The organism is Azospirillum sp. UENF 111221 (genome assembly GCF_058780625.1).
Genome location: NZ_JBSNCH010000005.1, coordinates 1,519,681 through 1,574,218 on the forward strand (window position 1 = coordinate 1,519,681; position 54,538 = coordinate 1,574,218).

54 protein-coding genes and 1 tRNA gene (2 of these 55 running past the window's edge) are annotated in these 54,538 nt (G+C 68.6%); 24 read left to right on the forward strand and 31 right to left on the reverse strand.

Translation table 11 applies throughout. The features are described from left to right. On the forward strand, positions 1 to 394 hold the 3' portion of the coding sequence (locus ACWPN3_RS21785; protein WP_109445438.1) for a hypothetical protein. Its footprint begins 2 nt before the window's first position; 394 of the gene's 396 nt are visible here — the last part of the coding sequence; its start codon straddles the left edge of the window (only 1 of its three bases is visible, at position 1); its stop codon occupies positions 392 to 394. A 92-nt stretch (positions 395 to 486) separates the two neighbouring features. Here the strand turns inward: ACWPN3_RS21785 and ACWPN3_RS21790 are convergent, their stop codons facing one another. Both ACWPN3_RS21790 and ACWPN3_RS21795 read right to left on the reverse strand, forming a co-directional pair. Beyond that, on the reverse strand, positions 487 to 1,002 hold the full coding sequence (locus ACWPN3_RS21790) for a cache domain-containing protein (RefSeq protein WP_109445437.1): 516 nt from the start codon (positions 1,000 to 1,002) through the stop codon (positions 487 to 489). Positions 1,003 to 1,203: 201 nt separating this feature from the next. Beyond that, positions 1,204 to 3,510, reverse strand: a complete 2,307-nt coding sequence (locus ACWPN3_RS21795) for a primosomal protein N' (RefSeq protein WP_247872913.1) — start codon at positions 3,508 to 3,510, stop codon at positions 1,204 to 1,206. A gap of 105 nt (positions 3,511 to 3,615) precedes the next feature. Between ACWPN3_RS21795 and fsa the strand changes: the two genes are divergently transcribed. From fsa to ACWPN3_RS21820, 5 genes are all read left to right on the forward strand, one after another. After that, positions 3,616 to 4,272: a fructose-6-phosphate aldolase gene (fsa, locus tag ACWPN3_RS21800; protein ID WP_063635338.1), complete on the forward strand. Its 657-nt coding sequence runs from the start codon at positions 3,616 to 3,618 to the stop codon at positions 4,270 to 4,272. 17 nt (positions 4,273 to 4,289) lie between these two features. Then, positions 4,290 to 5,012 (forward strand): DUF484 family protein, encoded by a 723-nt coding sequence (locus ACWPN3_RS21805; protein WP_109445436.1) that lies wholly within the window; start codon positions 4,290 to 4,292, stop codon positions 5,010 to 5,012. Continuing rightward, positions 5,009 to 5,815 carry a site-specific integrase gene (locus ACWPN3_RS21810; protein WP_492261738.1) on the forward strand — a complete coding sequence of 269 codons (807 nt, stop codon included), beginning with the start codon at positions 5,009 to 5,011 and terminating at the stop codon, positions 5,813 to 5,815. Before ACWPN3_RS21805 ends, ACWPN3_RS21810 begins: the two co-directional genes overlap by 4 nt. After that, positions 5,751 to 5,975: a tyrosine-type recombinase/integrase gene (locus tag ACWPN3_RS21815; protein ID WP_492261739.1), complete on the forward strand. Its 225-nt coding sequence runs from the start codon at positions 5,751 to 5,753 to the stop codon at positions 5,973 to 5,975. Before ACWPN3_RS21810 ends, ACWPN3_RS21815 begins: the two co-directional genes overlap by 65 nt. Positions 5,976 to 6,284: 309 nt before the next feature. Beyond that, positions 6,285 to 8,465: a methyl-accepting chemotaxis protein gene (locus ACWPN3_RS21820; protein WP_109445434.1), complete on the forward strand. Its 2,181-nt coding sequence runs from the start codon at positions 6,285 to 6,287 to the stop codon at positions 8,463 to 8,465. 101 nt (positions 8,466 to 8,566) lie between these two features. Here the strand turns inward: ACWPN3_RS21820 and lpdA are convergent, their stop codons facing one another. After that, positions 8,567 to 9,964, reverse strand: a complete 1,398-nt coding sequence (gene lpdA, locus ACWPN3_RS21825) for a dihydrolipoyl dehydrogenase (RefSeq protein WP_109445433.1) — start codon at positions 9,962 to 9,964, stop codon at positions 8,567 to 8,569. Positions 9,965 to 10,124: 160 nt separating this feature from the next. Next, positions 10,125 to 10,712: a Uma2 family endonuclease gene (locus tag ACWPN3_RS21830; RefSeq protein ID WP_492261740.1), complete on the reverse strand. Its 588-nt coding sequence runs from the start codon at positions 10,710 to 10,712 to the stop codon at positions 10,125 to 10,127. Between the two features lie 174 nt (positions 10,713 to 10,886). Here ACWPN3_RS21830 and ACWPN3_RS21835 point away from each other — a divergent pair, with 174 nt between their 5' ends. Next, positions 10,887 to 11,045 (forward strand): entericidin A/B family lipoprotein, encoded by a 159-nt coding sequence (locus ACWPN3_RS21835; RefSeq protein ID WP_042692070.1) that lies wholly within the window; start codon positions 10,887 to 10,889, stop codon positions 11,043 to 11,045. Between the two features lie 156 nt (positions 11,046 to 11,201). On the opposite strand, the gene ACWPN3_RS21840 is transcribed toward ACWPN3_RS21835, so the two are convergent. The 4 genes from ACWPN3_RS21840 to ACWPN3_RS21855 all read right to left on the reverse strand — a co-directional run bounded on the left by ACWPN3_RS21840 (position 11,202) and on the right by ACWPN3_RS21855 (position 14,033). Continuing rightward, positions 11,202 to 11,570 (reverse strand): DUF6481 family protein, encoded by a 369-nt coding sequence (locus ACWPN3_RS21840; RefSeq protein WP_492241149.1) that lies wholly within the window; start codon positions 11,568 to 11,570, stop codon positions 11,202 to 11,204. Between the two features lie 208 nt (positions 11,571 to 11,778). Beyond that, entirely contained in the window at positions 11,779 to 11,988 is a 210-nt protein-coding gene (locus ACWPN3_RS21845) for a cold-shock protein (protein WP_109052004.1), read from the reverse strand. Positions 11,989 to 12,203: 215 nt separating this feature from the next. Next, on the reverse strand, positions 12,204 to 13,649 hold the full coding sequence (gene rfaE1, locus ACWPN3_RS21850; RefSeq protein ID WP_109445430.1) for a D-glycero-beta-D-manno-heptose-7-phosphate kinase: 1,446 nt from the start codon (positions 13,647 to 13,649) through the stop codon (positions 12,204 to 12,206). A 69-nt stretch (positions 13,650 to 13,718) separates the two neighbouring features. Beyond that, on the reverse strand, positions 13,719 to 14,033 hold the full coding sequence (locus tag ACWPN3_RS21855) for a hypothetical protein (protein ID WP_109445429.1): 315 nt from the start codon (positions 14,031 to 14,033) through the stop codon (positions 13,719 to 13,721). Between the two features lie 130 nt (positions 14,034 to 14,163). Between ACWPN3_RS21855 and ACWPN3_RS21860 the strand changes: the two genes are divergently transcribed. From ACWPN3_RS21860 to ACWPN3_RS21870, 3 genes are all read left to right on the forward strand, one after another. After that, a complete protein-coding gene (locus tag ACWPN3_RS21860; protein ID WP_492241150.1) occupies positions 14,164 to 15,645 on the forward strand; it encodes a sensor histidine kinase in 1,482 nt (493 codons plus the stop codon). 119 nt (positions 15,646 to 15,764) lie between these two features. After that, a complete protein-coding gene (locus tag ACWPN3_RS21865) occupies positions 15,765 to 15,953 on the forward strand; it encodes a hypothetical protein (protein ID WP_174471096.1) in 189 nt (62 codons plus the stop codon). 93 nt (positions 15,954 to 16,046) lie between these two features. Then, positions 16,047 to 16,841, forward strand: coding sequence for a methyltransferase domain-containing protein (locus tag ACWPN3_RS21870; protein WP_492241151.1), 795 nt, complete (start codon positions 16,047 to 16,049; stop codon positions 16,839 to 16,841). A gap of 19 nt (positions 16,842 to 16,860) precedes the next feature. Here the strand turns inward: ACWPN3_RS21870 and ACWPN3_RS21875 are convergent, their stop codons facing one another. The 3 genes from ACWPN3_RS21875 to tsaD all read right to left on the reverse strand — a co-directional run bounded on the left by ACWPN3_RS21875 (position 16,861) and on the right by tsaD (position 19,563). Beyond that, positions 16,861 to 17,277: a DUF2141 domain-containing protein gene (locus ACWPN3_RS21875; RefSeq protein WP_199237551.1), complete on the reverse strand. Its 417-nt coding sequence runs from the start codon at positions 17,275 to 17,277 to the stop codon at positions 16,861 to 16,863. 137 nt (positions 17,278 to 17,414) lie between these two features. After that, on the reverse strand, positions 17,415 to 18,434 hold the full coding sequence (locus tag ACWPN3_RS21880) for an NAD(P)H-dependent glycerol-3-phosphate dehydrogenase (protein WP_492241152.1): 1,020 nt from the start codon (positions 18,432 to 18,434) through the stop codon (positions 17,415 to 17,417). Between the two features lie 43 nt (positions 18,435 to 18,477). Further along, on the reverse strand, positions 18,478 to 19,563 hold the full coding sequence (gene tsaD, locus ACWPN3_RS21885; protein ID WP_492241153.1) for a tRNA (adenosine(37)-N6)-threonylcarbamoyltransferase complex transferase subunit TsaD: 1,086 nt from the start codon (positions 19,561 to 19,563) through the stop codon (positions 18,478 to 18,480). Between the two features lie 156 nt (positions 19,564 to 19,719). Between tsaD and hemC the strand changes: the two genes are divergently transcribed. The 4 genes from hemC (at position 19,720) to ACWPN3_RS21905 (ending at position 24,691) form a co-directional block, all read left to right on the forward strand. Then, positions 19,720 to 20,658 carry a hydroxymethylbilane synthase gene (hemC, locus tag ACWPN3_RS21890; RefSeq protein ID WP_492241154.1) on the forward strand — a complete coding sequence of 313 codons (939 nt, stop codon included), beginning with the start codon at positions 19,720 to 19,722 and terminating at the stop codon, positions 20,656 to 20,658. A gap of 26 nt (positions 20,659 to 20,684) precedes the next feature. Then, positions 20,685 to 21,455 (forward strand): uroporphyrinogen-III synthase, encoded by a 771-nt coding sequence (locus ACWPN3_RS21895; RefSeq protein WP_492241155.1) that lies wholly within the window; start codon positions 20,685 to 20,687, stop codon positions 21,453 to 21,455. 135 nt (positions 21,456 to 21,590) lie between these two features. Continuing rightward, complete coding sequence (locus ACWPN3_RS21900) at positions 21,591 to 23,345, forward strand: mitofilin family membrane protein (protein WP_492241156.1); 1,755 nt, start codon at positions 21,591 to 21,593, stop codon at positions 23,343 to 23,345. Next, on the forward strand, positions 23,342 to 24,691 hold the full coding sequence (locus ACWPN3_RS21905; RefSeq protein ID WP_492241157.1) for a heme biosynthesis protein HemY: 1,350 nt from the start codon (positions 23,342 to 23,344) through the stop codon (positions 24,689 to 24,691). Before ACWPN3_RS21900 ends, ACWPN3_RS21905 begins: the two co-directional genes overlap by 4 nt. A 129-nt stretch (positions 24,692 to 24,820) precedes the next feature. Here ACWPN3_RS21905 and ACWPN3_RS21910 read toward each other — a convergent pair whose 3' ends face one another. Further along, the gene (locus ACWPN3_RS21910; RefSeq protein WP_492241158.1) at positions 24,821 to 26,671 is read right to left on the reverse strand and encodes a right-handed parallel beta-helix repeat-containing protein; all 1,851 of its coding nucleotides are present in this window, start codon (positions 26,669 to 26,671) and stop codon (positions 24,821 to 24,823) included. A gap of 367 nt (positions 26,672 to 27,038) precedes the next feature. Here ACWPN3_RS21910 and ACWPN3_RS21915 point away from each other — a divergent pair, with 367 nt between their 5' ends. Both ACWPN3_RS21915 and ACWPN3_RS21920 read left to right on the forward strand, forming a co-directional pair. Beyond that, complete coding sequence (locus tag ACWPN3_RS21915; RefSeq protein WP_492241159.1) at positions 27,039 to 28,448, forward strand: O-antigen polymerase; 1,410 nt, start codon at positions 27,039 to 27,041, stop codon at positions 28,446 to 28,448. After that, positions 28,445 to 29,410, forward strand: coding sequence for a glycosyltransferase family 2 protein (locus tag ACWPN3_RS21920; RefSeq protein WP_492241160.1), 966 nt, complete (start codon positions 28,445 to 28,447; stop codon positions 29,408 to 29,410). The genes ACWPN3_RS21915 and ACWPN3_RS21920 overlap by 4 nt, the downstream gene beginning before the upstream one ends. Here ACWPN3_RS21920 and ACWPN3_RS21925 read toward each other — a convergent pair. After that, positions 29,349 to 29,915: an MAPEG family protein gene (locus ACWPN3_RS21925; protein WP_492241161.1), complete on the reverse strand. Its 567-nt coding sequence runs from the start codon at positions 29,913 to 29,915 to the stop codon at positions 29,349 to 29,351. The genes ACWPN3_RS21920 and ACWPN3_RS21925 overlap by 62 nt on opposite strands. Before the next feature lie 269 nt (positions 29,916 to 30,184). Between ACWPN3_RS21925 and ACWPN3_RS21930 the strand changes: the two genes are divergently transcribed. Further along, positions 30,185 to 30,313: a hypothetical protein gene (locus ACWPN3_RS21930; RefSeq protein WP_492261741.1), complete on the forward strand. Its 129-nt coding sequence runs from the start codon at positions 30,185 to 30,187 to the stop codon at positions 30,311 to 30,313. 69 nt (positions 30,314 to 30,382) lie between these two features. Here ACWPN3_RS21930 and pspC read toward each other — a convergent pair whose 3' ends face one another. From pspC to ACWPN3_RS21950, 4 genes are all read right to left on the reverse strand, one after another. Further along, entirely contained in the window at positions 30,383 to 30,784 is a 402-nt protein-coding gene (gene pspC / locus ACWPN3_RS21935; RefSeq protein ID WP_109445415.1) for an envelope stress response membrane protein PspC, read from the reverse strand. 62 nt (positions 30,785 to 30,846) lie between these two features. Then, positions 30,847 to 31,074: an envelope stress response membrane protein PspB gene (gene pspB, locus ACWPN3_RS21940; protein WP_109051986.1), complete on the reverse strand. Its 228-nt coding sequence runs from the start codon at positions 31,072 to 31,074 to the stop codon at positions 30,847 to 30,849. Positions 31,075 to 31,155: 81 nt separating this feature from the next. Then, positions 31,156 to 31,827 (reverse strand): phage shock protein PspA, encoded by a 672-nt coding sequence (pspA, locus tag ACWPN3_RS21945; RefSeq protein ID WP_109445414.1) that lies wholly within the window; start codon positions 31,825 to 31,827, stop codon positions 31,156 to 31,158. A 17-nt stretch (positions 31,828 to 31,844) separates the two neighbouring features. Next, the gene (locus ACWPN3_RS21950; protein ID WP_199237550.1) at positions 31,845 to 32,009 is read right to left on the reverse strand and encodes a hypothetical protein; all 165 of its coding nucleotides are present in this window, start codon (positions 32,007 to 32,009) and stop codon (positions 31,845 to 31,847) included. Positions 32,010 to 32,188: 179 nt separating this feature from the next. Between ACWPN3_RS21950 and pspF the strand changes: the two genes are divergently transcribed. Together pspF and aceB are read left to right on the forward strand one after the other, a co-directional pair. Then, positions 32,189 to 33,241, forward strand: coding sequence for a phage shock protein operon transcriptional activator (gene pspF / locus ACWPN3_RS21955; protein ID WP_492261742.1), 1,053 nt, complete (start codon positions 32,189 to 32,191; stop codon positions 33,239 to 33,241). A gap of 90 nt (positions 33,242 to 33,331) precedes the next feature. Beyond that, positions 33,332 to 34,936, forward strand: coding sequence for a malate synthase A (aceB, locus tag ACWPN3_RS21960; RefSeq protein WP_492241163.1), 1,605 nt, complete (start codon positions 33,332 to 33,334; stop codon positions 34,934 to 34,936). 35 nt (positions 34,937 to 34,971) lie between these two features. Here aceB and ACWPN3_RS21965 read toward each other — a convergent pair whose 3' ends face one another. Further along, positions 34,972 to 35,724, reverse strand: coding sequence for a class I SAM-dependent methyltransferase (locus tag ACWPN3_RS21965; protein ID WP_492241164.1), 753 nt, complete (start codon positions 35,722 to 35,724; stop codon positions 34,972 to 34,974). Between the two features lie 193 nt (positions 35,725 to 35,917). Between ACWPN3_RS21965 and ACWPN3_RS21970 the strand changes: the two genes are divergently transcribed. Further along, on the forward strand, positions 35,918 to 36,874 hold the full coding sequence (locus ACWPN3_RS21970; RefSeq protein WP_109445410.1) for an acetyl-CoA carboxylase carboxyltransferase subunit alpha: 957 nt from the start codon (positions 35,918 to 35,920) through the stop codon (positions 36,872 to 36,874). Positions 36,875 to 36,924: 50 nt separating this feature from the next. Here the strand turns inward: ACWPN3_RS21970 and mgtE are convergent, their stop codons facing one another. Further along, positions 36,925 to 38,364, reverse strand: coding sequence for a magnesium transporter (mgtE, locus tag ACWPN3_RS21975; RefSeq protein ID WP_492241165.1), 1,440 nt, complete (start codon positions 38,362 to 38,364; stop codon positions 36,925 to 36,927). Between the two features lie 354 nt (positions 38,365 to 38,718). Between mgtE and ACWPN3_RS21980 the strand changes: the two genes are divergently transcribed. After that, positions 38,719 to 39,021 (forward strand): STAS domain-containing protein, encoded by a 303-nt coding sequence (locus tag ACWPN3_RS21980; RefSeq protein ID WP_109445408.1) that lies wholly within the window; start codon positions 38,719 to 38,721, stop codon positions 39,019 to 39,021. Between the two features lie 92 nt (positions 39,022 to 39,113). Here ACWPN3_RS21980 and ACWPN3_RS21985 read toward each other — a convergent pair whose 3' ends face one another. Further along, the gene (locus ACWPN3_RS21985; RefSeq protein ID WP_492241166.1) at positions 39,114 to 39,419 is read right to left on the reverse strand and encodes a hypothetical protein; all 306 of its coding nucleotides are present in this window, start codon (positions 39,417 to 39,419) and stop codon (positions 39,114 to 39,116) included. Between the two features lie 403 nt (positions 39,420 to 39,822). Here ACWPN3_RS21985 and ACWPN3_RS21990 point away from each other — a divergent pair, with 403 nt between their 5' ends. Then, positions 39,823 to 40,536, forward strand: coding sequence for a phosphatase PAP2 family protein (locus ACWPN3_RS21990; RefSeq protein WP_492241167.1), 714 nt, complete (start codon positions 39,823 to 39,825; stop codon positions 40,534 to 40,536). Between the two features lie 107 nt (positions 40,537 to 40,643). Here the strand turns inward: ACWPN3_RS21990 and ACWPN3_RS21995 are convergent. Continuing rightward, a tRNA-Leu gene (locus ACWPN3_RS21995) sits at positions 40,644 to 40,728 on the reverse strand. A gap of 162 nt (positions 40,729 to 40,890) precedes the next feature. Here ACWPN3_RS21995 and lipB point away from each other — a divergent pair. Continuing rightward, positions 40,891 to 41,625 carry a lipoyl(octanoyl) transferase LipB gene (gene lipB, locus ACWPN3_RS22000; protein WP_109445406.1) on the forward strand — a complete coding sequence of 245 codons (735 nt, stop codon included), beginning with the start codon at positions 40,891 to 40,893 and terminating at the stop codon, positions 41,623 to 41,625. Here lipB and ACWPN3_RS22005 read toward each other — a convergent pair. From ACWPN3_RS22005 to ACWPN3_RS22025, 5 genes are all read right to left on the reverse strand, one after another. Further along, positions 41,622 to 42,134, reverse strand: a complete 513-nt coding sequence (locus tag ACWPN3_RS22005) for a hypothetical protein (RefSeq protein WP_492241168.1) — start codon at positions 42,132 to 42,134, stop codon at positions 41,622 to 41,624. The two genes, lipB and ACWPN3_RS22005, sit on opposite strands and share 4 nt — an antisense overlap. After that, entirely contained in the window at positions 42,121 to 42,990 is an 870-nt protein-coding gene (locus tag ACWPN3_RS22010) for a hypothetical protein (protein WP_492261743.1), read from the reverse strand. Before ACWPN3_RS22010 ends, ACWPN3_RS22005 begins: the two co-directional genes overlap by 14 nt. Positions 42,991 to 43,110: 120 nt before the next feature. Further along, the gene (locus tag ACWPN3_RS22015; protein ID WP_492241171.1) at positions 43,111 to 43,401 is read right to left on the reverse strand and encodes an acylphosphatase; all 291 of its coding nucleotides are present in this window, start codon (positions 43,399 to 43,401) and stop codon (positions 43,111 to 43,113) included. Further along, positions 43,398 to 45,143: a long-chain-fatty-acid--CoA ligase gene (locus ACWPN3_RS22020; RefSeq protein ID WP_109445402.1), complete on the reverse strand. Its 1,746-nt coding sequence runs from the start codon at positions 45,141 to 45,143 to the stop codon at positions 43,398 to 43,400. The genes ACWPN3_RS22015 and ACWPN3_RS22020 overlap by 4 nt, the downstream gene beginning before the upstream one ends. Positions 45,144 to 45,317: 174 nt before the next feature. After that, the gene (locus tag ACWPN3_RS22025; RefSeq protein WP_492241172.1) at positions 45,318 to 46,418 is read right to left on the reverse strand and encodes a serine hydrolase domain-containing protein; all 1,101 of its coding nucleotides are present in this window, start codon (positions 46,416 to 46,418) and stop codon (positions 45,318 to 45,320) included. A gap of 187 nt (positions 46,419 to 46,605) precedes the next feature. On the opposite strand from ACWPN3_RS22025, the gene ACWPN3_RS22030 reads away from it, so the two are divergent. Continuing rightward, a complete protein-coding gene (locus ACWPN3_RS22030) occupies positions 46,606 to 47,472 on the forward strand; it encodes a hypothetical protein (RefSeq protein ID WP_492241173.1) in 867 nt (288 codons plus the stop codon). 30 nt (positions 47,473 to 47,502) lie between these two features. Here the strand turns inward: ACWPN3_RS22030 and ACWPN3_RS22035 are convergent, their stop codons facing one another. From ACWPN3_RS22035 to ACWPN3_RS22055, 5 genes are all read right to left on the reverse strand, one after another. Then, positions 47,503 to 48,390: an FkbM family methyltransferase gene (locus ACWPN3_RS22035; RefSeq protein WP_492241174.1), complete on the reverse strand. Its 888-nt coding sequence runs from the start codon at positions 48,388 to 48,390 to the stop codon at positions 47,503 to 47,505. Between the two features lie 120 nt (positions 48,391 to 48,510). Further along, positions 48,511 to 50,064: a SpoVR family protein gene (locus ACWPN3_RS22040; RefSeq protein WP_109445398.1), complete on the reverse strand. Its 1,554-nt coding sequence runs from the start codon at positions 50,062 to 50,064 to the stop codon at positions 48,511 to 48,513. A gap of 79 nt (positions 50,065 to 50,143) precedes the next feature. Then, entirely contained in the window at positions 50,144 to 51,436 is a 1,293-nt protein-coding gene (locus ACWPN3_RS22045; RefSeq protein WP_109445397.1) for a YeaH/YhbH family protein, read from the reverse strand. Positions 51,437 to 51,585: 149 nt separating this feature from the next. Next, on the reverse strand, positions 51,586 to 53,532 hold the full coding sequence (locus tag ACWPN3_RS22050) for a PrkA family serine protein kinase (RefSeq protein WP_098739016.1): 1,947 nt from the start codon (positions 53,530 to 53,532) through the stop codon (positions 51,586 to 51,588). A gap of 956 nt (positions 53,533 to 54,488) precedes the next feature. Further along, positions 54,489 to 54,538, reverse strand: partial view of a response regulator gene (locus ACWPN3_RS22055; protein ID WP_247872910.1) — the final stretch only. The gene runs 406 nt beyond the window's last position; only the last 50 of its 456 coding nucleotides appear in the window; the start codon falls outside the window, past its right edge; its stop codon occupies positions 54,489 to 54,491.

A 54,538-nucleotide genomic window follows, 5' to 3' on the forward strand; every position in this document is an offset into this window, starting at 1 on the left:
GACCATCCAGCCGACGACCGACATTGTTGCGACTGCCGACGCGGACACCGCCGCCGGCGCCGGCTCCCGCGGGGAAGAGCGCGGGGCGAAAATCATCCAGTTCTGCCGCGCCCGCTTCACCCCTGACGATATGGACGCCTTCGCCGCCGTGGCCGAACCGAAGATCCGCGACGGCCATTGGGCCGGTGTGCTGCGCGAGTCGGGACGCGATCATGACCGGCTTCTGGTGCTGCTGCCGGAGGTCGACCGCCCCGTCTTCCGCTTCGAGCGCGACGCCAAGGGCCGCTACAATCTGTCCTTCCATGACCGGTCGGGCTGGTACGGCATCGGCGCCGCCGACAGCGCCGCGGACTGCCTGTCGATCTGGCGCCCGCGCCGCCCGCGGATTTTCTGATCCGCTTCAGGCCGGGAGCGGCGGCCATCCCGAAATTTCACCATGTAAAAAAGTGACGTGCGGCAACCCGCCGCACCGGTTTCACAAAGACTTCAGCGATAGACGCCGACCGCCAGCATGTAGGGCTTGCCGTTCAGCACCAGACGGCGGGCGTGCATCGTCTTGCGCGCGACCTGCCCCGTCAGCGGATCGATCCATCGATAGGTGACGTCGGTCCGCCCGTCGCGCGCCACCCCGTCCAGTGCCTCGCGGATGAAGGGCTTGCCCTCGATGTCGTGCAACTCGTTCAGGTTCGACCCGTTCAGCGTCGCGGTCCAGCCATGGGCGACCATCACGCCCTTGTCGTCCAGCAGCATCGGGTAGAGGTCACGGTCGGTGAAAGCGCTATCATGGCCGGCAAACGCTTCGGCCGCCGCGTCCGGACCGATCCGCTCCAGCAGCTGCTGGGCACGGTCGATCATCGTCAGCGCCTCGGCGTCGGTGCCGCGGGTGCGGGCCGGAGCGCCGGCGGCGAACGCGATGACCACCAGCAGCAGAAGAACCGGCAGCACGGTCAGCAGGGTTTGCCGCTGAACGCGCAGACGAAGCTTGGAGAGCATGCCGACCATCAGCCCGAACCTGTCCCTGTGACGTTCGGCTCCGCGGGTTTCATCCCGGCAGGGATGTTTCGATTCGGAACCATCCCTGCCGTGGTAATACCATGCCCCGCGCTGTGCAATGGACCAAACGTCACAGGTGCCATGCCGGGCCGTCCGCGGGACCGCATCGTGTCAATTCGCCGCAGCATGGTCCGGTCGCCTTAACCGCGGCTAAAGGAAGCTGTAGGGATCGACATCGATCTGCACGCGGATGGCCGGCGGGATCTCCACCCTGTCCAGCCACTCGGCGATCAGCGGCTGCACCTGGGTGCTGCGCGGCGCCTTCATCAGCAGGCGGCGGCGGTGCCGCCCGCGCAGCAGGGCCAGCGGCGCCGGGGCCGGCCCCAATATATGGACGGTGTCGCTGCGCGGCGCTGCGCGGCCCAGCGCCATCGCCACCCGCTCCACCAGAGTCGGGTCCTCGCCCGACACGATCAGCGCCGCCAGCCGGCCGAAGGGCGGCATGCCGGCCTCCAGCCGCATCTCCGCCTCCAGCTGATAGAAGCCGTCGCGGTCGCCGGCGGCCAGCGCCTGCATCACCGGATGCTCGGGCATGAAGGTCTGCAGCATCACCCGGCCCGGCCGCTCGCCGCGCCCGGCACGTCCCGCCACCTGATGCAGCAGCTGGTAGGTGCGCTCCGCCGCCCGCAGGTCGCCGCCGTTCAGCCCCAGGTCGGCATCGACCACCCCGACCAGCGTCAGCATCGGGAAATGGTGGCCCTTCGCCATCACCTGGGTGCCGATGATGATGTCCAGCTCATGCCGGCCGATGCTCTCGACCATCTCCTGGATGGCGCGCGGGCCGTGCAGGGTGTCGGACGCCATGATGGCGGCACGGGCGTCGGGGAACAGCTCCGCCACCTCCTCGGCGATGCGCTCCACGCCGGGACCGCAGGCGGCCATCGTCCCTTCCTCGCCGCAGTCCGGGCAGGCATGGGGCAAGGGCTGCTGCAAACCGCAATGGTGGCATTGCAGCTTGCGGGCGAGCCGGTGCTCGACCAGCCAGGCCGTGCAGTTCGGGCATTGCATGCGGTGGCCGCAGGCGCGGCACAGGGTCAGCGGGGCATAGCCGCGGCGGTTCAGGAACAGCATCGCCTGTTCGCCGCCGGCCAGCGTGTCGGTCAGCGCCTTGCGCAGGCTGGGCGCCAGCCAGTGCCGGGCGGGCGGGCGGTCGCGCCGCAGATCGACCAGTTCCACGTCGGGCAGCACGGCGCCGCCATGGCGGGACGGCAGTTCGATCCGGGCATAGCGGTGGCTGTCGGCGTTGACCTTGGTCTCCAGCGACGGCGTGGCCGACACCAGCACGATCGGCAACCCGCCGAGATGCGCCCGCGCCACCGCCATGTCGCGGGCATGGTAGATCGCCCCCTCCTCCTGCTTGTAGGCGGAGTCGTGCTCCTCGTCGACGACGATGACGCCGAGATCGGGATAGGGCAGGAACAGCGCCGAGCGGGCGCCCACCACCACCGGCACCTCGCCCTTCGACACCGCGCGCCAGGTGTCGCGGCGCTGCGCCCCGGTCAGTTCCGAATGCCACTCCGCCGGCGGTGCGCCGAAGCGGCGGGCGAAGCGGTCGAGCCATTGCGCCGACAGCGCGATCTCCGGCAGCAGCACCAGCGCCTGCTTGCCCTGTTCCAGCGCCGCGGAGATCGCCTCGTAATAGACCTCCGTCTTGCCCGATCCGGTGACGCCGTCGAGCAGGACGGTGGAATAGCATCCCGAGGTCACCCGCTCGCGCAGATCGTCGGCCGCCCCCTGCTGGTTCGCCGACAGGGTCGGTCCGGGCCGGCGCCAGTCCGGCCGGCCGAGCCGCGTCGGTTGCAGCATGACCGGGTCGAGCAGCCCGGCCTCGGCCAGCCCGCGCACCACCGTCACGCCGCAGCCGGCCTCCTCCGCCAGTTCCGCCGGGGTGCGGGGCGGGCCATCCGCCAGCAGGGCCAGGATGCGCTTGCGCGGGTCGGTCATCTTGAAGCCGGGCGGCGGTTCCGCATCCGGCTTGCGCAGATAGGCCAGCATCGGCTTGGGCGGCTCCAGCGCCGACGGCACGCTGACCGCCATGCGCAGGACGAAGCCCGGCGGCGTCATGGTGTAGGCGGCGACCCATTCGACGAAGCGGCGGCCGACCTCGGTCATCGGCGGCACGTCGAACCGGCGCACCACCGCCTTCAGCCGGCCGGAATCCACCGTCCCGGCACCGGGCCCCCAGACGACGCCGATCAGCCGGCGCGGCCCCAGCGGCACCTCGACGAAATCGCCGGGAACCAGCTCCAGTCCGTCGGGCACGCGGTAGTCGTAGGCCTCGCGCAAGGGCAGCGGCAGCAGCACGGCGACGCGGCGGTCCGGCCCGCGCTGCTGCGGCTTCGCCGGGAAATCTGCGGAATTTGCTGCGGAATCGCCTTCGGGCTGCCCCGTTTCGGGCGCGTCCCCAAGAAGATCCCCCTGAAAGCCCGGGGCGGAACTGGCGGAAATCGAACGCATCGGCTAGAGTGGCCTCATGTCCCGGGCACCGGGCGGGACGGCGCGTCGGTCAGCTTTCCGGCGCGGCCGGTTCCGGTCAACATCAGCAAGCATGGACCCTTCGTCATGAAGTTCTTCGTCGACACCGCCGACATCGCCGAGATCCGCGATCTGGCCGATACCGGTCTGCTGGACGGTGTTACCACCAACCCCTCCCTGATCGCCAAGTCCGGCCGTCAATTCCTCGACCTCGTGGCCGAGATTTGCGACGTCGTCAACGGTCCGGTCAGCGCCGAGGTGGCGTCCACCGACTTCGAGACCATGCTCGCCGAAGCCCACAAGATCGCCAAGATCTCCCACCGCGTCGCGGTGAAGGTGCCGCTGACCCCGGCCGGCCTGAAGGTCTGCAAGATCATCTCGTCCGAAGGGACGATGGTCAACGTCACGCTGTGCTTCTCCCCCGCCCAGGCGATCCTGGCGGCCAAGGCCGGCGCCAGCTTCGTGTCGCCCTTCGTCGGCCGCCTGGACGACATCGGCCAGGACGGCATGGGCATCATCAAGGACATCTGTGAGATCTATAACAATTACGACGCCTTCAAGACCGAGGTGCTGGTCGCCTCGATCCGCAACCCGATGCACATCGTCAAGGCCGCCCGCCTGGGCGCCCATGTCGTGACCGCGCCGGCGTCGGTGCTGAAGCAGCTGTTCAACCACCCGCTGACCGACAAGGGTCTCTCCCAGTTCGTCGAGGACTGGAAGAAGACCGGCCAGTCGATCCTGTAAGGCGGGCCGGAGCGATCATGGCCGACAGGGGCCGCGAACCGGGCCACCCGCCGCATCAGGCGTCGACGCTCTCTTCGGAGGATGTCCGCGCCTACCTGCGGAAGCACCCGGACTTCCTGGCCCAGAACGCCGATCTGGTCCACCACCTGACCCCGCCGTCGCTCGACCGCGGGCGTGGGGTGGTGGACCTCCAGGCCTTCATGGTCGACCGGCTGCGCGCCGAGGTCCGCACCCTCAAGGACCAACAGCGCGAGCTGATCGGCACCAGCCGGGCCAACCTGAACAGCCAGAACCGCATCCATGCCGCGGTGCTGTTCCTGCTCGACGCCCAGAGCTTCGAACAGCTGATCCAGACCATCACCACCGACCTCGCGGTCCTGCTCGACCTCGACGTCGCCTGTCTGGTCATCGAATCCAACGGCACCGACATCCCCCATGTCCACCGCTCCGGCGTGCGGGTGGTGGAGCCGGGCGCCATCGCCGACCGGTTGGGCCGCGCCGACGTGGTGCTGAACACCGACATCCAGGGCGATCCCGAGATCTACGGCCCCGGCGCCGGCCTCGTCCGGTCGGAGGCGCTGATCCGCATCCAGGTCTCCAGCGAGACGCCGGACGGGCTGCTCGCCTTCGGCAGCCGCGAGCCCGACACCTTCCACAACGGCCAGGGCACCGAACTGGTGGGCTTCCTCGCCCGCGTGATCGAGCGGGTGATCCGCGGCTGGCTGGAGCTGCCGGCGTGACCGAACCTGTGCCCGGCGTTCCAAGCTTGGGGTTCTCCGCCAAGCCCGACGTCCAGGATGTGCTCGCCCATTGGCGGCGCTGGATGGAGAGCGAGAAGGCGGTCTCCCGCCACACCCTGTCGGCCTACACCGCCGATGTGGGCGAGTTCCTGCGCTTCCTTACCGAATTCCGCGGCGGCTCGCCGCCCTCACTGAACGACCTGGGCGACCTGAAGGCGGCGGATTTCCGCGCCTGGATGTCCAGGCTGGCGATGGACGGGCTGGTCGGGGCCAGCCGGGCACGCAAGCTGGCGGCGGTGCGCAACCTGTTCCGCTGGCTCGACCGCAGTGGGCGTCTGCACAACCCCGCCGTCGCCACGCTGGCGACCCCGAAGGTCAAGCGCCCGGCCCCGCGTCCGCTGACCGAGATCGACGCCGACCGCCTGCTGGAGGAGGCCGAGCGCGACCGCGAGGAGCCCTGGATCGGCAAGCGCGACCGCGCCCTGTTCACCCTGCTCTACGGCTGCGGCCTGCGCATTTCCGAAGCGCTGGGACTGGCGCGCAAGGACGCCCCGTTGGGCGACACGCTGCGCGTCACCGGCAAGGGGCGCAAGGACCGCATGATCCCGGTCCTGCCGGCGGTGACGGAGGCGGTGCGCGCCTACATCGAGTTCCTGCCCCTTTACGCTCGCGCCCGACGGCCCGCTGTTCGTCGGCACCCGCGGCGGCCGGCTGAACGCCAGCGTCGCCCAGCACCAGATGCAGAAGCTGCGCGCCCTGATGGGCATGCCGGACAGCGCCACCCCGCACGCCCTGCGGCATAGTTTCGCGACACACCTTTTGGCGGACGGCGGCGACCTGCGCGCCATCCAGGATCTGCTCGGCCACGCGTCGCTCTCCACGACCCAGCGCTATACGGATGTCGAGAACGAGCAGCTGATGAACGTGTATCGCAATGCCCATCCGCGGGCGCGCAAGGGCTGACGCTCTCCGCCTCTAAGCGTCTGCGCATATTGGGGTATTCATTTCTGAACCTATGGCCGCGTCACATGCGGTGGGCCAGATGGCTGAATCCCGAAGCTCACGACAAGATCCATCAATTGATATAAAATTACCGCTCAAAGCTTTTAAACCTCCTAAGGCAATTTCTTTAAATTATCCTATAGAACAACTCGGACTTAATACTTAAGTCCCGAAGACGAGGTTTTACCCCCTAACTCTCGTTAATCTGCCGTTAATTTTGAAGATCGACAGTCCCCTCTATCCATGCGGAGAAGCCGGGGGAAAGACTTTATGCAGACGAAATCCATCCAATCCAAGATTGCGATGCTGTCGGGCTTCTGCCTGGCAGGCACCGTCGCCGTGCTGGTCGGCTTCGCCGTACTGTCGACCCGCTCAAGCAATGAGTTCGTCACCGGGAACGTCGAACGGATCCTCGAAAGCAAGACGACGGAGTCCCTGCAGAATCTCGCAGCGACCCAGGCCGGCTTGCTGCGGTCGGAGTTCGACACCGCGCTGAATGCCGCGCGGACGATGGCGACCGGCTTCTCCAGCCTCGCCGACGACGGGGCGCCCGGCCATGTCCCGCCGGACCGGCGGCGCGAAGCCTTCAACGGCGTGCTGCTGTCGGTGCTGAAGCGCAACCCGCTGTTCAACGGCACCTATTCGGCCTGGGAGCCCGACGCGCTCGATGGCCGGGACGAGGAGTTCCGGGGCCGCCGCGAGACCGGCACCGACGCCACCGGCCGCTTCATCCCCTACTGGAACCGCGACCAGAACGGCCGCATCGCCATGCAGCCGCTGGTCGAGTACGACAGCCGCGACCGTCATCCCAACGGCGTGATGAAGGGCGGCTGGTACATCGGCCCGCAGGAGACCGGGCGGGAAAGCGTGCTCGACCCCTTGCCCTACATCGTGCAGGGCAAGCAGGTGTTCCTGGCGACCCTATCGGTTCCGGTGGTCATCGGCGGCAAGTTCCGCGGCGTGGCCGGCGCCGACTTCAACCTCGACTTCGTCCAGCAGCTGTCGACCAAGGTCAGCGCCGCGGTTTTCAACGGCCGCAGCCAAGTGGTCATCATCAGCAACATGGGTCTGATCGTCGCCCACAGTGCCCGGCCCGACCTGATCGGCCAGTCGATCTCCACCTTCGACGTCTCCTGGCAGGCCGATCTGGCGAGCGTCCAGGCGGGCAAGCCGCATGTCGACATCGAAGCCTCCACCAACATGCTGCGCAGCTTCGCTCCCATCACGCTCGGCAACACCGAGAAGCCGTGGGCCGTTCTGGTCCAGGTGCCGAAGGACATCGTGCTGGCCGACGGCATGGCGCTGTCCATGGAGTTGGGGGAGCGGGCCAATTCTAACATCCTCTGGCAGGTCTCCGTCGGCGCCCTGGTCGCGCTCGGTGCCGTCGCGGTGATGTGGGTGGTCGCCGGCGGCGTCGCCCGGCCGATCCGCGCCAGCGTCGCCTTCGCCGAGGGCATCGCCGCCGGCCGCTTCGACCAGACGCTGGACATCCGGCAATCCGACGAGGTCGGCGCGCTGGCCGAGGCCCTGCGCAAGATGATGGCCGAGCTGAAGCGGATGATCGACCAGCGGGCGGAGGATCAGGCCAAGGCCGACGCCGAGCGCCGCAAGGCCATGCTGCAGCTGGCCGACACTCTGGAAGCCCAGGTGATGAACGTGGTGGACGGCGTCGACCGCGCCGCCCAGTCGATGACCGGCACCGCCCAGACGATGACCGCCACCGCGACCCAGACCAGCCAGCAGGCCGGCGTGGTCGCCACCGCCTCCCAGGATGCCAGCAGCAACGTTCAGACCGTTGCCAGCGCGACCGAGGAGCTGTCGGCCTCGATCCAGGAGATCGGCGAGCGCGTCAACCGTTCCGCCCAGATCGCCCGCGAGGCGGTCGAGGCCGCCCAGCAGGCCAACGGCCAGGTCCTGAGCCTGACGGAGGCGGCGGAGAAGATCGGCACCGTGGTGCAGCTGATCCAGGACATCGCCAGCCAGACCAATCTGCTGGCGCTGAACGCCACCATCGAGGCCGCCCGCGCCGGAGAGGCCGGCAAGGGCTTCGCCGTGGTCGCCCAGGAGGTGAAGAGCCTCGCAAGCCAGACCGCCAAGGCGACGGAGGAGATCGCCGGCCACGTCACCGGCATGCAGCGGGTCACCGGCGAGACCGCCGGCGCCATCAAGGGCATCGGCGGCATCATCGCCCAGATCGACGAGATCTCCACCGCCATCGCCGCCGCGGTGGAGGAACAGGGCTCCGCCACCGCCGAGATCGCCCGCAATGTCCAACAGGCGGCCAGCGGCACCCAGGAGGTGACCAAGACCATCGCCGATGTCCGCAGCGCCGCCGTCGAGGCCGGCCACTCCGCCGAGAACGTCCTGTCGGTTTCCGGCCAGCTCGCCAACGATGCCGGCCGCCTGCGCAGCGCGGTGAACGGCTTCCTGTCGACGATCCGCGCGGCGTGACGGGCTGATTGATCGCGAAAATACGAAAGGCTCCTCCACCGGCCGGTGAAGGAGCCTTTCATCGTTACGAACCTTGCAGCCCGCAGATCGGCTGTCAGGGATCAGATGTGCAGCGGACGCCCGTCCACCGCCAGCGCCGCTTCCTTGACCGCTTCCGACAAGGTCGGGTGGGCGTGGCAGGTACGGGCGACGTCTTCGGCCGACGCGCTGAACTCCATGGCCAGCACCAGCTCGCCGATCATCTCCGACACGTTCGGGCCGATCATGTGGACGCCCAGCACCTTGTCGGTGGCGGCATCCGACAGGATCTTCACGAAGCCGTCGGTGTTGCCGCCGGCACGCGCGCGGCCGTTGGCGGTGAACGGGAACTTGCCGGCCTTGTAGGCGACGCCCGCGGCCTTCAGCTGCTCCTCGGTCTTGCCGACGGCGGCGACTTCCGGCCAGGTGTAGACGACGCCGGGAACCAGGTCGTGGTTGACGTGGCTCTTCTGGCCGGCCAGCTGCTCGGCGAGCGCGACGCCCTCCTCCTCGGCCTTGTGGGCCAGCATCGGGCCTTCGACCACATCACCGATGGCGTAGATGCCCGGCACGTTGGTCTGGAAGTGGTGGTCGATCTTGACGCGGCCGCGGTCCAGCTCGACGCCCACCGCCTCCAGGCCGAGGCCCTCGGTGTAGGGGCGGCGGCCGATGGCGACCAGGACGGTGTCGGCCTCGATGGTCTGCGCGGCACCGCCGGCGGCGGGCTCGACCGTCAGGCTCACGCCGGTCTCGGTCACGGACGCGCCGGTCACCTTGGTGCTCAGCTTGAAGTCCATGCCCTGCTTGGCGAAGATGCGCTGGGCCTGCTTGGACAGCTCGTTGTCCATGGTCGGCAGCACGCGGTCGAGATACTCGACCACCGTCACCTTGGCGCCCAGCCGGCCCCAGACCGAGCCCAGCTCCAGACCGATCACGCCGCCGCCGATGACGACCAGATGCTTCGGCACCTCCGGCAGCGACAGGGCGCCGGTGGAGGACACCACGCGCTTCTCGTCGATGGCGATGCCCGGCAGCGGGGTCACGTCGGAGCCGGTGGCGATGACGATCGCCTTCGACGCGGTGATGGCGCCGACGCCCTCGACCTCGACGGTGTTGGCGGCGGTGATCTTGCCGGCACCCTTCAGCCAGGCGATCTTGTTCTTCTTGAACAGGAACTCGATGCCGGTGACGTTGTCCTTGACGACCTTGTCCTTGTGGGCCTGCATGCCCGGCAGGTCGAGTTCGACGCCGCCGACCTTGATGCCGAACTTGGCGAGGCCGTGGGCCGCTTCCTCGAACTTCTCCGACGCCGCCAGCAGAGCCTTGGACGGGATGCAGCCGACGTTCAGGCAGGTGCCGCCCAGCGTCCCCCGCTTCTCGACGCAGGCGACCTTGAAGCCGAGCTGCGCCGCGCGGATCGCGCAGACATACCCGCCGGGGCCGCCGCCGATCACAACGACGTCAAAAGTGCTTTCAGCCATGAGAGGCTTTCCTTTCGCCATTCTTGCTCGTTGCCAAAAGCCGTCCCATCCAGCGGGGAGGGCGCGCGGGATCATCCGCGGGGCGATTTATGCCCGCGCTCACGCCCCGTGGCAACGGGACACTTCGTCTCTGGAGGCAGGGTTGCCCGATGGTGGGAGGTCAGAAGCCGAGGTCGCGGTAAAGCTCCGCCAGCGGCATGTCGAGACCGGCGGTCTCCAGCACCAGCCGCCCCTCCTCCTCCAGCACCTCGGGTGCCGCGGGCCAGAGATCGTCCGAATCGCGGCGGTGCAGTTCCGCCCGGACGGCCCGCGAATCGAGGAACAGGATCTCGCGCACCGACGGCATGGCGGCATAGGCGTGCAGCTTGGCCCGCTGCGCCTTCTCCTCCGTCGGCGACAGGATCTCCACCAGCAGCACCGGTGCGGTGGTGTAGGGGATTTCCGGGTTGAAGGGTTCGCAGGTCACTGCGAGGTCGGCGACCCGGTAATTGTGCGTCGGGTCGAAATGCGGACGGACGCCGGCTTCCGGCAAAACGACACAGGATTGGCCGGTGCGACGGTTGCGGTCTTCCAATGAATTGCCGATCCGGCGTGTCAGCGCGCCTTGCAGGGTGCTATGCGCCCGGCTGGGATGGCCCTGAGCGACGATCCCGCCATCGACGAGTTCATACCGGGCGTCGTCCCGGAACTCCATCGCCAGGAATTCCTCGACGGTCGTCAGCGGGGTGAAGCGGCGGGCGAGCGGCATGGCGGTCTCCGATCCGAATGGCGTTCGGGAACAGTGCCAATGTAGTCCATTGCGGCATGGAAGCGAAGGGCACCCCTTTTGCGCAAGTCCCCTCCCCTTCCGATTCCGGAAACCTTTACGGCCCCGCTTGCGTTCAAACGGCATCACAGCGCCACCGCAACGGAGACCACCGCCATGACCACCATCAAGAAGTTCGCCCTGCTCGCCGTCCTGGGCACCCTGCTGGGCACCACGCTGGCCGCCTGCAACACCGTCGAGGGCGCCGGCCAGGACGTGCAGGCCGGCGGTCGCGCCATCGAGCGCGGCGCCGACAACGTCCAGAAGAAGATGTAATCCCGAAGCCTTCGCGGCTCCGGGAACCTCCCCCGGAGCCGACCCCAAAAAGCAATGGCCTCCCATGCGTTCGATCCGAACCGCATGGGAGGCCATTGCTGTGTCAGAGGGTCGGTGCCGCGGGTCGGACCGGTTGCCGGGCTCCCGCGATCCGCGTCAGCGGTTCCTGGCCTTGCGCGCGGCATAGCGGGCATCGCGGGCGGCTTTCGCCTCCGCCGCCGCAGCCATCTGGCGCTCGGCCTGCTCGGCAAGCCCCTGAACCGCCAGCGCTTCGCGGGCAGCCTGCTCGGCCTGTTCCGCCTTCAACGCTTCCTGCTCGGCGGCCTTGCGGGCATCGCGCGCGGCATTGCGCTCGGCCTCGCGGGCCTCACGGGCGATGCGGACGGCCCGCCGGGCCTCTTCACGCTCCGCGAAGATCGGATCGTTCACACCGGGCTGCGCCTTGAACTTTTCCAGCAGTGCCTTCTTCGCGCCGGCGGCTGCGCTCAGACGCTCCGAAAGCCCTGCATTCTTGAAACCGTTCATATCCATCCATTTCTGAAATTGGTCACGCCCGCAGGCAGACCATCAAGCAAGTCTCATATCGGGCCGAACCGCCGAAAGATGCGATTGGCAGGACCGCCAAAGGCAGAGATGCGGCGCCAGGGACGAGCAGTCCCGGCTGCGGCGCTCCCGATTTCCAGTACAAAAAAAGGGCGGCCGGAGCCGCCCTTTCTCTTCGACCCTGCTGCGCTCAGAGCGCGCGCAGGTTCTCGGCCGCAACCTTGCCGCGGCGCGGATCGCGGATCGCGTCGAAGGACAGCTTCTGGCCTTCACCGAGGTTGCTGATGCCGGCGCGCTCGACAGCGGAGATGTGGACGAACACGTCGGCCGTGCCGTCTTCCGGCTGAATGAAGCCAAAGCCCTTGGTCGAATTGAAAAACTTGACGGTACCGATAGCCATGGGTCAGTTCCCTTCCTGGCGTTGCCCCCGCGCGAAGTTGCGCAGGCGCATCAATTTCACTTCGGGGAAGAGACCCAAATCCGCAGGACGGATCGGAATAACAAAGCCCAGAGCAACGTCGACCTCCCTTAACTGGGGCATGGGCCGAGCGGTTGCAAGTGACAATCGCGATGGGCCGACATGCGATCCCGGCGGACGCGGCCCGCCGTATCGTCTCACCCCTTCATACGCTTGATGGTGTTTGTCGTGCTCTGTCCCTGGACCAGATCGGCCAGCACCACTTTTCCGCCATAGCTCTGGACGAAATCCGCCCCCACCACCGTCGCGATGGTGTAGTCGGCCCCCTTGACCAGCACGTCGGGACGCAGGGCGTGAATCAGCGTCTCCGGCGTGTCCTCGCCGAAGATCACCACCAGATCGACGCAGCCCAGCGACGCCAGGACCGTGGCGCGCGCCGTCTCGTTCTGGACCGGCCGGCTTTCGCCCTTCAGCCGCTTCACCGACGCATCGCTGTTCAGCCCGACCACCAGCACGTCGCAGGCGGCGCGGGCCTGCTTCAGCAGCGCGATATGGCCGGGATGCAGCAGGTCGAAGCAGCCGTTGGTGAAGCCCACCCGCTTGCCGCGCAGCCGCCAGCGCTCCGCCCGTTCCGCCGCGGCGTCGCGGGTCAGCACCTTCTCCTCGCCATGGCGCCACTGCTGCTCGTGCAGGCCGGACAGCAGTTCGGCCGAGCGGACCACCGCCGTGCCGACCTTGCCCACCACGATGCCGGCCGCCAGATTGGCAAGCCGCGCCGAATCGACCAGATCGATCCCCACCGACAGCGCGGCGGTCAGCGTCGCCACCACGGTGTCGCCGGCGCCCGACACGTCGAACACCTCGCGCGCCTCGGCCGGCAGGTGCACCGCATCCTCGGCGGTCACCACCGACATGCCCTGCTCGCTGCGGGTGGCGACGACGGCGCCGATGCCGCAGGTGGCGATCAGGTGGCGGGCGGCGGCGATCACCTCCTCGTCGGTGCGCGCCGGCAGGCCGGTGGCCTCCATCAGCTCCTTGCGGTTCGGCGTGACGATGTCGGCCCCGCGATAGCGCCGGTAGTCGCGCCCCTTCGGATCGACCACCACGGTGCGCCCGGCCTGCCGCGCGGCGGCGATCACCGCCACCACCAGCTCGTCGGTCAGCACGCCCTTGCCATAGTCGGACAGGATGACGCCGCCCACCTCGGGCAGCAGGCCGCGCACACGCTCCAGCACGCGGTCGGTCACGGTGATCGGCACCACCGTCTCGATGTCGGTGCGCAGAAGCTGCTGCTGGCCGGCGATGAAGCGGGTCTTCACCGTGGTCTGGCGCCCGTCCTCCATCACGATGGCGCCGTCGCTGACGCCCTCGCGCCGCAGCAGGGCCAGCAGATCGGTGCCGACGCCGTCGCGCCCGACCACCGAGACGAAGCGGCAGTCCGCCTCCAGCGCCACCAGATTGGCCGCGACATTGCCGGCGCCGCCCAGCTTGGGCACTTCGCGGTCCACGCGCAGGACGGGAATCGGCGCCTCCGGCGACACCCGGTCCACCGAACCATAGACGAAACGGTCAAGCATCACGTCGCCAAGGCACAGCACGTTGGCGCGCGACAGGGTGTCGATGTGACGGGCAAGGTCGCTCATGGCGCCTGTCTTACCAATGCCAAAGCGGTAACGCCAGAGGACAAGTTTGCGCCGGCCGGAATGAAGGCATCAGGAAAAAGCGGGAACGTCCCGACGCAGATCGCCGGATCCGCGGGCAAAGGTCAGGCTGATCGCTCCGTTCACCTCCTCCGCACCGGCAGTCCCCGCCGCCGGCTCGACGGTCAGGCCGGCATCGGCCAGCGCTGCCTCGAAGATCCCGGTCCGGTCGCCCGGCAGCGCGAAGCGGATGGTCGCCATGATGTCGGAGAACAGCGTGTGGTCGACGATCCAGCCCCCGGCCGCCCCCAGCGCATCGGCGACCGCGGTCAGCGCCGCATTGCGTTCCATGGTGGTGACCGCCTCGTATTTCAGGAAATTCCGCATCGCACATCCTCCGGTCATGCCGCCTTCCGACATCCGGGCCGCTGACGGCCGCTTAGTGTAGAAGATGACTGTCCGGCGCGTAAGGTCACGCGCCCTCTCCGCCAGCACATCCGGCACATTGCGAGCCACCATGCCCCGTCCCATCGTCGCGACCAGCCTGTCGGCCAAGCTCCTGCTGCTCACCATCCTGTTCGTGCTGCTGGCGGAGGTGCTGATCTACGCCCCCTCCATCGCGCGCTTCCGGATGAGCTACCTGGAGGAGCGGCTGGCTGCCGCCCACATCGCCGCCTTGTCGGTGGAGGCGGCCCCCGACCTGATGGTGACGAAGGAATTGCAGGCCAAGCTGCTGGCCTACACCGGCACCCACGTCATCGACCTGATCCAGCCGGGTGCCCGCGTCTACATGCTGTCGCGCCCGATGCCGCCGCAGGCCGATGCGGTGTACGACCTGCGCGGCACCGGCATGGGCATGCAGTTCGTCGATGCCGGCAACGCCCTGTGGCTCGCCCTTGAAGGCGCCCTGGGAGGCGCTGTCGGGCCGCAGCGCAACCGGGTGATCCGGGTGATCGACCGGTCGCCCAACGACCCGGCCCAGCGCGTCGAGGTAACGATGGATGAGCGGCCGCTGATCGACGCCATGCTCGATTTCTCCCGCCGCATCCTGGCGGTGTCGGTCGCCATCTCGCTGATCGCGGCGATCCTGGTCTATGTCACGCTGCATGCCCTGCTGGTGCGGCCAATGCGTCGCCTGACCGCCGAGGTGGTCGCCTTCCGCCGCGACCCCGACGGCGCCCCGCCGCTGGTGCCCGGCACCCGCGCCGACGAGATCGGCGTGGCGGAGCGCGAGCTGGCCGCCATGCAGGGCACGGTGCGCGCCGCCCTGCGCCAGCGCGAGCGGCTCGCCACGCTGGGCACCGCGGTGGCGAAGATCAACCACGACCTGCGCGGCATCCTGTCCACCGCCTCCCTCCTGTCGGAGCGGCTGACCGAGAGCGCCGATCCGGAGGTGCGGCGGGTGACGCCACGGCTGGTCGCCTCGCTGGACCGGGCGGTGGAGCTGTGCAGCCAGACCCTGTCCTTCACCCGCGACGGCGTCCTGCCGCTCTCTCCCGCGCCTACGGACCTGCGCCGGCTGGTGGAGGAGGTCGGCGCCGAGGTTCTCGCCACCGCCCGGCCCGACGGCGGCCGGGTGGAAGCGGACTGGGTCAACGACATCCCCGCCGGCACGCTGGCGCAGGTCGATGCCGCCCAGCTTGGCCGTGCGCTCGTCAATCTCGGCCGCAACGCGGTGCAGGCCGGCGCCGACCGGGTGCGTCTCTCCATCCAGGCCGGGCAAGCCGACCGTCTGACCCTGACCGTCGCCGACAACGGCCCCGGACTGGCGCCGCGGGCGCGGGAGAACCTGTTCCAGCCCTTCGCCGGATCGGCGCGGGCCGGCGGAATCGGGCTCGGCCTTGCCATCGCGCGGGAGGTGTTGCGCGCCCATGGCGGTGAGTTGCGGCTGGTGGAAAGCGACGCCGCCGGAACGGCCTTCGCCCTTGACATACCGCAATGCAATGCGGACAGCGGTGCTGTAGCCGTTGCAGCGCACAAGTCGTTTGTGTCGCATTGATTCTGCCGGGTTCGTCCCGCAGAATTCCTTCAAAGCCGAAGCGTTCGCGAGCAGCCCGGCGGGGCGGGAGGCGGGCGCTTCCCCACCGCCAACGCCTTGTTCTGAAAGGACTCCGCGACGTGAAAGCCTTCTCCTTCTGGATCAACCCCATCCTCGCCGGCATCATGGCCTTCGTCGGGCTGCTCGCCTCCTCGCGCGCGGCGGACGAGGCCTTCGCGGCCGGTGGCCTGATCGTTTTCCTCGGCTGCGTGCTCTTCATCTTCGCGTCGATCGGCCGCTATTTCGACCGTCTGGGCTCCGCCCACTGACCCTCGCGCCAAGCGACCGGTAACATGAAGGCCGGGTGAACCACCCGGGTGGGAGCAGGCGCCCAACGAAGCGGGTGCCACATGACATGCTCTATGACATGGGCAACAAGGGCGGACCCCAACGCCTTCGCGACCATCGATGTCCTGCGCCGCCGTCCCGTCATGGACCTGACGGCGGCGCTTCCCTTCTCTCCGACACCGCACACCGTCGTCGATCTCTGCTGCGGAGCCGGACAGCTGTCCCGGCTGCTGGCGGCGCGCTGGCCCCAGGCCGACGTGCTGGCGGTCGACCATTCCCCGGCGATGCTGCGCTGGGCCGCCGACACGCCGTCGCGCGTGCGCTACCAGCAGGCCGATCTCGGCGAATGGCGCCCGCACTGGCCGGTAGACCTCGTCATCTCCGTCGGCGGGCTCCACCATCTGGGCGGGCACGAACGGCTGTTCCCCGACCTGCTGCAGTCGCTCAGCCCCGGCGGCGTCCTGGCCGTCGCCCTGCCCCGCCCGCAGTCCCAGACCGCCCACCGCCTGCTGCTGGAAACCGCTGCCGACGGCCCATGGTCGGACCGGCTGCACGATGCCTGGCCCGCGGCGGAGCAGACGGAAAGCCCCGGCCACGGCGCCCAGGACTATTATGACTGGCTGTCTCCCCAAGGCGCCGTGATCGACCTTTGGGAGACCGAGTATTTCCACGCGCTCGACGGCGACGTGCCGCTTCTGCAATGGCTGCACCAGTCGGCGCTGGTTCCGGTGATGGACCGTCTGGCCGGCCCCGACCTCGACGGCTTCCTTGCCGCCTACCGCCGCCGGCTGGAGACCGCCTATCCCGAACATTCCAGCGGCGGCGCCTTGATACCGACCAAGTGGCTGTTCCTGTTGGCGCAGGTGTGAGGACTCCGCTGCCGGCCCATCACTCGACCAGCCGGATCTCCGTCGTCGCGACGCCGGAGGCCCCGACCGCCACGGCATAATCGTCGAAGCCCGGCGGGCCGAAGCTGCCGCGGGCGGAACGGCTGAATCCGTGCGGTTCGGCCGGGATGCCGAACAGGCCGGTGGCCATCTCCCCATTGTTGTCGAGATCCTGGAAGGCGATCAGCCCATAGCGCCCGGCCGGCAGGTCCGGAAACACCACCTGCACCTCGGTCCCCAGCGCCGCGACGAAATAGCCGGCGCGCGGCGCCTTCGCCTTCTGCGCCTCGGCGCTGTCGAACAGCGCGACCATCACCTTGCCCTGATTGGGCTTGACGTTGCGGACGGTTGCGCGGAGTTCCCCGGCCGCAGCGGTTCCCGCGCCCGATCCCAAGGCGGCCAGCGCCAGCAGCGCCACCGGGGCAATCGTCCTTGTGAACCAACTTGTGAACCGTCGCCGTGCCGTCATTCCCCGTTCTCCCCTGGCGGCACCCGACCGGCCGGGTGCTTCGCGGTACAGTACGCGACCATGACGACCGTAGATCAGCCCGTCCCTTAGACGCCCTCTCCGCGGAACGGCCGCGACAGCAGCCCGTCGATGGTCTCGTCCAGCCCGGCGCCGCGGTTCAGGATGGCGTCGACGGCGGCGCAGATCGGCATGTCGACGCCCAGCTTCGCCGCCAGCCCGACCACCGCGGCGGCGGTATAGACGCCCTCCGCCACCGACCGGCGCACCGCCAGGATCTCGGCCAGCGCCTTGCCTTCGCCCAGGGCCGCCCCCAGCGACATGTTGCGCGACTGCAGGCTGGAGCAGGTCAGCGTCAGGTCGCCCAGCCCCGACAGCCCCATCAGCGTCTCCGCCCGGCCGCCGAGCGCCAGCGCCAGCCGGGTGATCTCCGCCAGCCCGCGGGTGATCAGCGCCGCCCGCGCATTGTCGCCGAGCCGCCGCCCCTCGACCACGCCGCAGGCGATGGCCAGCACATTCTTCACCGCCCCGCCGATCTGCGAGCCGACGACATCGTCCGAGCGGTAGGGACGGAAGGTGCGGCTGCCCAGCGCCGCGACCAGCGCCGTGCCGAGGTCATGGTCGGCACAGGCCAGCGTCACCGCCGTCGGCAGCCCGCGCGCCACCTCCGCCGCGAAGGTCGGACCGGACAGGATCGCCACCGGATTGCCGGCCGGCAGCGACGCCGCCACCGCCTCGCTCATCAGCGCGTGGCTGTCCAGCTCGATCCCCTTGGCGCAGACGACGACCGGCGCCCCCGGCTTCAGAATTGGTGCCAGCCGCGCGGTGACGACGCGCGCATGCTGGGCCGGCGACACCAGCAGCACCGCGTCGCAGCCGCCGAGATTGGCCAGCTCGCCGGTGACCCGCAGCGCATCGGGCAGCGGCACGCCGGGAAGATAGTCGCGGTTCTCGCGGCGGATGCTCATCGCCTCCACCACCGCCGGCTCGCGCGCCCACAGCACCGTCTCCCGCCCGGCCCGCAACGCCGCCAGCGCCAATGCCGTACCCCAGGCGCCACCGCCGACGACGCCGATGCGGTTGAGGGTGGAGATGGGCAAGGCACTCATGGCAGGTCACCTACGCGGGAAGAAAAGGATAAGTGCGCGTCCATCACGCCTTCACCCCCGCACCCACGCCTGCACGCCCGATCACCGGCGCCGCGTTCGGGTCCAGCGGCCAGCGCGGACGGGGGGCGAAGTTCAGCGGGTCGCTCTCGCCCATGCGGAAGCGCTCGATCCCGGCCCAGGCGATCATCGCCGCATTGTCGGTGCACAGGCGCAGCGGTGGGGCGACGAACGGCATGCCCTGTTTTTCTGCAAGGATCGACAGCCGGCTGCGGATCGCCTTGTTGGCCGCCACGCCGCCGGCGACCACCAGGGCGCCGCCCTGCGGATGGTCCTCCTTGAAGCGGCGGATGGCACGGGCGCAACGGTCGGCCAGCACCTCCGCCACCGTCGCCTGGAAGGCGGCGGCGAGATCGTCGCGATCCGCATCCGACAGCACGCCGCACGATGTGCCGCCCAACTCTTCCACATGACGCCGCACCGCAGTCTTCAGCCCGGAGAAGGAGAAGTCGCAGCCCGGACGCCCCAGCATCGGCCGCGGCAGCTCGAAGCGCGCCGGGTCGGTGGCGCGCGCCGCCGCCTTCTCCACCAGCGGCCCGCCGGGATAGCCCAGCCCCAGCAGCTTGGCGGTCTTGTCGAACGCCTCGCCGACCGCATCGTCGATGGTGGTGCCGAGCCGGCGGTAGCGCCCAACGCCCTCGACCGCCAGAAGCTGGCAATGTCCGCCCGACACCAGCAGCAGCAGGTAGGGAAAGGCGACATTGTCGGTCAGCCGCGCGGTCAGCGCGTGGCCTTCCAGATGGTTCACCGCAACGAAGGGCAGCCCGCGCGCCGCGGCGATGGCCTTGGCGGTCATCACGCCGACGATGACGCCGCCGATCAGCCCCGGCCCGCCGGTGGCCGCCACCGCATCGAGGTCGCCGAAGCCGATCCCGGCCTCGTCCATGGCGCGGCGGATCAGCCCGTCCAGATGTTCCAGATGGGCGCGGGCGGCGATTTCCGGGACGACACCGCCATAGGGCGTGTGGTCGTCCAGCTGCGACAGCACGACGTCGGCGCGGATTTCGCGCGCGTCGGTGACGATTGCGGCGGCCGTCTCGTCGCAGCTCGTTTCGATTCCAAGAACGATCATGGCGCCAAATTAGCCGCCTTGGCGGTCCGGGTACAGGATGGAGTTGCGGGCGGCCCGGCACCCACCCACGCGCATGAAATTTGATCCGCCTCAATCTTATGTATGAGGAGCCGACGAATCCTTGCAAAGCTGCGCGGATCCCCTAGAACACGCCCTATGACGACCCACCCGCTCCGTATCGGGACGCGCGGCAGCCCGCTGGCGCTGGCGCAGGCCCATGAAACCCGCGACCGCCTGATCGCTGCCCATCCGCATCTCGCCGCGCCCGGCGCCATCGAGATCGTCGTCTTCAAGACCACCGGCGACCGCATCCTCGACCGCACCCTGGCGGAAGCGGGCGGCAAGGGCCTGTTCACCAAGGAGCTGGAGGAGGCGCTGTTCGACGGCCGCGCCGACCTTGCCGTCCATTCGATGAAGGACGTGCCGACCCAGCTTCCCGACGGGCTGGAGATCGCCACCCTGCTGCCGCGCGAGGATCCGCGCGACGCCTTCTTCTCGCGCACCGGCTGTGGGCTGGCCGATCTGCCGCCGGGCGCGGTGGTCGGCACCGCCGGCCTGCGCCGCCAGGCCCAGGTCCTGGAACTTCGTCCCGACCTGACGATCTTCCCGCTGCGCGGCAACGTGCAGACCCGCCTGTCCAAGCTGGACGCCGGCGAGGTCGACGCCACCCTGCTGGCGCTGGCCGGCCTGCGCCGCCTCGGCCTGACCGACCGCATCACCGCGGTGCTGGAACCGGAAACCATGCTGCCGGCGGTGGCCCAGGGCGCCATCGGCATCGAGATCCGCAGCGACGACGACACCACCCGCGCCCTGCTGGCTCCGCTGAACTGCGATGAGACCATGGTCCGCGTCACGGCGGAGCGCGCTCTGCTGGCCGCGCTGGACGGCTCCTGCCGCACGCCCATCGCGGCGCTGGCGATGCTGGACGGCGACGGGCTGCATCTGCGCGCCAAGGTGCTGTCGCATGACGGCAGCATCATCTTCCGGACCGAGCGCCGCGGACGGCCGGACGAGGCCGAGTCGCTCGGCAGCGATGCCGGCACCGAGATCCGGGCGCAGCTGCCGCCCGATTTCTTCGTCGCCGCCCCCCACTGATCCCCCGCTCCGGTCAGGTTTTCCGCATGACGGAAAAGCAGCCCGAACCGCCCCGTCGCAACCCCCGTACGCGCCTGCTGGTGACCCGTCCGGCGGAGGATGCCGAGCCGCTGGTCCGCCGGCTGGAGGCGCTCGGCCATGCGGTGGCGGTGGAGCCGATGCTGTCGATGGTCTGGCTCGACGGGCCGGAACCCGACCTATCGGACGTACAGGCGCTGCTGTTCACCAGCGCAAACGGCGTACGCGCCTACGCCAAACGTACGAGCCGGCGTGACCGTCCGGTGCAAGCCGTCGGGGACGCCACGGCGCGGGCGGCGCGGGCGGCCGGCTTCGCCGACGTCGACAGTGCGTCGGGCGACGTGTACGCGCTGGCCGAGCGGGTGCGCTCGCTGCGCGATCCGTCCGCCGGGACGCTCCTGCATGTGGCGGGAAGCAAGGTGGCGGGCGACCTTGCCGGCCTGCTGGGGGCGGCCGGTTTCACGCTGCGGCGCAGCGTGATGTACGATGCCGTACCCGCGCTAACCCTCTCGGAGGATACCGCGACATTTTTGCGTACGTCCGCACTCGACGGCGTGTTGTTTTTCTCTCCCCGTACCGCAACATCCTTTGTTAGGCTGCTGGCCGAGGCGGGGCTGGTCGACTGTTGTCGTACGGTCGATGCGTTCTGCCTCAGCCCCGCGGTCGCGGAGGCTGCCCGTGCGTACGGCGGACAGGGAGAGATGCCGTGGCGAAGCGTACGGGTGGCGGCTCGGCCGGAGCAGGACTCCCTGCTCGATCTGTTGCCGGTCGCCGGGTAACCCCGGCGCGGTCCGGCCGTACGGCTTACGCCTCCGGTGCTTCCGGATGGTCGGCTCAGCCGTACGGGGGACGAGGGGGACCGGTCAGGGGGCTGTGACGTTACAACGAACAACAGCGAACCGAAGGTACAGCCCATGACCTCTCGTCCAGGCTCCGAACGCCCCGGCACCGACCGTGACGGCGACGGCGCCAGCACCGGCAATGCGGCGGTCGACCGCATCGTCGAACGTTTCGGCGGCATCCGCCCGATGGCCCACAAGCTGGACACCCCGGTGACGACGGTCCAGGGCTGGAAGAAGCGCGGCGCCATCCCGCTCGCCCGCCATGCCGACCTGCGCGCCGCCGCCGCCAAGCACCGCATCAAGCTGGACGACGCCGACCTGGACGCGGCGACCCCCAGCGAGGACCGTCCGGCGGATGCCTCCGCGGCCGCCGTCATCATCCCGCCCGTTACCACGATCGACGTGGTTCCGGTGGTCGAGCCGATCCCGGCCGCCTCCCCGGCCGACACCATTCCCGGCACCATCTCCGACGCCGACACCCCGGCCCCCAGCGCGACCGCCGGTGCGGTGACCGAGCTGCAATCCGCCGATGCCCTGATCCCGCCGGCAACGCCCATCGGCGCCACCGACAGCCTGGGCGACCTGCCGAAGAGCGACGCGGAGAAGGCCGAAGACACGAAGACGGATTCCATCAAGTCGGGCGGGACGAAGACGACCTCTTCGACCACCAGCTGGACGCCGTCCGGCAGCACCGGCAGCGCGGGCTACAGCCGCAGCGCCGATGCCGAGCCGGTGCGTCCGACCATCGCCCCCACCCCGTCCTATATCGAGGAGCCGCGTTCCGGCGGCGGTTTCGCCACCGCGCTCTCGGTCGTGGCCCTGCTGGTCGGCGCCGCCGCCTTGTCGGAGCCCTGGTGGGGTCCGGCCCTGCCCGGCTGGCCGGCAGCCCCGCCGCCCGCCGCCTCCGGCGCCGCGCCCGCGCCGGCCGATCCGGCGCTGCGGTCGCAGATCCAGCAGCTGGCCGACCGCCTCGGCAAGCTGGAGCAGCGTCCGGCCGCCGCCGGCAACGGCAGCGCCAGCGTCGATGTCTCCGCGCTGACCCAGCGGATCGATGCGCTGGAGAAGCGCCCGGCCGCCACCCCGGACACCGCCGCCGCCGCCAGCGCCGCCGATGCCCAGAAGGCGCTGGCCGACCGCCTCGCCGCCCTGGAGCAGAAGGTCACCGCCGCTTCCGGCAACGCCCAGGCCGCGCAGGAGCTGCGTGGCGAGGTCGACTCGCTGAAGCAGCAGGTCACCAGCGTCAATCAGGCCGTCAGCGAGCGGCAGGACGCCGCCACCGCCGCCCAGGCGCTGGTGCTGGCCGCCGGTCAGCTGCGCGCCTCCCTGTCGGGCGGGCAGCCGTTCCAGCAGGATCTGCAGGCGGTCCGCGCGCTCAACATCGCCGATGCCGGCGTGACCCAGCCGCTCGACGCCGTGGCGCCCTATGCCGCCAAGGGCATCCCGACTCGCGCCCAGCTGACCGACCGCTTCCAGCCGCTGGCCGGCGAGATCGTCCGCGCTGAAATCCGCGGCGAGGGCAACAGCTGGATCGACTCGGCGGTCGGCAAGCTGTCCACCCTGGTCACCGTGCGCCGTGAGGGCGGTGGGGTTGTCGGCACCACCGCCGACGCCGTCGTCGCCCGCGCCGAGGCCGCTCTCTCCGCCGGCAACTTGGCCAAGGCGGTGGAGGAGCTGTCGACCCTCCAGGGTCCGGCCGCCCAGACCGCCGCTCCGTGGCTGGCCGACGCCAAGGCGCGCGTGGCCGCCGATCAGGCCGCACGCCAGCTGAACGACCGCGCCATCGCCCTGATGACCACCGCCGCCGGCGGGAAGGGGACGGCCCAATGATCCGCGCCCTCTGGTTCCTTCTGAAGGTCGCGGTGGTCATCGCCGCCGCGATCTGGCTTGCCGACCGTCCCGGCACCGTCAGCGTCCATTGGCTGGGCTACGCCGTCGAGGCGCCCTTCTGGGTCGCCCTGCTGGTCACGCTGGCGACGCTGGGCATCGCGGCGCTGGGCTACCGCCTGCTGCGTGGCGTCATCCGCACGCCGCAGCGGCTGCGCCGCCACAGCCGGGCCCGCCGCCGCGAGCGCGGCTACCGCGCCCTGACCCAGGGCATGGTCGCCATCGCCGCCGGCGACGCGCCGACGGCGCGCAAGATGGCGCGCAAGGCCGACGGCCTGCTGAACGAGCCGCCGCTGACCATGCTGCTGTCGGCCCAGGCCGCCCAGTTGCAGGGCGACGAGCGCGCCGCCCGCCAGTATTTCGAAGCGATGCTGGAACGGCCGGAAACCGCCTTCCTCGGCATGCGCGGGCTGCTGACCCAGGCGATCAAGTCGGGCGACCGGGTGGAGGCTCTGAACCTCGCCCGCAAGGCGCGCGGGCTCCAGCCCAACACGCCCTGGCTGCTCAGCACGCTCTATGACCTGGAGGCGCAGGCCGGCGACTGGGCTGCGGCCGAGGGCACCCTGCAACAGGCGATCCAGAGCGGGGCCATCCCGACCGAGGAGGGCCGCCGCCACCGCGCCGTCCTGCTGCTGGAGCGCAGCTTCGAGGCGGAGCGCCGCGGCCGTGCCGACGCCGCCCTGTCGCATGCCCAGGCGGCGCACGACATGATGCCCGGCTTCGCCCCCGCCGCCGTGCGGCTGGCCCGCCTCCAGGTCGCCGCCGACCGGCTGAAGCCGGCCGCCAAGGTGGTCGAGCGGGCGTGGCGCCACGCGCCGCATCCGGAACTGGCCGACATCTACCGGACCATCGTGTCCAGCTATGACGCGCTGACCCGTGTCCGCCTGTTCCAGAAGCTGGTGCGTCAGGCCCCCGATTCGGCCGAGTCCCACCTCGCCGTCGCCCAGGCCGCCATCGAGGCCCAGCTGTGGGGCGAGGCGCGCCAGCACCTGAACCGCGCCATGGAGATCGGCCCGACCCGCCGCACCTACCGCCTGATGGCCGAGCTGGACCGCGGCGAGCGCCATGACGAGGAGGCGGCGAAGGACTGGCTGGCCCAGGCCGCCGCCGCGCCGGAGGATCCGGTGTGGACCTGCGGCTCCTGCGGAGCGGTCAGCCACAATTGGGGTGGCCTGTGCGGCCATTGCGGCGCCTTCGACAGCCTGACCTGGAAGACCCCGACGGTGGCCGTCCCGGTGATGGAACCGACCGACATCCCCCCGGCGCTGGCCCGTCCGGCGACCGCGTAAGGGATCGTTGCAGAGCACGAGAAAAAGCGCCCTTCCCCACCGGGAAGGGCGCTTTTTCTTTATGGGACAGACGTAGGCGTCGGCGGTCTCCCGTCCACCGCGCCTGCGATCTCCCCGAGCATCGCAGCCCTACCGCATCCCCTCCGGACCGACGCGGTCCAGCGGCAGTTCCTTCATCGCCAGCAGGCGGTCCAGCAGACGACCGCCCGCCGGTGGGGCCGCGGCCCGGGCAGCACCACCAGCGGCACCGGCCGTCTCCGCAACGGGCGCCGCGCTCTCCAGCCGGGTGTTGTCGATGCGGTATTCGCCGCCCGACAGGCTGTTGACGAGCTGCTCCTTCGGCGACGGGCCGGCCACCACATTGCCGTCGGCGACATTGCCGTGCATCCGCCCGGCCTGTCCGGCGCTGGGCACCCATTCCAGCCGCAGGAAGCGGTCCTTGCCGTCGTTCATCACCGTGATGTTGTCGGCCACCCGGTTGTTGTCGCCGCCATGCAGGAAGATCGCCGCCATCCCGGTGTTCTCCAGCAGATTGCCCTGCACCGTCACGCCGCTGGTCATGTCGTCGAGATAGATGCCGAACCCCTTGTAGCGGGCCAGCCAGCGCCCCTGCGCATCGGTGGCGAGCCCACCGGTGTCGCGGATGTCGTTGAAGCGGACGAAGCTGCGGGTGTCGTTGCCGCTGCGGCCCAGCATCTCGATGGCGCCGGCATCGGCGGTCTGGCGCGCGGTGTCGCGGATGCGGTTGAACTCGATGGTGTTGTCGCTGTTCACCGTCTGCGGGTTCCAGTTCTTGATCGAGATGCCGTAGCGGGCCGACCGCCGGATGTCGTTGTGGGCGATCAGCGTGTTGCGGATGCCGGCCCCCATCACGCCGCCGCTGAAGAAGCGCACCTCGCCGATGTCGCTGATGCGGTTGGCGAGGATGCGGTTGTCGCTGCTGCCGGGCGCCAGCACCACGCCGGAGCGGCCGAGATGCTCCATCCGGTTGCCCGACACCTCGGTCCGGCTGGCGCCGTCCAGCATCACCGCGGTGCCGACCAGGGCGAAGCGGTTGCCGGCGACCCGTGCCCCGCTGCCGCCCCTCACCACCACCGCGTTGCCGTCCCACGGCACGTCGGTGAAGGTCAGCCCTTCCACCGACACGTTGCGGGCATTGTCCAGCCGCAGCAGCACCGGCTGCCGCGCCACCACCAGATCCGCCCCGGCGGCGTTCAACCCGGTCGGCGGCTTGACCAGCAGGCGCTTCGCCCTGGCGTCCCAGGCGAATTCGCCCGGCCGCGTCAGGAAATCGGGATGGCCGAGCAACCGCACGGTCGAACCGTCGCGGTACGGATACTGCCCGTCGCCGTCGAAGCTCAGCAACCCGCCGGGGTCGGCCGACACCACCCCCAGCAAATCGTCGGACAGACGTTCGCGGTCCAGCGCCTGCGCCCGCACCCCCGGCCCAGACCAGCCGGCCTTCAGCAGGCCGGGAGGCAGCCGCATCTGCCGCTTGCTCCCCTGGCTCTTGGGATCGGACTGCACAGCCTTGGCCGGGAACCAGCCGCTGCGCGGATCGCCGGGCGTGAAATCGCCGCTGCGTGCCGCGTCCAGGCGCAACCTTTCACCGGGGCCGCCGATGGACACGTCCAGCGCCGGATCGCGGGTCAGCGGCGCCGACAGCACGCCGTTGGCCGTCTGCGCGCCGCCGACCGCCTCGCCCCCCGACAGCACCGGCTGCTCGCCCTCCACCGCGGCCAGCCGCAGCCCCGGCAGCGACGCATCCACCACCAGCGGGGCGGTCAGCCGATAGGTGCCGCCGTGCAGCCGCACGGTCGCCGGCCCGCTTCCCTTGGCGGCGGCCAGCGCACGGGCCGGCGTGGCGAACGGACCGTCGCGCCCATCGGCCGACGGTTGGGCAAGGCGCCCCGACCAGCGGTCGTTGCCGGTGGGCGAGACGTAGAAGGTCGTCTCATTGGAACTTGTCTGTGCCGCCAACGCCGGCCCCCATCCGGCGGCGGTCAGCAGAAACGCGGACGTCAGCAGAACCCGAGGCAGGATTTGGGCCGCTCCACTCCGAAGACGAGTTTGGGAACGGAACATGGGAGAACCTCCTCCAAAATGGCGGCCGGGCGAAACAGCCGTGAAGGCCGCCGAAGGGGGAGACTGACCCAGGCCAACGGCACCGGCAAAAGCGCGAAGGGGGTGTGCGGGTGCGAAGGGGCCACGCCCTCTGCACACCTGCCCGACCGGGACGGGACGTATAGGCTGGCTTTTCATCCTAGCCTGACCGGCCGGTCGTACCCGTTTGCCTGCGGATCGCCTGTCTGTCCAGGCGGAGCCTACAACCGGGGACGGTTTGCCGATGATCGAAATGGCGCTGATCGCGCAGGTCCTGGTGCTGGTGCTGGTGACCGCGGTGTACCTCAGCTCCGGCAGCGCGTCGATGTTCCATCCGCTGACGCTGTACCTGATCTTCCACACCCTGGTCTTCGTCATGCGGCCGGTCCTGGTCCACACCCAGCATTTCGACGATGTCTGGCTGTTCATGGGATTCTGGCCGAGCGAGCAGCAGTTCGTCATGACGCTGGTGGTCAGTTCGGTGGCGTTGATCGCTTTTTCCGCCGCCTGCATCTGGGCGGGTCTGGTCCGGCCCGATTGGACCCCGAACGGCGAGCCGGCGCCGGCCTTCACCTTCGACCGCGTCGACATCGTCGCCTTCCTGACCACCGCGGCGCTACTGGGTCCGCTCGCCATCTATTCGGCGGTCCAGCGCCAGGGCGGCGCCAGTTTCGACGGCACCGGCGACGTGCAGATGGAGCGCGACCCGCTGACCGGCCAGCCGATCTACACCAACACCACCGGCTACATCGCGGAGGCCCATTCGATGGGCCTGCCGCTGACGCTGGGGCTGATCTGGGTCTGCCGCTTCCACCCGCTGTCCTTCATCCCCTTCGCCGGCTTCGTCGCCTACCGCGCCTATCTGGGCTGGGGCCGCTGGGCCATCATCATGGGCATCCTGGGTCTGGTGCTGCTGATGCTGTACCGCAGCCGCACCAAATGGTTCCGGCTGTGGCATGTGCTGGCGGCCATCCCGGTGATGGGGCTGTTCACCGTGCTGGGCAACAACCGCGACGCCTTCCGCGACGTGCTGGCCGGCGACGCGCCCGCCTCCGTCCTGCTGAAGTTCAACGGCGGCAGCGGCAGCGGCCGGGCGCTCGACGCGCTGGCCGGCCAGGATCTGGCGAACTTCGACTTCCTCGCCTACATCCTGTGGGTGGTGCCGAAGCAATCTGCGACCTACACCTGGTTCACCCAGTATCTGCAGCTGTTCACCGAGCCGATCCCCCGCCTGCTGTGGCCGGGCAAGCCGGTGGGCGCGCCGGTGAAATGGGTGGACCTGAACGACTACGGCGTCTTCTACAACCTGACCACCTCGCTGCCCGGCGACGGCTGGATGAGCGCCGGCTGGATCGGCATGATCGTCACCATGGTGGTGGTCGGCCTGATCCTCGGCCGCCTGCACCGCTGGTTCTGGACCAGCGGATTCCGCAACCGCTATGCCGTGCTGTTCTATTGCGCCTTCCTGCCGCTGTGCCTGCAATGGTTCCGCGACGGCAACATCACCATTGTGAAGTTCGGCTTCTTCTCGCTGCTGCCGATCCTGCTGTGGATCGGGCTGACGCGAGCCTTGCGCGCCTGGGGCATCCTGGACGACGACCCGCTTCGCCCGGTGGTGGCACCGCCCAATTACGTCGGAAGGAGGCCGTCATGACGCTGAGCGTCAGCGCCGTCATCGCCACCTACAACCGCGGGCCGGAACTGCGCATCGCGCTGACCCGGCTGATGACCCAGACCACCCCGCCGATGGAGATCATCGTCATCGACGACGGCTCCAGCGATGGCACCGGCGCCATGATGCGGGCGGAGTTCCCCACCGTCCGCTACGTCCGCCAGCCGCACAATGGCGGGCTGATCCTGGCCCGCAACTTCGGTTTCGTGAACACCACCGGCGACTGCATCCTGTCTGTCGACGACGACAGCTGGTTCGAGGATCCGGACGGGCTCGCCCGCTGCGTCGCCTATCTGGAGGAGAATCCGGAGGTCGCCGCCGTCGCCTGCAACATCGAGACGCGCGACGGGCTGGTCTATTTTCCCAAGGGCGCCGCTCCGTTCGACGTGCCCTGGTATGTCGGATGCGGCCATCTGCTGCGGCGAAGCGCCGTGGAGCAGGTCGGTCTCTACATGCCGGAGCTCTACCGCCAGGGCGAGGAGAAGGATCGCTGCCTGCGGCTGGTCGGCGCCGGCTACCGCGTCGTGGCATTGCCCGACGTCATGGTCTACCACGACAAGAGCGAGAAGGGCCGCAAGCCGGGGATGGAGCGCTTCTACAACCACCGCAACGACCTGATCCGCGAGGTGGCGCGCTGCCCGTCGTCGTTGATGGCGTGGCGGCTGGCGCGCAGCTGGGCCGGCAACAGCTGGAAGAACCTGCGCAACGGCCCACGCCTGACCGATCTGAAGGTGCTGCTGGCCCTGCCGGAGATCGTCCGCATCGGGCGGAAGCACCGGGCGCCGGTCAGTGTGGAGGCCTATAATCGCTGGCTGCATCTGGCGAAGACCGCGGCCCCGGCCAGCGCTGCCCCACTGGAAAGAAAATCTGCGGACAAACCCGTCAGCCGGGCTGCATCCCGCCCAGTTGCAGCAGAACGGCCCAGCCCAGCACGATCAGATTGACGGTCAGCGTCATCGCCATGCCCGGCGCCCGCGCGAAGGGATGCACCAGATACCCCGCCCAGAACAGCAGCCGCCCCAGCACGAACAGGCCGGTCGCCACCACCGCCGCTCCCAGCGAGGGCTGCGGCAGGGTGGCGACCAGGGCTGCCAGAGCCGGGACGAAGATGGCGGACTGTTCCACGCTGTTGGCCAGCACCCGCTGGCAGACGCGCTGGCCGCGCGACTCGGGATCCTCGATCGGGTTGAAGGCCTGGCTGCGGCCGCGCATCGCCATCACGCCGGCGACCATGCCGAACAGCAGCAGCGCCGGCCACAGAGCCAGCCGGGCCCACAGCGCCATCCGCGCGCCGGGCGCGTTCAGCCCCATCGGCGGCGCCACCAGCGACAGCAGCAGGACGAACAACAGCGCCGTCACCACCACCGACGCCCCGTTCAGCATCAAAGCACCGCGGAGCAGGGATTTGCGCCGGCGGGAGGCGCGTTGGTGAAGGCTGCTTTCGGACATCGGGGCGGGGCTCCGTCAAAGGGCGGCGATTCGACAAAGCGCCTGCCCCTTCCCATCTGGAAAAGACGGCTCTCTGTCCTTTCGACCAATAACGGCCCAGCCCGTGATTTGGATCAAGGCCCGGACGCCGCCTCCGGTGTCCCCTGGCGGTGTGACCTAGGGGCGACCGCAATGGGCGGAGATGTTGTCAGTCACTCTTTTCGCTACCATGTTGTAACCATCTGCTTCACCATGTGGGTGAACGCGGGGATCTCGATGGTGGAGGGCCTATGATGGATTTCGTTCTGCTGGGTGGTGCGGTGGCGACGGCTGCGGCGTTGGCCGGTCTGATCGCCACGATGCCGACGCCCAAACCGATTCCGATCCGCGTCCGCGACCGGCGCCGCCAGCGGCGCTGACGTCACCGGCCCCCCGACCCCGGTCGGGGATCGGCGGACCGGCTCATTCTGAGGCAATCTCTGAGGCAATCAGCGATCCAGATCGCGGATCGCGCGGTTCAGCTCGAATTCCTTCGAGGCGACGTAGGCTTCCATCCCGACGATCCGCTTCTCCATGTCGCGGAAGCGCTGGGTCAGGCCCGCGAGCGAGCGGTCGGGCTTGGTCGACACCGTCCGCCAGAACGCCTCTTCCTCGGCATCGCGGTACAGCTGCGGCGGACGCACCGGCAGCACGATCAGCGCGATGACATAGGCGATCACCAGCGGCACCGAAAAGAAGAACAGGGCGACTAGCATCGCCAGCCGGACGACGCCCGGCTGCATCCCGAAGTAATCGGCGATGCCCGTGCACACCCCGCCCAGCACCCCGCGCTGCGGGTCGCGGTAGAGCCGGTGCGGATTCGGCGAGTCGTAAGGGGACGCGCGGTCCATGACTCCTCCCAAATATTGAATGAAACTGCCTGAAAAGGCGCGCTACAGCCGGCGAACCACCGTCACAGCTTGTTGCGCCAATTCGGCGCCTCGGCGTCCAGCACGCGTTCCAGCGCATGGACGCGAGTCTCCAGCCGGTTGGAGATTTCCCACAGTTCGGCCAGAAGCCGTTCGTCCTGCGCGGACAGCCCGCGCTGCGAGCGCCATTTGGTGATGTAGTGGAAGACGATCCAGACCGGCGCCACCACCACCAGGAACAGCACCGCAAGGACGAAACCCAGGAACCCCATGGTCGTCGGGCCTTCTTATTGTCGTGAGGGGAGTGGGTGGGGCCTCGAAGCCCCACCCCGGCGGCCGGGTCCGATCCGCCGTCAGCCGTTGCGGCGGGCGGCGACACGGGCCTTCAGCGCGGCCAGATCCTCCTCGACCTTCTGGCTCGCCTCAAGTTCGGCGATCTCCTCGGTCAGGCTCTTGGTGCGGCCGATGTCGTAGGACTCGACGCGGCCCTCCAGCTCGTCCAGGTTGCGCTCGACCTGCTCGAAGCGCGACAGCGCCTCGTTGATGCGCTCGTCATGCAGGGCGCCGCGCACCTTGACGCGGTTGGCCGCGGTCTGGGTGCGGGCCACCAGCGCCTTCTCGCGGGCCTTGGCGTCGGCCAGCTTGGCCTGCAGGCGGCCGATGTCCTCGTTGGCCTTGGACAGGGCCGCTTCGACCTGCACCAGCTGTTCGGTCAGCGTGTCGGCCTGCTCGGCGACCTTCGACTTGGCCATCAGGGCGCCCTTGGCGAGATCCTCGCGGCCGGCGGTCAGTGCCACCTCGGCCTTGCGGTCCCACTCGTCGCGCTCGCGGCGGAGATCGGCGACGCGGCGTTCGATCTCCTTCTTCTCCGCGATGATCTTGACGGTGGAGGAGCGCACCTCGACCAGCGTGTCTTCCATCTCCTGGATGATCAGGCGGATCAGCTTCTCCGGCTCCTCGGCGCGGTCGAGCAGGGAGTTGAGGTTCGACTGCACGATGTCGGTCAGGCGCGAAAAGATGCTCATGATAGGTATCCCGTCAATCAGCCGAGGATGGCGCCGGCGACGATGCCGGCGAAGAAGAACAGCCAGCTTTCGGCCGGCCGGGTGGCGAGATAGTTGCGCACGCGGCGCGCCAGCGGGCGCCCCTGCGACGCGGTGAAGCGGTCACCGCCGTAGCGGCGGCGGAAATCGCTGAAGTCGCTCATGGATGACCTCCTTGCCATGACAGAGCTATCGCAACCACCGTGCCAGTTCGGCCGAAAAGGCTCCAACCCGTTGGAACGCCTGGACATCGGGCAGTTCGCACTGCTCAAACCCGTGGATTGCCGCATCGCCATTTAGACGATATAGTCGTCAAATCAGCGAACCATTGGCAAAATCCACGATGTCCGCCACTCCGCCTTCCCTGCTCGGCGAATTGCCCGCCTTCCTGGCGGCGCTGGCACATGTGTCGCGGGTGGCGCCGCTGGAACGGCCGGTGCTGGTGATCGGCGAGCGCGGGACCGGCAAGGAGCTGATCGCCGCCCGGCTGCACTACCTGTCGCAGCGGTGGGACCGTCCCTTCGTCAAGGTGAACTGCGCGGCCCTGCCGGAGTCGCTGCTGGATTCGGAGCTGTTCGGGCATGAGGCCGGGGCCTTCACCGGCGCCACCCGCCGGCAGATCGGCCGGATCGAGCAGGCCGACGGCGGCACCCTGTTCCTCGACGAGATCGCCACCGCCTCCCCCGCCGTTCAGGAAAAGCTGCTGCGCGCCGTCGAGTATGGCGAGATCGAGCGGGTCGGCGGGCGCACCGCCACCGTCGATGTCCGGGTCGTCGGCGCCACCAACGCCGACCTGCCGGCGCTGGCCGCCGCCGGCCGCTTCCGCGCCGACCTGCTCGACCGGCTGGCCTTCGATGTGGTGACCCTGCCGCCGCTGCGCGCCCGCCCCGCCGACATCCCGCCGCTGGCCGAGCATTTCGCCCATGGCATGGTGCGCGAGCTGCAACGCCCGCTGTTCCCCGGCTTCACCGATGCTGCCCTCGACCGGCTGCGCGGCCATGACTGGCCCGGCAACGTGCGCGAGCTGCGCAACGCGGTGGAGCGCTCCGTCGCCGCCGCCGACCCCGACGAGCCGCTCGACCACATCGTCCTCGACCCCTTCGAGTCGCCCTGGCGTCCGGCCGCGGCCCCGAATGCCCGCCAAGAGGCGGCACGCGTCGAGGCGGCGCCTCCCACAACGCAGGCCCCCGTCCCCGTCTCCGCCGCCGTCCCCGCCTTCGATGGCGGCATCCTCGATCAGGTCCGCGCTTTCGAGGAATTTATCCTGCGCGACGCGCTGGAGCGCAACCGCTTCAACCAGCGCCAGACCGCCGAGTCGCTGGGGCTGGGCTATCACCAGCTGCGCGGCATGCTGAAGAAGCACGGGCTGATCCCGCCGGCCCATCTGCGACCTTAGGCCGTCCCCGGGCTGCTCGTTTGCCGTGTTATACCAGTTGCCAACCGCCGGCAGAGCGGTTCGCCACGATACGGGATGGGGAGCAGCACGATGGTCACCAGCATGTCGGGTCTTGAGGTCCGCGGTCCGATCAACCCCGGTTTCGAGGAGATCCTGACGCCGGAGGCAATGGCCTTCCTGGCGGAGCTGGAGGGGCGCTTCGGCGGCGAACGGCTGCGGCTGCTGGATGTGCGGACCAAGCGGCAGGCATTGCTCGACCAGGGCCACAAGCCCGACTTCCTGCCGGAAACCCGCGCGATCCGCGACGCCGACTGGACGATCAGCCCGCTGCCCGTCGACCTGCTCGACCGCCGGGTGGAGATCACCGGCCCGGTCGACCGCAAGATGGTCATCAACGCGCTGAACAGCGGCGCCAAAGTCTTCATGGCCGATTACGAGGATGCCACCTGTCCGACCTGGACCAATCTGGTCGAGGGGCAGATCAACATCCGCGACGCGGTGCGCCGGACCATCACCCACGAGGATCCGGCCAGCGGGAAGAAATACCGCCTCGGGGACAAGACCGCGGTGCTCAAGGTCCGGCCGCGCGGCTGGCATCTGGAGGAACGCCATGTGCTGATGGACGGCGAGCCGATGTCGGGCGCGCTGTTCGACTTCGGCCTGCATGTTTTCCACAACGCCAAGGAGCTGCTGGCGCGCGGCAGCGGTCCCTATTTCTACCTGCCCAAGCTGGAAAGCCATTTCGAGGCGCGGCTGTGGCGCGAGGTCTTCCTGGTGGCGGAGGAGTATCTCCATCTGCCGCACGGCTCGATCAAGGCGACGGTGCTGATCGAGACCATCCTCGCCGCCTTCGAGATGGACGAGATCCTGTATGAGCTGCGCGAGCATTCCGCCGGCCTGAACTGCGGCCGCTGGGACTATATCTTCAGCTTCATCAAGAAGTTCCGCAAGGACCCCGCCGCCGTCATGCCCGACCGGGCGGAGGTGACGATGGCCACCCCCTTCCTGTCGGCCTACAGCCAGCTGGCGGTCAAGACCTGCCACCGCCGCAACGCGCCGGCCATCGGCGGCATGGCCGCCTTCATCCCGGTCAAGGACAACCCGGAGGCCAACGAGGTCGCCTTCTCCCGCGTGCGCGCCGACAAGGAGCGCGAGGCGTCCAACGGCCATGACGGCACCTGGGTCGCACATCCCGGGCTGGTCCCGGTGGCGCGCGAGGTGTTCGACGCCTACATGCCGACGCCGAACCAGATCGCCCGCAAGCGCACCGACGTGAGCGTCACCGCCGCCGACCTGCTGGCGGTGCCCGCCGGGCCGAAGACCGAGGCGGGCTTGCGCAACAATGTGGCGGTCGGCATCGGCTATATCGAGGCGTGGCTGCGCGGCCAGGGCTGTGTCCCGCTGTTCAACCTGATGGAGGACGCCGCCACGGCGGAGATCAGCCGCACCCAGCTCTGGCAATGGCTCCACACCGGCACCGCGCTGGACGACGGTCAGGCCGTGACGCTGGACCTCGTCGACCGCGTCATCGCCGGGGAGCTGTCGGCCTGGAAGGCCCGCGCCGGCGCCGAAGCCTACGCCGGGGGCCGCTACACCGACGCCGCGGCCCTGTTCCGCGATCTGGTGGCGCGGGAGGACTTCGCCGACTTCCTGACCCTGCCGGCCTATGAGCGGGTGGTGGCGGAGGGAGCGTAAAAGGCGAAGCGTCAAGGAGGGGGACGCAGCGCCCCCTACCCCACCCGCCCCAGCCGGACCGTCAGCGGCCAGCGGATCCGCCGCTCGGTCTCCGGGTCGCCCCACAGCGGCGCGATCTCCTCGGCAAACTCCTCCAGCGGGTTGCTGCCCAGCGCCCTGGTCGCCGCCTTCACCCCCGACCAGGTGTTCATGTAGCCGAGCAGCCGCGGCAGCGGCCACGCCGCCTCCATCGCCAGCGGCGGCACCGGCAGTTCCGGAAACGGGAAGTCCATGCCGCGATAGCCCTCGATCACCTTCCAGCGGTCGGCCGGCCAGTAAGGCCCCAGCGTGCCGTTGTGGAACCGCTCCACCACCGGATCCAGAACGGGATCGTCCAGCCACTGGCGGCCGTAGCAGACCAGCGCCACCGCCGCCCCCGGCTTCGCCACCCGCCTCACCTCGGCATAGAAGCGCCCGAGGTCGAACCAGTGCGCCGCCTGCGCCGCGACGATCAGGTCGCAGCAGCCGTCGGGGAGGCCGCTTTCCTCCGCCGGGGCGACGGCATAGCGGACGCGGTCATGCGCTTGGCCTTGCGCGATCTGCTCCGCGCTGGCGTCGGTGGCCTGGACCGCCGCGAACTGCCCGGCCAGCGCCACGGAGAACTGCCCGTTGCCGCAGCCGACGTCCCAGGCCAGCCCGCGCGCCGGTGCCGCATCGGCCAGGGCGGCTGCCAATCCGGGCGGATAGCTCGGCCGGAAGGCGCGGTAGTCGCCGGCATGGCCGGAGAAATGGTCCTTGAAGGAACGCATGGGGTGGGATCGCCTCGATCAACCGGGACAACGATTAGGCTTGGAATTTCCCGGCGGATGAGGATAAACCCTGTGGGTTCGTCGCGGAACCCTTCCCGGGGTGCCCCGCATCTTTCCGCTGTGGCGCAGGCGCGCCGGGCGTGCTACCAAGCGCGCGATTTTTCGTGCGCCTCGCCAACCACCTGTGTCCGGCATGCAGACCTTCCTGGAATTCGAAAAGCCCATCGCCGAGCTTGAAGGCAAGATCGAGGAGTTGCGGCATCTGACCAACGCCGGCGACATCAACATCGCCGACGAGGTCGCCAAGCTGCAGGCCAAGGTCGACAAGCTCCTGCGGCAGACCTACGCCAAGCTCACGCCCGCGCAGAAGGTACAGGTGGCCCGCCACCCCAATCGGCCGCACTGCCTGGACTATGTGCATGGCCTGATCGAGGACTTCACGCCGCTGGCCGGCGACCGCCATTTCGCCGAGGACCGTGCGGTCATCGGCGGTCTGGGTCGCTTCCGCGGCCGGTCCGTGGTGGTGATCGGCCAGGAGAAGGGCAACGACACCGAAACGCGCGTCCGCCACAATTTCGGCATGGCGAAGCCGGAAGGCTACCGCAAGGCCCAGCGCCTGATGGATCTGGCCGACCGCTTCAAGCTGCCGGTGGTCTCGCTGGTCGACACCGCCGGCGCCTTCCCCGGCGTCCAGGCGGAGGAGCGCGGCCAGGCCGAGGCCATCGCCAAGAGCATCGAGCGCTGCCTGCGGCTGAACGTGCCGATGGTCGCCTCGGTCATCGGCGAAGGCGGCTCGGGCGGCGCCATCGCGATCGCCACCGCCGACCGCGTGCTGATGCTGGAACACGCCATCTATTCGGTGATCTCGCCGGAAGGCTGCGCGTCGATCCTGTGGCGCAGCTCCGACATGGCGGGCGAGGCGGCCATCGCGCTGCGCCTGATCAGCCAGGACCTGAAGGAACTGGGCGTCATCGACCATGTGGTGAGCGAGCCCATCGGCGGCGCCCACCGCGACCCGGCCGAGACGATCAGGAAGCTGGGCGACTGCATCGAGGAGTCGCTGGGCGAAATGGACGGGCTGGACGGCGTCACCCTGCGCGCCAAGCGCCGCGAGAAGTTCCTGGAGATGGGGCAGAAGGGCCTGGGCTGAAGCCCGAAGCCCTGTGCGGCCCTCCCCCGCACTCGCGGGGAGACTCTCCCCTACAGCAAAAACACCGACGCCAGCCCGAGGAATGCCAGGAAGCCGACGACGTCCGTCACCGTCGTCAGGAACACCGCACTCGACACCGCCGGGTCCACCCCCAGCTTTTCCAGCCCCAGCGGGATCAGCGCTCCGCTCAGGCCCGCCACCACCAGATTGATGATCATGGCGAGTCCGATGACGACGCCGATCAGCGGGCCGTACCAGACCAGCGCGATCAGCCCGACCATCACGGCGAAGATGCCGCCGTTGATCAGCCCGACCAGCAGCTCCTTCCCCACCACGCGCATCGCGTTGGCCGACGACAGGTCGTGAGTCGCGAGCGCGCGGACGACGACCGCCAGCGTCTGGGTGCCGGCATTGCCGCCCATCGAGGCGACGATGGGCATCAGCACCGCCAGCGCCACGATCTGCTCGATGGTGCCCTCGAACAGCGAGATGACGCCCGACGCCAGGAAGGCGGTGCCGAGGTTGATGATCAGCCAGCCGACACGGCTGCGGGCGATGTCGCCGATGCCGCTGAACACGCCGCTGTCGCCCGACCCGCTCAGCTTGCGCAGGTCGTCGTCCGCCTCCTCGTCGATGATGCGCACGACGTCGTCGACGGTGATGACGCCGATCAGCCGGCCGGCGGCATCGACCACCGGGGCCGACACCAGGGCATATTGACGGAACAGGTTCGCCACCTCCTCCCGCTCCATGGTGGCGGGGATGGCGTCGACCTCGCCGGTCACCAGATCGGCGATGCGCACGGCGCGGCGCTGGCGCAGCAGGCGAGACAGCGGCACGGCCCCGACCACCCGGTGCATCGGATCGACGATGAAGATGTCGTAGAAATCCTCCGGCAGCGTGTCGGTCGCCGCCCGGATGAAGTCGATGGTCTTGCCGACCGTCCAGAATTCCGGCACCGCGACCAGCTCGCGCTGCATCATGCGGCCGGCGCTGTCCTCGTCGTAGGTCAGGTTCTCCTGGACCAGGGCGCGTTCGGCATCGGGCAGCTTCGCCAGGATCTGCGCCCGCGTCTCCGCGTCCAGATCCTCGATCAGTTCCACCGCGTCGTCGGTGTCGAGGTCGGCGACGGCGTCGGCCAGTTCCTGCGGCTCGAACCGCCCGATCAGCGATTCGCGCAGGTCCGGGTTCAGGTAGGACAGCACCTCGCCATCCAGCTCGGTGGGCAGCAGGTCGATCAGGTCGGCGCGCTCGGCCGGCTCGGCCTGTTCGATCAGGTCGGCGATGTCGGCGGCATGCAGCCCGTCCAGCCGCGCCAGCACGGCATCGCGCTCGCGGGCGCGCAGCAGGCCGGCGATCGCCTCCACGAACTCCGGCTCGACGCCGTAGCGACGTTCGTCCTCAGCCTCCAGGCCCTGTCCCTGGGCATGACCATGGGCGCTGGCGGCGCTGTCCGTCCGCGGAACCGGTGCATGGGGATCGGTGGGCATGCCGGCACCCTCCCTTCGACGATGCAATCCCCGGATGCCAGGCCGAAGCGGCGGCAAGGGAACGGCAGACGGCTCCGCGACATCGGACGGTGGCCGGCGGCGTTCAGGGTTTGCGGGTTGTGGAAGCCTTCCGGCCGGTTCCGGAAATCCGCTGCAAGGGAACGGGACCGGTGTCGGCGGAAGCGACCCCGACATAGAGGCGCCGCCTCCGTTTGTCCAGCCCGCTTCGGCAGGGGCCGGCCGGCTCGGCCGCTTTTGCCACCATACCCTTGCACCGCCGCAACCCTTCATGCTCCCATGGGCCCGCAGCGCATCGCAGGCGCCGCATCATGGGGAGAGGGACCGGACGGGCCGATGGAGTATGCCTTCACCACTGTCGATGGTTGCGACGGCATCCTGTTGTCCGGCCGCTGCACCTATGAGGATGGCAACCGCTTCCACGACATGCTGCGCGACTGGGATTTCGCGGCCAAACCGGTGGTCCGGATCGACCTGCGTTTCGTCACCTTCATCGATTCCGCCGCCATCGGGATGATGTTCATCCTGGCCAACCGCTGCCGGGAGGCCGGCGGCCACATCGTCGCCAGCGGCGCTCCCCCTCACATCGTCCGCGCGCTGCGCCGCGCCACGCTGGACCGATACATCGAGTTCCGCTGAAAAGGACAAGGGGCCGGAAAAGACGAAGGGCGGTGCCGCACCGTGCACCGCCCTTCGTCTTTTCCGCCTCGAGATCGAACGGTCACGACCGATCAGGTCGGGTTCGGCACCGCGGCACCCGTATCGACGCCGAGCTTGGCGCGGGCCAGGCTGTTCAACGCCTCGGTATCGGCGAAGACGTAGCCCTTCTCGATCAGCTTGGACGTGTAGCTCTTGTTGTAGAGAAACGCGGCGATGATGCTGGAAATGTTACCGGTGAAGAAGGCCAGCAGCGTCAGGAGAAGGCCCATCCCCCAGTCGCCGCGGAACAGGGCAGGAAAGCCGCCGAAGAACAGCGTGGTCCAGCTGAACCCGACCAGCCCCTTCTTGGTAAGCCCCGTCTGCGGGTGTTTCATCATCACGACAGTCGCCATAAAATCCCCCATGCAATCCGTATCTTGAATGGCTTGGCTTATCGCCATCCACTCCGCCTCTCGCAGCGCAGGATATTACCACTTTCGATAAGCGGCAAGAGTAGGGCAGAAAACAGCAGGGCAATTGTTCTCTGACAGCATCATTCAGCCGATTATATTTTCTTCATATTATCGACATCGATATCAAATGCTTCTTCATCTCATGAAGCCACCCGCTGTCTGCAATCGGGAGTGTATGGCCCGGGGCCAGCGGGAGGCATCGGCGGGAGAGGCACCCCGAAGCCGCCGTCCCTGACCCGGATGGCGTCTTCCGATGCTCCATTGACCGCCCCTGTCATAAAACCGCAACACTTGGCACCTCCCTCCCGTCCTTTCGAGGAGACGCCGTGTGGAGTCTCTGCATCGCCTCGACCAGACGCTGCTGCTCTGGCTGAAACAGTTTGCCGGGCACAGCGCGGCGTTGGACATGGCGGTGCGCGGGATCGCCAACATCTATCTGGTCAAGCTCGGCCTGTTCAGCGCGGCGCTGTGGTGGCTGTGGTTCCGCCGGGAGGACACGCAGGGCGGACGCCGGCTGGTTGTGGACGCCATCGCCGCCGTGGTGCTGGCGGTGGCGGCATCCATCCTGATCCAGGCGGTGATGCCGGCCCGGCCCCGACCGTTGCACGACGCCGGCCTGCCCTTCGTCCCGCCCATCGGCCAGAGCCGCGAGGCGCTGAAGAACTGGAGTTCCTTCCCCAGCGACAATGCCGCCCTGGGCTTCGCACTGGCCGCCACCTTCGTCCGCGCCTCCCGTCCATGGGGATTGCTGGCCTGCCTGTGGGCGGCGCTGGTGATCTCGCTGCCGCGGGTCTATCTCGGCCTGCATTACCCTGGCGACGTCACCGGCGGCGCGCTGCTGGGCATCCTCAGCGCCGTGGCGGTCGCCCGGCTGCTGCCGATGGACGGCGTTCACCGGCTGGTCGCCCGGATTGAGGACCGCTGGCGCCCCTGGTTCTACAGCGGCGCCTTCCTGGCGATCTACGAGATGATGGTGCTGTTCGAGGATGTCCGCCGCGCCGCCGGCGGAGCATCGAAGCTGCTGCACGCGCTGGCCGGCTAAATCCAGCAACGCCGGGGCCCGGACACGAAAAAGCCCGCTCGGTCTTGCGACCTGCGGGCCTTTCGTCTTTCCCGTATCCCCGGGATGGTCCCATCTGCATGGGAGAGTGGTGCGGTCGAGAAGACTCGAACTTCCACGGGTTGCCCCACAGCGACCTCAACGCTGCGCGTCTACCAATTCCGCCACGACCGCATCAGGCTGGTAGTCCCCGACGCTCGCTTGCGCGCCTCATCGGGTGGAGCGGGTAGATATCAGCTTCCCGACGGTCGATCAAGCGCTACAATCATCTTCTGCGAAGAAAAATTCGGAACGGCCCTCCGGCCGGTCCACCGATGCCATCAGAGAACCCATCGAATGACCTCCCTGACAAGCCAGCCTGCCAGCCTGTCCGCCAGTCAGCCCGACACCTCCGCCGCCCGGCAGCCGATCGAGTGGCGCATTTCCGACGAGCCTGTGCCCTACCCCGACGCCATCGCCGAGATGGAGGCGCGCGTCGAGGCGATCCGCGCCGGCACGGCACCGGAACTGGTCTGGCTGCTGGAACATCCGCCGCTCTACACCGCCGGCACCAGTGCCAGGGACGAGGATCTGCTGGAGGCCGACCGCTTCCCCGTCTACCGCAGCGGCCGCGGCGGCCAGTACACCTATCACGGGCCGGGACAGCGGGTGGCCTACGTCATGCTGGACCTGAAGGCGCGCGGCGCCGACATCCGCGGCTTCGTCCGCGACCTGGAGGAGTGGATCGTCCGCACGCTCGCCTCCTTCAACATCAAGGGCGAGCGGCGCGAGGGGCGCGTCGGCATCTGGGTCGACAAGCAGCCCTATGGCGGGCTGAAAGGGCAGGAGGACAAGATCGCCGCCATCGGCGTGCGGGTGCGCCGCTGGGTCAGCTTCCACGGCATCGCCCTGAACGTCGAGCCGGACCTGTCCCATTTCGGCGGCATCGTCCCCTGCGGCATCGCCGAGCATGGCGTCACCTCCATCGTGGCGCTGGGCCAGCTGGTGACGATGGAGGATGTGGACTCCGCCCTGATCGCGGCCTGGCCGGAGGTGTTCGGCGGCGAGATGCGGGATGGGTCGGAAGTCTAATACTTCTTGAACCCGCCGGCGGCCGGGGTGGCGGCCTGGTTGCCGGCAGGGTTCACCCGCGGGTCCTTGTTGTCCATCGACTGCACGGTGCAGTTGGTCGAATCGCCGTTGCGGAACAGGTAGATCTTCTTGCGGTCGGCCTTCCTGCCGGGGTCGCGCAGGTTCAGCCCATGGCCGAAGGCGACGCCCAGCACCTCGCCCTTGTAATAGGCGCGGAAGCGCATCGGCTCGATTTCGCCGAAGCGCAGGGCGGCGCAATCCTTGCTCAACTCCTTCTCGAAGCTGCCGGCCTTGCGCCAGTCCTCCTTGGAACGGATCGTCATCCATTGCGAGGGCAGCGCATACTGCACGATGGGCGGGGCGATGGGCAGGTTGCCCCCCGGCTGCGGCGGCGCCTGATGGCCGGGCTCCGTCCGCTCCAGCGCACCGGCCAGCGCCGGCGCGGCCCCCGGCAGCACCAGTCCGCACAGGCAAAGGGCTGCCAGGACGCGCACATCAAATCCGGACATCGAACCCACGCTCCTTCACCTCGCCCACCACATCGCCAGGCTGACGCTCCTTTGCCGGCTTGGCTTCGGGCAGTGCGGGGGCGACCGCCTCTCCCAGCCGGCCTGACAGCGTCAGCGCCAGTTCCATCGCCCCGCCATCGGCAGGCGCACCCGAGGGCGACAGCATCACCGTGCCTTCCAGACCTTGCGGCGGCGCGGTCATCGCCGCGGTCAGAATCTCCATCACCCGGCCGAGATCGTCGATGGCGACCCGGTCGGTCTCGACCGTCAGCCCCTTGCCCGGCCGGATGGCGGAGCGGAGGGCGCCGAGGATGGCGGCCAGCCCCTCCCCCCTCTCTTCCGCCGGCACCCGCGCCAGCGCAAGGGCCGCACCGTCCAGCCGCACGCACGCCTTTCCATCGGACAAGGCAAGGCCGATCCCGCTCAGCTCGACCGCCACCTCCTGCCGGACACCGTCTGCCAAGGGCCGCAAAGCGCCCGCCGGGCCATCCAGCGCGGCGACGGCAGCCCGGCGCTCGGCATCGCCGAAGCGGGCGGCCAGCGCCGCCTCCGCCGCCGCGGCCTCGCTTCCGTCCATCCCGAAGGCGGTCAGCAGCCGCCCGAGATCGCGCGCCAGCGCCCGGATCGCAGGGTCCAGCCGGTCGGCAAGGCCATCATCAGCCGCCGAAGCTTGGAGAGCTTGGAACGGGCGTGCCGGCGCATCCTCCACCGCCACAGGCCCCAGGCTGAGACGGACGGCGGGGTCCTGCCCCGGCCCGGTGGAGGATTTCGGAGTCGGGGCGGCACCCGGCTTGCGGCCGGCCTTGTCCTTCGCCTTCGCCGCCTTGGCGAAGACGCCGGTGAGCATGGCCTTCATCCCGGCCACATCCGATTTGTTGGCGGTCATCCCGGCCGTCGCCCCTCAACCACAAGGCCCAAAACCCGCATCCACCGCCAGCATGCCGCCGTCATGGTTAGCGGAAGGCTAACGCCGGGCTCATGCCGTCGGCCGCTGCTCGAACCCGGCCATGCCCGGATCCTGTTCCGGTTCGGACACCACGTCGCGGACGATTGCCGACGGCGGGCCGCGGCGGCAGTCCTCCAGCATGCGGTCGACGGTGTCGGCGGGGCCGGCGAACAGGGCCTCCACCGTGCCGTCGCTGCGGTTGCGCACCCAGCCGGTCAGACCGAGCGTGCCGGCCCGCTCAACGGTCCAGCCACGATACCACACCCCCTGCACCTTGCCCTGGATGCGGACACGCACCGCCTTCCGGTCGTCGGCGCTCATGCGGCGCCATCCTTCGCCGCGGTCCGCCTGACCTGCTCCTCGTCCAGCAGGGCCTTGCGGGACAGTTTCCCGATCATGGTCTTGGGCAGCTCCTGGCGGAATTCCACGACTTTCGGCATCTCGATGGGCGACAGCTTGTCCTTCAGGAAGGCGGTCAGCTCCCCGGCGGTCAGGCTCTGGCCGTCGTCGAGCCGGACATAGGCCTTGACCGTCTGGCCGCGATACTCGTCCGGCACGCCGGCCACCACGCACTCGGCGACGGCGGGATGCAGGTAGATCGCCTCCTCGACATTGCGGGGATAGACGTTGAAACCGCTGCACAGGATCATGTCCTTGATGCGGTCGACGATGGTGGTGTAGCCGTCCTCGTCCATGATCCCGACATCGCCGGTGTGCAGCCGCCCGTCGATCAGCGTCTCAGCCGTTTCGGCCGGGCGGCGCCAATAGCCCTTCATCACCTGCGGCCCGCGGATGCAGACCTCGCCCTTCTCGCCGGGGGGCAGGACGCGGCGCGGCTCCTCCAGGCTGACGATCTCGATGATCGTACCAGGCAGCGGCAGGCCGATGGAGCCCTTCTTGGTCGCATGCAACACCGCCGGGTTCACCGTCGCGACGGGCGAGCATTCCGACAGTCCGTAGCCTTCCACCAGCGTGCAGCCGGTGGTGCGCTCGAACGCCTCCTTCACCTCCAGCGGCAGCGGCGCCCCGCCCGACATGCAGAAGCGGATGGAGGACAGGTCGTAGTCCTTCAGGTGCTTGTGATGGTTGATCGCCGTGTAGATGGTCGGCACCGCCGGGAACAGGGTGATCCGCTCCTTCTGCAGGGTGCGCATCACCTGCTCCAGTTCGAAGCGCGGCAGCAGGATGATCTCCGCCCCCAGATGAAGGCCGAAATTCATCACCGCGGTCATGGCGAAGACATGGAACAGCGGCAGCACGCCCAGCATGCGCTCCTGCCCGTCTTCCGCACCGCCCTCCCCCGGCTTGCGCTCCTTCGCCGCGTACCAGGTCGCGCACTGGATGGTGTTGGCGTAGAGGTTGGCGTGGGTCAGCATCGCGCCCTTCGGCACGCCGGTGGTGCCGCCGGTGTATTGCAGCACCGCCACGTCCTCCCGCGCATCGAGGACGACCGGGCTCGGCCGGCCGTCATTTGCGATCAGCCTGGCAAAGGGGATGTGGCGGTCGTCGCGCGGGATCGCCGCGATCTCCGCCTTCTTGGCGATGGGGAACAGCCAGTTCTTCGGGAAGGGCAGGATGTCGGCCATGCGGCAGATCACCAGCCGCTTCAGCCCGGTCTCGGCCAGCATCCGCGCCATCTTGTCATACAGCAGCTTCAGGTCCAGCGTGACCATCAGGTCGATGTCGCTGTCGCCGATCTGGTGGACCAGTTCGCGTTCGGCATAGAGCGGGTTGAAGTTCACCACCGTGCCGCCGGCCTTCAGGATGGCGAAGAAGGCGACGACGTAATAGGGCGTGTTGGGCAGGAACAGCCCGACCCGCGTCCCCTTGCCCACCCCGATGGCCTGGAAGCCGCGGGCGGCGCGGTCGACCAGCCGGCCCAACTCGCGGTAGCTGGTGCGCTTGCCGAGGAAATTCAGGCAGGGCTTGTCGCCATGGCGGGCGACCGCCCCCTCCAGCAGTTCGGTCAGCGGCCGGACCGGGATCGGCATCGCCCAGTCCACCGTCGGCGGGTACGAGGCCAGCCATGGATAATCGGGCAGCTTGCGGGCGGCATCTCCCATCGCGCGGTTCCTCCCCCATTGGTTCCTGTTCCCGGTTGCCGGTTTCGTCCGGCACCGTCTTCTCCCCCGAGCCTACGCCGGGAAGCGGGGAATTGTCCCCTGGAGAGGAGATGGGATCGCGACCCCCATGAACAAGCGGGAGATGAACAAGCGGAGGCTGTAGCGCGCGCTCCCTTAACGACTGCGCAGCCGGTGCAGCACCTCCACCGCCATCCATTCGGCCAGCGCCCCGTCCTCGCCATCCAGAAGGACGGCGACGGAGACCGGGACCGGCCCCGGCGCATGGTAGGCCGCCGGCGTCACCCCCGGACCGCCGCCGGTATGGCCCCAATAGGGACCGGCCGCCGGGTCCAGCTCCACCATCATCCCCAGCCCATAGGACGGCTCGACCCAGGGCCGCCCGCCCATCGGCCCGCCGACCGGCAGCCCATCGCGCATGCGCCGCAGCAACGGGCCCGGCAGATACTCCTCGGCCAGACCATGAATGAGGCGGCAGGCGTCCGCCGCCGTCATCGCCACCACCCCATGCGACACCCAGCCGGGATGATAGGCCTCCGCCACCGCAGCCCCGCCGAAGGCCGGGCTCGGCCCGAAGAACAGCCCGTCGAGGTCGGCGCGGTCACGCAGCAGCGACGCGCTGGCGAGGCCGAGCGGCGCGAAGACCTCGCGCCCCAGAATCTCCGCCAGCGGAGCGCCGCCCGCCCGCTCCAGCAGCCGGCCGATCAGCAGATAGCCGATGTTGGAATAGGCGAAGCTGCCGACCGGCGGTCCCTCCCCCCTGGCAACGCCGCAGCGGGCCAGGAACTCGTCGCCGCTCCAAGGCGTCGCACCGGCGGCGACGGCGGCGTGATAGTCGGCCTGCCCGCCATAATCCGGCAGTCCGGCTCGGTGGGTCAGGATCTGCGCCACGGTGACCGATCCCTGCCGTCCGGCCAGTTCCGGCAGCCAGCGCTCCGCCGGCCCATCCAGCTCGACAACGCCGCGGGCGACCAGCCGCAGCACGGCTGCGGCGAGAATGGTCTTGGTCAGGCTGTAGACCAGGGCGCGCCGGTCGGCCAAATCCTCGCCCGCCGCCCCGCTGTGCCTCCCCTTCCGCCGCAGCACCAGCGTCCGCACCGGTTCCGCATCGGCGCCCCGGCCGCGGGCGATGGCGACGAGCGCCGTGGACGCCGGGGCCGGGCTTGCGCTGTCCTCCTCCAGCAGGCCGGCGAGCGCCACGGTCAGCACCGCCACTTCGGGATCCGCCCCGGCCGCCCCGTTCCTGTCCTTCCCCATCGCCTGTCCGCTCCCCGCCGCCGATTCCGTTTGTCCTCACAGATAAGAAGGCCGTCGGCCGGCAAATGAAAATCCGGTCCGATCCTACTGGGGCGCCCCTCAACTGTCCCGTTAACCATAGCCGGCCGCTGACGCATCCCACGAGTTGAGCTATCCTGTTGAGACCGCCCCTGTGGAGGGCCGCGCCATGCCCGTGATGGACGCCGACCAGCGCCGCAAACTGGAAGATCAGCTGCTTCGCAAGGCGGAGGAGGCGGTGCGGATCCTGCGCCGGGAGGCGGAAACCGGCGATCCCGCCCATGTCGACTCGCTGGCGGAGGGGCTGGCCGGGCTGCTGAAGACCCGGGAATTCCCCAGCCTGCGCGCCGCCGAGTTCCGCGAGCTGTCCCGCGTCTACCAGCGCGGCGCCTACCAGCGCAGCGTCGATTCGCTGCTGGTCCAGGCCGAACGCTGCGGCCATCGCGGCGACGAGAAGGGGCGCAACGCGCTGCTGACCCAGGCGAAGGACCATTTCGCCAAGGCCTTGCGGTTCGGTGCCGACGACGAGTTCCGCCACGGCGTCGAACGGCGCGTGCAGGCGACGCTGATGACCAGCAAGGACGGGGTGGACGAGCGCACCAAGCAGGCGGCCAAACGCAAGCTCGACCAGCACGATGTCGGCGCCAAGCCGCCGAACGGGATCGAACGCCGCCGTGCCATCCGCTACATGGACCCGGTCCTGGCGGTGGAGGCGGAGGGCCGGCGCTGCACCACGATCAATTGGTCGACCCGCGGCCTGCTGGTCGATCTGCCGCCGGGGGAGTTCGCTCATGCCGTCGGCGGCAAGCTGCGGCTGGAACTGCATTGCCCGGACATCCCGGAAACGGCCAACCCGGAAACAAGCCGCCCGGACAAATCCGGCCATCGGGTCGGCGGCCGGCAGATCGCCCATGTGGTGCGCCTCGATCCCGACCGCCACGCGGTGGCCCTGTCCTTTCCCGACATCAGCACCGTGATGCTGGACCTGATGCACGCCATGAAGGACGCCGGCATCAAGCCCGAACCGGAGCACTGATGCGGCCGTCCTCGCGCCCGCACCGCGCCGTCAGCCACCGACGAAGCGCCGGTTGTGGCCGCGCACCAGCGGATGCTCGTCCGGGCCGGCGACCGGCAGCAGGCCGTTGATCCGCGCCCCCGCTTCCGCCGGCAGGCAGAACAGGTTGATCCCCATGCCGAGCCCGTGGATCTCCGTCCCGGTGTCGACCAGCCCATAGCCGAAGATCGCCTCCGACCGCCCGGCGAAATTGGCCGGATTGTGGAAGGCCGGCAGATACCAGTAGCAGGCATAACCAAGCTCGCCGAGCAGGCGGATGAGCGCGGTCGACTTGTCGGGACGGTCGTTCTCCACATACAGCACCGGCCGGTCGCGGGCGATCAGGCCACGGGCGCCCTCCAGAACCTCCGCTTCCATGCCCTCGACGTCGATCTTGACCAGGCGGATGCGGCCCGCCCCCTCACGGCACAGCCCGTCCAGCCGGTGCACCGGCACCGGCCGGTCCCCCGCCAGCGCGTCGAGCGACAGCGCCCCGTAATTGCCGTCCCTGTCCATCGCCACCGCGGCGAGGTGCAGCATGCCGTCGGCAGCCCCGGCGGCGGCCAGCACGCCGTCGGCCCAGTCCAGCCCGTTCAGCGCAAGATTTCCGCAGAGCAGCCGGTGGTTGGCATCGACCGGCTCCAGCGCCAGCACCCGGCCGGCGGGGCCGACCAGCCGCGCCAGCGCCACCGTGTGGGCGCCGATGTTGGCGCCGACGTCGATCACCCGGTCGCCGGCCCGGACGCACTGGCGGAACAGGGCGACCTCCTGCTCGAAATATTCAGCGTAATAGCCGAGCGACCGGCCGACGACGCTGTCGGTGCGCCGGTACATCATCAAGCCGTGCCGCGCCTTCACCAGCCCGACCGGACCCTCTCCACCCAGCAGATCGTCCGCCATCGCCTCCCCCCGCCGCTCCATCGGCCGGAAGTGTAGCGGAGCCCGATGCAAAGGTCGCGTCCGCCGGAGCCACGCGGCCCCCCTCCCCGGCCCGCGGCGGCCGGGGAAGAGGGCAAGGCATCAGCCTACGCCGATCCCGCTGGGCGCGGTGACGGCATGCTCCTTCAGGATCGCCTCGGAGATCGCCGACACCTCGATCAGCTGCACCTCGTAGCCCCACAAATTGGCGATGTGGCGCAGCACCGCCTTGGCGTCGCTCTCGTCGAGCAGCACGCCGTTGGTGACGCGGTGCTGCAGGATCAGCTTGCGGTCGCCGGCGAGATCGACGTCGACGATCTGGATGTCCGGCTCCAGGTAGCCCAAATCGTACTGGCGGGCCAGCTTCTTGCGGATGTCGCGGTATCCGCGCTCGTTGTGGATGTGATCGACCAGCAGATAGGGGTCTTCTGCGTCGTCGCGCACGCTGAACAGCTTCAGCTTCCGCATCAGGTGCGGACTGAGATACTGGAGGATGAAGCTCTCGTCGCGGAAGTTGGCCCAGGCCTCGCGCACCGCCGCCATGCCGTCGCCGCGGCCGGCGAGGTCGGGGAACCACTGGCGGTCCTCGTCGGTCGGCTTTTCGGCGATGCGGGCGATGTCCTGCATCATCGCGAAGCCGACCGCATAGGGGTTCAGGCCGGAGAAGCGCTTGTCGTCGAATTCCGGCTGGAACACGACGGAGGTGTGCGAGTGCAGGAATTCGAGGAAGGCGCCCTCGCTGATCTGGCCGGTCTCGTGCAGGCGGCTCATGATCTGGTAATGGACGTAGGTGGCGCAGCCCTCGTTCATCACCTTGGTCTGTTTCTGCGGATAGAAATATTGCGAGATGTGGCGGACGATGCGCAACAGCTCGCGCTGCCAATGCTCCAGCCGCGGCGCCTTCTTCTCCAGGAAATAGAGAATGTTCTCCTCCGGCAGGCCCAGCAGCTTCTTGCGCTCCGACACCGACTTGGCCGGGCGCGGGCCGGCGGCGGTTTTGGGCACCGTGCGCCATAGATCGTTGAAGGTCTGGTCCTGATATTCCTGCCGCTCGCGCTCGCGCCGCTGCTCGGTCCGCAGGTCGGACCGTTTCTTCGGGTATTTGTGCACGCCCTGGCTCATCAGCGCATGGGCGGCGTCCAGCACCCGCTCCACCGCCGCATGGCCGTAGCGTTCCTCGCAATGGGCGATGTAGGTCTTGGCGAATTCCAGATAGTCGAGGATGCCCTGGGCATCGGTCCATTGCTGGAACAGCTGGTTGTTCTTGAAGAAATGGTTGTGGCCGAAGGCGGCGTGGGCGATCACCAGCGTCTGCATCGTCATGGTGTTCTCTTCCATGATGTAGCTGATGCAGGGGCTGGAGTTGATGACGATCTCATAGGCCAGGCCGCGATAGCCCTTGCGGTACATCATCTCGTCGCGGGCGAAATGCTTGCCGAAGGACCAGTGCTTGTACATCAGCGGCATGCCGATGGACGAATAGGCGTCGAGCATCTGCTCGGCGGTGATGACCTCGATCTGGTTGGGATAGACGTCGAGGCCCATCTCCTTCAGCGCGATGTGCTCGATGGCGTCATAGACGCGCTTGATCTTGTCGTAATCCCACTCGACGCCGTCATACAGCAGCGCCTCGGGTCTGGTGATCACAGCGGTCATTCTCGATCTCCCCCTGCCGCCCCTCTGCCCCCTGTGGGGGATGAGGGCGGTGATTTCCCTGTATCCCCTCAGGCGCCCCTTACGCTCCCGCCTTCTCGCGGGCGAACAGCTCGCGGAAGACCGGGAAGATTTCCCGGCGGGAACGGACGCGGCGCATCGCCAGCGGGCGTTCCGGGCTCTGCACCTGCTTGTAGGTGCGCCACAGCTCGGTTTCGCGGCCCAGCGCCGACAGGCCCATGTTGTGTTCCGCCGCCACCTCGATGTAGGCGAAATACTGGCACATCGGCAGGATCACGTCGCGCAGCAGGGTCGCCGACTTGGCGTTGTCCGACGACATGTTGTCGCCGTCCGACGCCTGGGCGGCATAGATGTTCCATTCATTGTGCGGGTAGCGCTCCTGCACCACCTTCTGCATCTCCTCCAGCGCGGTGGACACCACGGTGCCGCCGGTCTCGGTGGAATAGAAGAAGGTTTCCTCGTCCACCTCCTTGGCCTCGTGGGTGTGGCGGATGAAGACGATGTCGACCGACCGGTAGCGCCGCCGCAGGAACAGATACAGCAGCATGAAGAAGCGCTTGGCCAGATCCTTCATGTGCTCGGTCATCGAGCCGGACACGTCCATCAGGCAGAACATCACCGCCTGGGCGATCGGCTTCGGCACCGTCTCGAACCGGTTGTAGCGGACGTCGATCGGGTCGATGAAGGGAATCCGGCGCGAGCGCAGGACGATGTGTTCCAGCTGTTCGCGCAACGCCTGGATCTGCGTGGCGTCCTCGCCGGCCTCCTCGGCCTCGCGCAGCATCTCCTCCAGTTCGCGGATCTCGTCGCGCTTCGGGCGTTTCAGCGCGATGCGGCGCGACAGGCTGTTCCGCATGGTGCGGACCAGGTTCAGGTTGGCGGGCGACCCCGACACCGAATAGCCGGCCCGCGTCAGCGTGTGCGATTCCGACTGCTTGACCTTCTGCTTCACCAGATCGGGAAGCTCCAGATCCTCCAGGAAGATGTCGAGGAACTCGTCGCGCGACAGGACGAAGCGGAACTCGTCCTCGCCCTCGCCGTCGGCGCTGCCCTCGCTGCCGCGGCCACCGCCGCCGCCGTCCGGGCGCTGGATGGTGTCGCCTTCCACATATTCCTTGTTGCCGGGCACGACATAGTCGCGCACCCCGCCTTGGGCAGCACGGTGGAAGGACGGTTCGCGCACGCCGCCGGCGGCGATCGTCACCTTCTCGCCGTTCTCGATATCCTGGATGCCCCGTTTTCCCGAGGCGTCGCGGACCGCCTTGACAACCTGTTCCTTGGCACGGCGCAGGAAACGCTGGCGGTTGGCCAGGCTCTTGCCCTGCGGGTTCAGGCGACGGTCGATGATGTTCATCAAGGGGCTGGCCCTCCCACCCGTTTCGTCACGCGGCCTTAGGATCCTGACAGCTTTCTATGACAGTGGGGTTGCCGCGGGGCGTTGCAACACCCCGCCCCGCGGCAATTAAGCGTCCCCCCCGGTCCAGCTGTCCCGACCCGCCGGCCTCAGCCCGCCTGCTTCACCCGCATGTACCACTCGACCAGCCGGCGGACCTGCCGCTCGGTGTAGCCGCGGGTCATCATGCGCGAGACGAACTCGGTGTGCTTCTTCTCGGTGTCGCCGTCCTTCTTCGAGCCGAAGCTGATGACCGGCAGCAGGTCCTCGACCTGGCTGAACATCCGCTTCTCGATCACCTCGCGGATCTTCTCGTAGGAAGTCCAGGACGGGTTGCGGCCGGAGTTGGCCGCCCGCGCCCTCAGCGCGAACTTCACCACCTCGTTGCGGAAGTCCTTCGGGTTGGCGATGCCCGCCGGCTTCTCGATCTTGGTCAGCTCCTGGTTCAGCAGCTCGCGGTTCATCAGCTGGCCGGTGTCGGGATCCTTGAAGTCCTGATCCTCGATCCAGGCGTCGGCATAATCGACATAGCGGTCGAACAGGTTCTGGCCGTAGTCGGAGTAGGATTCCAGATAGGCCTTCTGGATCTCGTTGCCGATGAACTCGGCGTAGCGCGGGGCGAGTTCGGCCTTGATGAACTCGACGTATTTCTTCTCCGTCTCCTCCGGGAACTGTTCGCGGCGGATCGCCTGCTCCAGCACATACATCAGATGCACCGGATCGGCCGAAATCTCGGTCGAGTCGTAGTTGAAGGTCGAGGCGAGCACCTTGAAGGCGAAGCGGGTGGAGATGCCGCCCATGCCCTCGTCGACGCCGCCCTGGTCCTTGTACTCCTGCATCGACTTGGCCTTGGGATCGGTCTCCTTGACGCTCTCGCCGTCATAGACCCGCATCTTGCTGTAGACGCTGCTGTTCGGATGCTCGCGCAGCCGCGACAGCACCGAGAAGCGCGCCAGCATCTCCAGCGTCGCCGGCGCACAGGGCGCGGTCGACAGGTCGGAGCCGTTGACCAGCTTCTCGTAGATCTTCTGCTCCTCCGCCACCCGCAGGCAGTAGGGGACCTTGATCACGCAGATGCGGTCGATGAAGGCTTCGTTGTTCTTGTTGTTCTTGAAGGTCTGCCACTCCGCCTCGTTGGAGTGGGCCAGGATCACGCCCTGGAAGGGAATGGCGCCGATGTTCTCCGAGCCGACATAGTTGCCCTCCTGCGTCGCGGTCAGCAGCGGGTGCAGCATCTTGATCGGGGCCTTGAACATCTCGACGAATTCGAGCATGCCCTGGGTCGCCCGGTTCAGGCCGCCGGAGAAGCTGTAGGCGTCGGGATCGTTCTGGCTGTAGATCTCCAGCTTGCGGATGTCGACCTTGCCGACCAGCGACGAGATGTCCTGGTTGTTCTCGTCGCCCGGCTCGGTCTTGGTGACGCCGATCTGGCGCAGCTTGCTGGGGTGGAGCTTCACCACCTTGAAGCGGTTGATGTCGCCGCCGAACTCGTCGAGGCGCTTGACCGCCCACGGGCTCATCAGCCCGGTCAGGCGGCGCTTGGGGATGCCGAAGCGCTCCTCAAGCTCGTCGCCGATCTCGTCCGGGTTGAACAGCCCGAGCGGGCTTTCGAAGGTCGGGCTGATCTCCTTGCCGGCCTTCAGCACATAGATCGGGCATTTCTCCACCAGCGACTTCAGCCGTTCCGCCAGCGACGACTTGCCGCCGCCGACCGGGCCCAGCAGGTAGAGGATCTGCTTGCGCTCCTCCAGCCCTTGTGCTGCGTGCCGGAAGAAGCCGACGATCCGTTCGATCGTCTCTTCCATGCCGTAGAACTCGGAGAAGGCGGGATAGACCTTGATGGTCCGGTTCATGAAGATGCGGCCCAGGCGCGGGTCGCGGGCCGTGTCGACCACCTCCGGTTCGCCGATGGCGGCGAGGATGCGTTCGGAGGCCGAGGCGTAGGACATCGGGTCGTCGCGGCACAGCTGGAGATAGTCCATCAAGGACATCTCGGTTTCGCGGCGGGTCTCGTAATTCTGCGTGTAGCGCGTGAACAGTTCGTCGGCCGGGAACATTCGTCGCTCCGTCTTATCTGGTCCGATGCGCCGGGGGGCCGCCGGTGGCTGCGGCGGCAGGGCGCGGCGCATGCCGCGATCCAAGGGGCACTCCAGGGAAGGCGCGGACCGCGCAGGGTCCGCAGCCTCCCCGCTCAGCGATAGAAGCCAGCGGTCTGGTGTAAGGAACGGTCCTGTGAAGGCCGGGAGAGGTCCGTCTCGTGACGCGGCGACCCCCGAACGAGTCATTTTTGAATGTAATGCTCCACCTGGAGCTTTCCAGGCACTCAGGCTCCATAGCCGGAAAGCCCGCGGTGAAGCTGGCCTCAGCCATAGGACCTAGGTCCTGCGGCCGGTGTGGGTGCGGCGAGCGCACCTGCTCAACCCACGCGCGTATCGGCCGCGCATGCGTCGGAAGGTTCGGGGAAAGAGGTGTGACGGTGTCGGAAGGTGACGGCGTGGAACCGGCGGCAATCGTCGTTGCCCGTCCGATCGGGAAGAACTGCCCAGTGCGATGCGACCCAAGCGGGTTCCATCGGGCGCTCCTTGTCACGCCATCGGCCTCCTCAAGCAGACGCGCCGCCTCGACCAAGCACGGCGCAGGGATTTACCGTCGATACTGAACTCCAAACCTTAACAATATCCGGTTGAGAGACTTGCGGTCTGCCGCAGTGTCGGCCACGGCCTCGCAACAGAATCCCCCAACACTTCCTTGAGGTCATGTTGCGTCCCAATCGTGCCCATCAACAAGGCGGAAATTGGGTGAGGATGGGGCGTCAACGCGGCACGGTGGAGGGTTACCGCTGGATTACCGAATTGTTTCAATGGCTTGGCACGCTTGCCACGGGGTGGGAAATTTTAAAGGCAGGCCTGCGGCCCCCGCTTGCCCCCAGTGGCGGCAGCAATCTCCGGCGGCAAGCCGGAGTTTCGCACGGTGCCGGCAGCCCTTCCGCCGGACAGCCTCTCAGCATGGCCTCTCAGGCCGGCTGCCAGCCCTTCACCCCGATGCTCAACGCCTCGCGCAGGG

Excerpts from the sequence above, each read along its gene's own strand:
- ACWPN3_RS21855 (WP_109445429.1), bottom strand. The coding sequence starts at position 14,033 with ATGCGGAATTTCCTGAAATACGAGGCGGTCACCACCATGGAACGCAAT.
- ACWPN3_RS22005 (WP_492241168.1), bottom strand. The coding sequence starts at position 42,134 with ATGTCCGGATTTGATGTGCGCGTCCTGGCAGCCCTTTGCCTGTGCGGA.
- ACWPN3_RS21805 (WP_109445436.1), top strand. The coding sequence starts at position 4,290 with ATGGCCGACAGGGGCCGCGAACCGGGCCACCCGCCGCATCAGGCGTCG.
- rfaE1 (WP_109445430.1), bottom strand. The coding sequence starts at position 13,649 with ATGAGCGACCTTGCCCGTCACATCGACACCCTGTCGCGCGCCAACGTG.
- ACWPN3_RS21920 (WP_492241160.1), top strand. The coding sequence starts at position 28,445 with ATGACGCTGAGCGTCAGCGCCGTCATCGCCACCTACAACCGCGGGCCG.
- ACWPN3_RS22025 (WP_492241172.1), bottom strand. The coding sequence starts at position 46,418 with ATGGGGAAGGACAGGAACGGGGCGGCCGGGGCGGATCCCGAAGTGGCG.
- ACWPN3_RS22015 (WP_492241171.1), bottom strand. The coding sequence starts at position 43,401 with ATGAGCGCCGACGACCGGAAGGCGGTGCGTGTCCGCATCCAGGGCAAG.
- ACWPN3_RS21970 (WP_109445410.1), top strand. The coding sequence starts at position 35,918 with ATGCAGACCTTCCTGGAATTCGAAAAGCCCATCGCCGAGCTTGAAGGC.
- ACWPN3_RS21980 (WP_109445408.1), top strand. The coding sequence starts at position 38,719 with ATGGAGTATGCCTTCACCACTGTCGATGGTTGCGACGGCATCCTGTTG.
- pspC (WP_109445415.1), bottom strand. The coding sequence starts at position 30,784 with ATGGACCGCGCGTCCCCTTACGACTCGCCGAATCCGCACCGGCTCTAC.
- ACWPN3_RS21815 (WP_492261739.1), top strand. The coding sequence starts at position 5,751 with ATGCAGAAGCTGCGCGCCCTGATGGGCATGCCGGACAGCGCCACCCCG.
- ACWPN3_RS22020 (WP_109445402.1), bottom strand. The coding sequence starts at position 45,143 with ATGGGAGATGCCGCCCGCAAGCTGCCCGATTATCCATGGCTGGCCTCG.
- ACWPN3_RS21965 (WP_492241164.1), bottom strand. The coding sequence starts at position 35,724 with ATGCGTTCCTTCAAGGACCATTTCTCCGGCCATGCCGGCGACTACCGC.
- ACWPN3_RS21895 (WP_492241155.1), top strand. The coding sequence starts at position 20,685 with ATGACGGAAAAGCAGCCCGAACCGCCCCGTCGCAACCCCCGTACGCGC.
- ACWPN3_RS21915 (WP_492241159.1), top strand. The coding sequence starts at position 27,039 with ATGATCGAAATGGCGCTGATCGCGCAGGTCCTGGTGCTGGTGCTGGTG.
- pspA (WP_109445414.1), bottom strand. The coding sequence starts at position 31,827 with ATGAGCATCTTTTCGCGCCTGACCGACATCGTGCAGTCGAACCTCAAC.
- ACWPN3_RS22035 (WP_492241174.1), bottom strand. The coding sequence starts at position 48,390 with ATGGCGGACGATCTGCTGGGTGGAGAGGGTCCGGTCGGGCTGGTGAAG.
- ACWPN3_RS21795 (WP_247872913.1), bottom strand. The coding sequence starts at position 3,510 with ATGCGTTCGATTTCCGCCAGTTCCGCCCCGGGCTTTCAGGGGGATCTT.
- ACWPN3_RS21900 (WP_492241156.1), top strand. The coding sequence starts at position 21,591 with ATGACCTCTCGTCCAGGCTCCGAACGCCCCGGCACCGACCGTGACGGC.
- ACWPN3_RS21860 (WP_492241150.1), top strand. The coding sequence starts at position 14,164 with ATGCCCCGTCCCATCGTCGCGACCAGCCTGTCGGCCAAGCTCCTGCTG.
- ACWPN3_RS21925 (WP_492241161.1), bottom strand. The coding sequence starts at position 29,915 with ATGTCCGAAAGCAGCCTTCACCAACGCGCCTCCCGCCGGCGCAAATCC.
- ACWPN3_RS22010 (WP_492261743.1), bottom strand. The coding sequence starts at position 42,990 with ATGAAGGCCATGCTCACCGGCGTCTTCGCCAAGGCGGCGAAGGCGAAG.
- ACWPN3_RS22030 (WP_492241173.1), top strand. The coding sequence starts at position 46,606 with ATGCCCGTGATGGACGCCGACCAGCGCCGCAAACTGGAAGATCAGCTG.
- pspF (WP_492261742.1), top strand. The coding sequence starts at position 32,189 with ATGTCCGCCACTCCGCCTTCCCTGCTCGGCGAATTGCCCGCCTTCCTG.
- ACWPN3_RS21790 (WP_109445437.1), bottom strand. The coding sequence starts at position 1,002 with ATGGTCGGCATGCTCTCCAAGCTTCGTCTGCGCGTTCAGCGGCAAACC.
- ACWPN3_RS21870 (WP_492241151.1), top strand. The coding sequence starts at position 16,047 with ATGACATGGGCAACAAGGGCGGACCCCAACGCCTTCGCGACCATCGAT.
- ACWPN3_RS21835 (WP_042692070.1), top strand. The coding sequence starts at position 10,887 with ATGACCACCATCAAGAAGTTCGCCCTGCTCGCCGTCCTGGGCACCCTG.
- fsa (WP_063635338.1), top strand. The coding sequence starts at position 3,616 with ATGAAGTTCTTCGTCGACACCGCCGACATCGCCGAGATCCGCGATCTG.
- ACWPN3_RS22045 (WP_109445397.1), bottom strand. The coding sequence starts at position 51,436 with ATGAACATCATCGACCGTCGCCTGAACCCGCAGGGCAAGAGCCTGGCC.
- pspB (WP_109051986.1), bottom strand. The coding sequence starts at position 31,074 with ATGGGGTTCCTGGGTTTCGTCCTTGCGGTGCTGTTCCTGGTGGTGGTG.
- aceB (WP_492241163.1), top strand. The coding sequence starts at position 33,332 with ATGGTCACCAGCATGTCGGGTCTTGAGGTCCGCGGTCCGATCAACCCC.
- ACWPN3_RS21905 (WP_492241157.1), top strand. The coding sequence starts at position 23,342 with ATGATCCGCGCCCTCTGGTTCCTTCTGAAGGTCGCGGTGGTCATCGCC.
- lipB (WP_109445406.1), top strand. The coding sequence starts at position 40,891 with ATGACCTCCCTGACAAGCCAGCCTGCCAGCCTGTCCGCCAGTCAGCCC.
- ACWPN3_RS21950 (WP_199237550.1), bottom strand. The coding sequence starts at position 32,009 with ATGAGCGACTTCAGCGATTTCCGCCGCCGCTACGGCGGTGACCGCTTC.
- ACWPN3_RS21830 (WP_492261740.1), bottom strand. The coding sequence starts at position 10,712 with ATGCCGCTCGCCCGCCGCTTCACCCCGCTGACGACCGTCGAGGAATTC.
- ACWPN3_RS22040 (WP_109445398.1), bottom strand. The coding sequence starts at position 50,064 with ATGACCGCTGTGATCACCAGACCCGAGGCGCTGCTGTATGACGGCGTC.
- ACWPN3_RS21880 (WP_492241152.1), bottom strand. The coding sequence starts at position 18,434 with ATGAGTGCCTTGCCCATCTCCACCCTCAACCGCATCGGCGTCGTCGGC.
- hemC (WP_492241154.1), top strand. The coding sequence starts at position 19,720 with ATGACGACCCACCCGCTCCGTATCGGGACGCGCGGCAGCCCGCTGGCG.
- ACWPN3_RS21840 (WP_492241149.1), bottom strand. The coding sequence starts at position 11,570 with ATGAACGGTTTCAAGAATGCAGGGCTTTCGGAGCGTCTGAGCGCAGCC.
- ACWPN3_RS21845 (WP_109052004.1), bottom strand. The coding sequence starts at position 11,988 with ATGGCTATCGGTACCGTCAAGTTTTTCAATTCGACCAAGGGCTTTGGC.
- lpdA (WP_109445433.1), bottom strand. The coding sequence starts at position 9,964 with ATGGCTGAAAGCACTTTTGACGTCGTTGTGATCGGCGGCGGCCCCGGC.
- ACWPN3_RS21820 (WP_109445434.1), top strand. The coding sequence starts at position 6,285 with ATGCAGACGAAATCCATCCAATCCAAGATTGCGATGCTGTCGGGCTTC.
- ACWPN3_RS21985 (WP_492241166.1), bottom strand. The coding sequence starts at position 39,419 with ATGATGAAACACCCGCAGACGGGGCTTACCAAGAAGGGGCTGGTCGGG.
- mgtE (WP_492241165.1), bottom strand. The coding sequence starts at position 38,364 with ATGCCCACCGATCCCCATGCACCGGTTCCGCGGACGGACAGCGCCGCC.
- tsaD (WP_492241153.1), bottom strand. The coding sequence starts at position 19,563 with ATGATCGTTCTTGGAATCGAAACGAGCTGCGACGAGACGGCCGCCGCA.
- ACWPN3_RS21930 (WP_492261741.1), top strand. The coding sequence starts at position 30,185 with ATGATGGATTTCGTTCTGCTGGGTGGTGCGGTGGCGACGGCTGCGGCG.
- ACWPN3_RS22050 (WP_098739016.1), bottom strand. The coding sequence starts at position 53,532 with ATGTTCCCGGCCGACGAACTGTTCACGCGCTACACGCAGAATTACGAG.